This window comes from Pantoea sp. CTOTU46764 (assembly GCF_031974595.1).
Lineage (GTDB): Bacteria > Pseudomonadota > Gammaproteobacteria > Enterobacterales > Enterobacteriaceae > Pantoea > Pantoea trifolii.
The window spans coordinates 1-56046 of the sequence record NZ_DALYOQ010000003.1 but is presented as its reverse complement, the minus strand read 5'-3'; the positions used below and the strand labels follow the sequence as shown (position 1 = coordinate 56046).

The following is a 56046-nucleotide window of genomic DNA, read 5'->3' as shown; positions in this document are numbered from 1 at the left end:
CGCGCCGCCGATCGGCAAGGCGATCCACAGCGTCCAGTCTGGCTGCCACGGGAAATCGAAGATCTTGCGCTGCAAGCCCCACAGCGCCGCTTCCGCGCCCAGCGCTGCCGCAATCCCCGACACCACGCCCAGCAGCGCAAACTCGCACCACAACGTACCGCGCAGCAGGCGCTTGCTGGCACCGAGCGTGCGATAGACCACCAACTCCTGCCGACGCTGACGCATGCCGACCTGAATCTGCGCCAGCAGCAGCAGCACGCCACACACCGTGACCAGCACCACCATCACTTCCAGCGCCTGACTCACCTGCGTCAGCACCTGACCGATCTGGCGCATCATGCTGCCGATATCCAGCAGGCTCAGCGTCGGGAATGCGCGATTAAGTTGTGCCAGCAGCGCAGGATTGCTCGCCATGCGGAAGCTGGTCAGCCAGGTTTGTGGCTGTTGATCAAGCGCGCCCGGCGGGAAGATAAAGAAGAAATTCGGCCGCAGACTTTCCCAATCTACCTTACGCAAGCTGGTGATTTTGGCGCTGAACTGCTGGGTGTCGCCGCTGAAGGTTAAGGTATCGCCGAGCTTCACGCCCAGACGATCCGCCAGCTCCACTTCCATCGACACTTCACCGGCCTGCGGCGGCCAGTTACCGGAAATCAGCGGATTGTGATCCGGACGCTCTGCTTGCCACGTCAGATTGAGTTCGCGATTTAGCGCATTATCCAGCTTGGGATCGGCCTCTTTACCGTTCAGTTCGGTTAGGCGCGCACGCACAATCGGGTAGAAGGTTTCCGGTTTAAGCTGATGCTCGCTCAGGAAGTCGCGCACCTGCGGCACCTGCTCTTTGGTGATGTTCAGCAGGAAATAGTTCGGGCTATCCGGCGGCAGTTGCTGTTGCCAGCGATCCAGCAGATCGCCGCGCATCACCAGCAGCAGCGCCAGCAGCATAAATGACAGCGAAAACGCTGCCAGCTGGCTGAGCGTCATTGCCGGTTGACGCAGCAGACGGTTAATCGCCAGCCGCAGTGCCAGATTGCGTACCACCAACCGACGCAGCAGCAGCAAGGTGCCCCAGCCGAGTAACGCCAGCAGCAGCGCCAGCATCACCACGCCCGCCAGCAGCGCCCACAGCATTTTGCTGCCGCCCATCAGCAGCGCCAGCAAGCCAATCACCACCAGCGCCATCGCAGGTAGATAGATGCGCAGCGGCCAAACGTTCGCCACCGCATCCCGGCGCAGTACGCGCAGTGGTTGCGTCGCCATCAGCAGGCGATACGGACGCAAACCCACCAGCAGCGAAATCACAAACATCGCGCCAATCGCCCACAGCCACGGCCAGAAACTCGCCGCAGGCAGCGCGCCCGGCAGCACCGGCTTCAGCATCAGCAGCAGAATCATTTCAATGCCCTGCCCCAACGCGCTTCCGACAATCGCCGCCAGTAGCAGCACCGCCAGCCACTGGCCGATAATCAGCCGCTGCAGCGCCTTACGGGTTGCGCCCAGGGTTTTCAGCACCGCCACCAAATCGTAGCGGCTGCGGCAGTAATGACTCATCGCCACCGCCACCGCAGCAATCGCCAGCATCAGCGTCAGCAAGGCCGAGAGCAGTAAAAATTGCTGCGCGCGCTGCATCGAGCGACCCAGCGCATCTTCCGAGTTATCGACGCTGATCCAGCGCTGATCGGCTTTTAGCTGTGGTTCGATCCAGCTGTCATAGCGCGCCAGCGGTGCCGGGTCGCCAGAGAATTTATAGCGCCAGCTCAGACGACTACCCGGCTGCACCGCGCCGGTTTTCTCCACGTCAGCCAGATTCATCAGCAGACGCGGCGCGGTCTGGAATGGATTGAAGCCGCCATCCGGCTCCTGAATCACTTCACCGGCAATGCGCAGCGTGGTGTCGCCGACATCCACGCTATCGCCCACTTTCAGATTCAGTAGCGCCAGTAAACGCGGCGCGGCCAACACCGTGCCCGCTTGTGGACGCAAGCCTGGCGGATCGGTTTGCAGCGTGCCAAACATCGGATAGGCATCATCCACCGCTTTCACGTCCGCCAGCTGCGGCGTCTCTTGCGCAAACGTCATGGTCATAAAGTGCAGCTGACTGCTGACCGACAACCCTTCGTCACGCGCTTTGTTCAGCCACGCCTCAGGCGCGGGTGAAGTGGTGCGCAGCGTGCGATCGCCCGCCATAAAGTCGCGGCTCTGCTGGCTTAAGCCTTTTTCCATACGGTCGCTGATCGAGCCCAGCGCCAGCACGCAGGCCACGGCTAAAGTGAGCGCCATCCAGACAATCAGCAGCGAGGGCGAACGCCACTCGCGCCAGAACCAGCGCCAAATCATGACTCCTCCCACAACTTGCCGTCACGCAGCCGTAAGCGGCGGTCGCAGCGCGCCGCCAGTTGTTCGTCGTGCGTCACCAGAATCAGCGTGGTGGCAAAATCGCGGTTGAGGGAGAACAGCAGATCGGCGATGCGATCGCCGGTTTTACGGTCGAGGTTGCCGGTAGGTTCATCGGCAAACAGCAGGCCGGGACGGCCGCTAAAGGCACGCGCCAGCGCCACACGCTGCTGCTCGCCGCCAGAAAGTTGGGCCGGCAGATGATGCAGACGATCTTTCAAGCCCAATAAAGTAAGCAACTCCACCGATTGCGCACGGCTTTCGCGATCGCTGTCGCCACGCAACAGCGCCGGAAGTTGCACGTTTTCCAGCGCGTTCAGCGTCGGCACCAGCATAAATGATTGAAATACAAAGCCGACTTCGCGTGCGCGCAACGCCGCTCGCTGCTCTTCATTCATGCTGTGCAGCGGCTGGCCAAGCAGATGCACTTCGCCGCTGCTGCCGTCATCCAGTCCGGCCAGAATGCCCAGCAGCGTGGATTTTCCAGAGCCGGACTCGCCAATCAGGGCGATTGTCTCAGCTGGTTTGACAACCAGCTCAACTCCGGTAAGGATGGTCAGCTGATGCTCTCCCTGACCGACGGACTTAGTAAGATGATGAACTGCAACAATGTTTTCCGCTGGCATTATCCCTTCCTGTTGTTATTGCTTCTGCTGGTGTCCCGACTCGCCGCCGCCGATACCTTGCTGGTATTGGGCGACAGCCTGAGCGCCGGGTATCGCATGTCGGCCACGGCGGCCTGGCCGAGCCTGCTGAATAAAGAGTGGCAACAGCAGCCCAAAGTGGTGAACGCCAGCATCAGCGGAGATACCGCAGGACAGGGGCTGGCGCGTTTACCGGGCCTATTAAAACAGCATCAACCCCGCTGGGTGTTAATCGAATTGGGCGGTAACGATGGCCTGCGTGGTTTCCCGCCGCAGAATATCGCCGCCGATCTCACCAAAGTGATCGACGAAGTGAAAGCCGCTAAGGCGCAGCCGCTGCTGATGCAGATTCGTCTACCGGCCAATTATGGACGTCGTTATACGGAGGCGTTTAGCGCGATCTATCCGCGCCTGGCACAGCAGTACGACATTCCTCTGGTGCCCTTCTTTATGGAGCAGGTCTACCTGAAGCCGGAGTGGATGCAGCAGGATGGAATTCACCCCAATCCGGATGCACAGCCGTTTATCGCCAACCTGATGGCGACCGAACTGGCTCCGTTAGTAAAGCATGATTAATGCAGACGTGTGATTTTTAACGGGTAAAAAAATGCAAAGAACAATTCTCATCACCGGCTGCTCAAGCGGCATTGGTTTGGTCGCCGCGAATGACCTTTTATCGCGCGGCTATCGCGTGCTGGCCGCCTGTCGCCGCGCCGACGATGTGGCGCGCATGGAAGCGCTGGGATTTATTGGCGTGCAGCTGGATCTGGATGATGCTGCCAGCGTCGATGCCGCCGCCGACCGCGTGCTGGAACTCACCGATCATCGCCTGCACGCGCTGTTTAACAACGGCGGTTTTGGTCAATATGGGCCGCTCAGCAGCGTGTCGCGTCAGCAGTTAGAAAAGCAGTTTTCCACCAACCTGTTTGGCACTCATCAACTGACCATGCGCCTGCTGCCTGCGCTGCAAGCCAGCGGCAACGGACGCATCGTCAATACCAGCTCGGTGCTGGGACTGATCTCTACGCCGGGTCGCGGCGCTTATGCCGCCAGCAAATGGGCGCTGGAAGCCTGGAGCGATGCGCTGCGTCTCGAAGTGCGCGACTCAGGCGTGCGCGTCAGCCTGATTGAGCCAGGCCCGATTAGCACTCGATTCACCGATAACGTGCATCAGGGCCAGCAGGATAAACCGGTGCGCAATCCGGGCATCGCCGCGCGTTTTACCCTGCCGCCAGAAGCGATTCTGCCGAAGCTGCGCCACGCGTTAGAGAGCAAACATCCGCGTCTGCGCTATCCGGTCACGCTGGTCGCCTGGGCGATGAGTCTGCTTAAACGTCTGTTGCCAGGTTGGATACTGGATCGCATTTTGCGCAGCAACTAAGCTGCAACGCAGAATCAAACTTGAACCGGGGCAGCTTGCCCCCATATCCTCAACACACTTTCTGACAAGAGACGTATTCATGTCACACGCTTTGATTATCGACATCAACGAATCCAATCTGCAGCAGACCTTAGAACAGTCGATGCAGCTGCCGGTGCTGTTCTACTTCTGGTCCGAACGCAGCCAGCACTGTCTGGAACTGACGCCGGTGCTGGATCGCCTGGCGCAGGAGTATGCGGGTCAGTTTATTTTGGCGAAGCTGGATTGCGATAAAGAGCAGATGGTGGCATCGCAGTTTGGCCTGCGCTCCATTCCAACCGTTTACCTGTTCCAGAACGGTCAGCCGGTGGACGGCTTCCAGGGACCGCAGCCGGAAGAGGCGATTCGCGCCCTGCTGCAAAAAGTGTTGCCGCGTGAAGAAGAGGTTAAAGCGCAGCAGGCGATGCAATTGATGCACGAAGGCAAACCGCTGGAAGCGCTGCCGCTGCTGAAAGACGCCTGGCAGCTGAGCAACAAAAACAGCGAAATTGGTTTCCTGCTGGCGGAAGTGCTGATCACCCTGAACCGCAGCGACGAAGCAGAAACCGTGCTGGATGCGGTGCCGTTGCAGGATCAGGACACGCGCTATCAAAGCCTGGTTTCGCAAATCGACCTGTTAAAGCAGGCCGCCGACACACCAGAAATTCAGCTGTTGCAGGAGCAGTTAGCCAGCGATCCAACCAATGCTGAGCTGGCTGCTAAACTGTCGTTACAGCTGCATCAGGTTGGCCGCAATGAGGAAGCGCTGGAGTTGTTGTTCAGCTTCCTGAAAAGCGATCTCAGCGTCGGTGACGGCCAGGTGCGTAAAATGTTCCAGGAGATTTTGGCCGCACTCGGCACCGGCGACACCCTCGCCACGCGCTATCGCCGCCAGCTTTACTCGCTGCTGTACTGATCGGTACCGCGCGTTAAACGGGCCGAACGACTCGGCCCGACAATCTGACAGCCAGGAGGTTATATGTTAACGGTCATTCCCGTCATCATTGTGCTCGCACTCGTTACCGTGTGGGCCGGTGTAAAAATTGTTCCACAGGGCTATCAGTGGACGGTAGAACGCTTTGGCCGTTATACCAAAACGCTGGCGCCCGGCCTCAATCTGCTTGTACCGTTCATGGATCGTATTGGTCGCAAAATCAATATGATGGAACAGGTACTCGACATCCCTTCCCAGGAAATCATCTCTAAAGACAACGCCAACGTCACTATTGATGCAGTGTGCTTTATCCAGGTTGTCGATCCGGCGCGCGCCGCCTATGAAGTCAGCAATCTTGAACTCTCGATCCTCAATCTGACCATGACCAACATCCGCACCGTGCTCGGCAGCATGGAGCTGGATGAGATGCTGTCGCAGCGCGACAACATCAACACGCGTCTGCTGCATATCGTCGATGAAGCCACCAATCCGTGGGGCGTGAAAATCACCCGTATTGAAATCCGCGATGTGCGCCCGCCGCAGGAATTGATCGCCGCGATGAATGCGCAGATGAAGGCGGAACGTACTAAGCGCGCCGACATCCTTGCCGCCGAAGGCGTACGCCAGGCGGCGATTTTGCGCGCCGAAGGCGACAAGCAGTCGCAGATCCTCAAAGCCGAAGGTGAACGCACCTCCGCCTTCCTGCAAGCCGAAGCCCGTGAGCGTCAGGCGGAAGCCGAAGCCACGGCGACGCGCATGGTTTCCGAAGCGATAGCCGCCGGTGATATTCAGGCGGTGAACTACTTCGTGGCGCAGAAATACACCGACGCGCTGCAAAAAATTGGCGAAGCCAACAACAGCAAAGTGGTGATGATGCCGCTGGACGCCAGCAGCCTGCTCGGTTCAATTGCCGGTATCAGTGAGTTGCTGAAGGAGAGCCGGACGGAGCGCCGACCATGATCCTGATGGAGCTGATTGCGCATCCACACTGGTTCTGGCTGACGTTGGGCGGCCTGCTGCTGGCCGCCGAAATGCTCGGAACCAGCGGTTATCTGCTGTGGAGTGGCTTGGCCGCCGTCGCGGTGGCGCTGATCGAATGGTTGTTTCCCATTTCATGGACCAGCCAGGGCATTGTGTTTGCGGTGATGACGCTGCTCAGCGCGTTTTTCTGGCATCGCTGGATGCGCTATCGCGAATCGTCGCAGGTCGCTAACACGCTTAACCAGCGCGGCAATCAGTTAATGGGGATGCAGCTGACGCTGGATAACGCGCTGAAAAATGGACTTGGTCACGTGCGCATCGGCGACAGTAGCTGGCGCGTGCAGGCGGATAGCGATCTGCCTGCGGGCACGCCAGTGATTGTCACCGGCGTGGTCGGCATCACACTGATGATTCAGCCGCGCTTTCCATCGGCGTGATGGCAGCAACCGGCCAGGTGATTGATGATCGGGCACTCGGCGCTGTCATCGCCCGGGCAAGCCTCCGCCAGCTCCAGCAAGCGCGCGCGCATCGCATGTAACTCTTCAATGTGCGCAGCAATCTCGTCGGCTTTCTGCAAGGTGCGCGCTTTCACATCGGCGCTGTGCCGCGCGGGATCGTTGAACAGCGTCACCAGTTCACGGCACTCTTCCAGCGTAAATCCCACCTGACGCGCCTGACGCAGCAGATTCAGCTCATCAATATGGTGCGCTGCGTAATGACGATAACCATTGTCACTGCGCGAGGGCGGCGTCACTACGCCCTTCTCTTCGTAGAAGCGAATCGCTTTGCTGGTGAGTCCGGTTTTTTTTGCCACATCGCTGATGTTCATTTTTCCCCCTTGACCTTCCATTCAGGGGAAGGTTTAGGCTTTAGTTCTAATGCAATTTTTGCATGCAGTCAAAATCATTACCTGAGGAGTTAACCATGTCACACACCCAACTGCTGGCGCTGGATGGCTTGTCCTGCGGCCACTGTGTTAAACGCGTTAAAGAAGCGCTGGAGCAGCGCAGCGATGTTGAACAGGCCGACGTCACGCAGCAAGAAGCGCGCGTCACCGGTGCGGCGAGCGCCAGCGATCTGATCGCGACGGTTGAACAAGCCGGCTATCACGCGGTGCTGAAAGACGGCGCAACCAGCCCAAAGCCTGATCCGTTGACAGCTACAGAGCCGCCGCCGGAGGCGCTGACAACGGAGTCGCAACCGGTACCCTCCACTGAAGCCGATCTTCCTGTGCATCACTTACTGATTGGCGGCATGAGCTGCGCCAGCTGTGTGAGTCGCGTGGAACAGGCGCTGCAAAAGGTGTCGGGCGTCAGTCAGGCACGCGTCAATCTCGGTGAGCGCAGCGCGCTAATATTGGGCGATGCAAGCGCTGAAGCGTTGGTGAACGCTGTCGATCAAGCCGGTTATTCCGCCGAAGTGATCGATGACGAACAAACCCGGCGCGAACGCCAGCAGGTCAGCGCGCAGCACGCCATGCGCCGCTTTAGCTGGCAATCGGCGCTGGCATTGCTGCTCGGCGTGCCGATGATGATTTGGGGCATGCTCGGCGACAACATGATGCTGAGCGCAGATAACCAAACGCTGTGGCGCACGCTTGGCATCATCACCTTGCTGGTGATGGAGATGGCCGGCGGCCACTTCTACCGCAGCGCGTGGCGCAGTTTGCGTCACGGCACCGCCACCATGGACACGCTGGTGGCGCTGGGAACCGGCGCGGCGTGGCTCTACTCGATGAGCGTCGCCCTGTGGCCCGAATTCTTCCCGCATCAGGCGCGTCATCTCTATTTCGAAGCCAGCGTGATGATCGTTGGCCTGATCAATCTCGGCCACGCGCTGGAGCAGCGCGCACGCCAGCGCGCCTCGAAGGCGCTGGAACGTCTGCTGGATTTAACCCCGGCGCAGGCGCGGGTCATCAGCGATCAGGGTGAAACGCTGCTGCCACTTAGCGAGGTTCAGTCCGGCATGACGCTGAAACTGGTCACCGGCGATCGCGTACCGGTGGACGGTAACGTTGCCAGCGGCGAAGCCTGGCTGGATGAAGCGATGCTGACCGGTGAAGCGGTGCCGCAGGCCAAACAGCCGGGCGACAAAATCTTTGCTGGTACGCTGGTGCAAGACGGCACGCTGCACTTTGTGGCGCGCGCCACCGGCAGCCACACCACGCTGGCGCGCATCATCAATCTGGTGCGCCAGGCGCAAAGCAGCAAACCGGATATTGGCCGGCTGGCGGATCGCATCTCCGCGGTATTTGTGCCGGTGGTGGTGGCGATTGCGCTGCTGAGCGGGGTTATTTGGTATCTGGCGGGTCCGCAGCCGCAACTGGCTTACACGCTGGTAATTGTCACCACGGTGCTGATCATCGCCTGCCCTTGCGCTTTGGGTTTAGCCACGCCGATGTCGGTGATTGCGGGCGTCGGGCGCGCCGCAGAGCTGGGCGTGCTGGTGCGTGGCGCCGATGCGCTGCAGCGGGCCAGCGAAGTCGATACTATCGTGTTCGATAAAACCGGCACCCTGACGCGCGGCACGCCGCAGGTTAGCGATGTCGTGCTATATAGCGACTGGAATCGCGAGCAGGTGCTCAGCGCGGCGGCGCAGATGGAGCAAGGCTCCAGCCATCCGCTGGCTAAAGCCATTCTCGATGCTGCGCCCGCGGTGAACGCCGAAGCGGTTAAGCAATTTCGTACAATACGCGGCAAAGGCATCAGCGCTACAGTGGCCGACAGAACGCTACTGCTGGGAAATCAGGCGCTGCTGGATGGGCAGCAGATTGATTATCGCGCCGCGCAGGCCGACATCGAACGCTTCGCGGCACAAGGTGCAACGCCGGTGCTGCTGGCCGATAATCAGCAGCTACTGGGATTGATCGCGCTGCGAGACAGCTTGCGTCCCGAGAGCAAAGCGGCGCTGCAGCGTCTGCATCAGCAAGGTTATCGTCTGATGATGCTGACCGGCGATCACCAAAAAACCGCGCAGGCGATTGCCGCCGAAGCCGGTATTGATGAAGTGATTGCCGGCGTGTTGCCGGATGGCAAAGCGCAGGCGATTACGCAGCTTCAGCAGCAAGGCCGCAAAGTGGTGATGGTCGGCGACGGCATCAATGATGCGCCCGCACTGGCGCAAGCCGATGTCGGCATTGCGATGGGGGGCGGCAGCGATGTGGCGGTAGAAACCGCCGCCATGACGCTGATGCGTAACGATCTGCACTGCGTCGCCGATGCGCTGTCGATTTCTAGCGCCACGCTGCGCAATATGCGGCAAAACCTGTTGGGTGCCTTTATTTACAACAGCCTGGGGATTCCGATTGCGGCGGGCGTGCTCTATCCATTTACCGGCATGCTGCTGAGCCCGATTGTCGCGGGCGCGGCGATGGCGCTGTCATCCATTACCGTGGTGAGCAACGCCAACCGTTTGTTGCGCTTCAAGCCGGCGCAACGGCAATAGCCATTCCAGCCCTGTTTTTCATGAGATGAAATCGCTAGCATGGTTTTTTGCCTTAAAAAGGACAGGGAATGAGACACGGTCTGTGGCACAGCATCCAACAACGGATCGCGACCCTTTTTCCGGCCAGTTACAGCTGGCCGGCGATGGATATTCAGCTGGGCGATCGTCGTTTGCATCTGGCGGGCAGCATTCACATGGGCACGCGCGATATGCAGCCGCTGCCTGCCGGGCTATTGCGTCAGCTGCATAAAGCCGACGCGTTAATTGTCGAAGCCGATATCACCCAAGGCGGATCGCCATTTAGCGAAGATGATCAATGCCCGCCGCTGGCGACTCGGCTGGATGACGAGACGCTGCAACGATTGCACGCGTTGTGCGATGAGGTTTCGCTGTCGATCGGCCTGTTCGATACGTTGCCTTTTTGGCAGATCGCACTGATGTTGCAGGCGCAACAGGCGCAGCGGCTGGGATTGCGTCCGCAGTTTGGTATCGATTATCAGCTGTTGCAGGCGGCCAAAGCGGCCAACAAACGCATTATCGAGCTGGAAGGTCCAGAAACGCAGATCGCCCTGCTCAAATCGCTGCCGCAGGATGGTTTGCCGCTGTTGCTGGATACGCTGGAACACTGGCACACCAATGCGCGCCTGCTGCAAACCATGATCAGCTGGTGGCTGGACGCGCCGCCGACGCAGCAACCGGTGGCGCTGCCGACCACCTTTAGCAGCGAGCTGAACGACACGCTGATGCGTAAGCGCAATCAGCACTGGCGCGAGTTGCTGCTGGCGTTACCGAAAGGACGTTATGTGGTGGCGGTGGGTGCGCTGCACCTGTATGGCGATGATAATTTGCCGGATTTGCTTAGGGGTTAACGTCTTGGTCGCCATAAATGGCGCCTCTACAAAAACGCACCAAACATCCGTAGGGTCGCCATTAATGGCGACCTACATTCCAGATGTGCTCAAAATACAAAAAAAGAAGGCCAATAATGATATTGGCCCGTCAAAGAGGAATTTGTTTATGATTTTGGTTATCACCAACAATCTCTTGCTGGCGCGGGCCAATTCTCGCGCAAAGTTCAGAATTTCGCCACTGTTTTTCCATCAAAACTGAAATAAGAATTTTCCTAACAAGGACCGATCATGACGCCCGCGGTAAAACTTCTGGAAAAACAAAAAGTCACCTTTACCCTGCATCCGTACGACCACGATAGCCATGAAACCAATTTTGGCGACGAAGCGGTACGTAAGCTGAATCTTGATGCACGTCAGGTGTTCAAAACCTTGCTGGTGTCGCTCAACGGCGATGCCAAAGCGCTGGCGGTTGCGGTGACGCCGGTCTCAACCCAGCTGGATCTCAAAAAGGTCGCCAAAGCGCTGGGCGCGAAGAAAGCGGATATGGCCGATCCGCAGCTGGCACAGCGCGTGACCGGTTATCTGGTGGGCGGCATCAGCCCGTTAGGACAGAAAAAACGTCTGCCAACGGTGATCGATCAGCAAGCTGCCGAATTTGCCACCATCTTTATCTCCGGCGGCAAACGCGGCTTGGATCTGGAGTTGGCAGCACACGATTTGTCTCGCCTGCTGGACGCGCCGCTGGCCGACATCGCGCGGCGCGATTAATCGGGCTGCTGAGCGCAAAGTTGATCGATCATCCAGCGCCCAGCCGGTCCCGGCGGATTACGTCGCGACCACACCACATCAACCGCAATACGCTGCGGCCAGCCCGGCACCGGCAACTCCTTTAGCACCTGATGCCCAAACTGCTCCACCAGCCAGCGCGGCAATATACTCCAGCCAAAACCCTGCTCCGCCATCTCAAGTAAAAGTAAGTAAGACGGAGCGGCCCACACGCGTCCCGCTGGCAGCGGATCGTGGTTTTGTACCCAGGTATTAAGCCGCAGATGCCGTAGCTCGCCCAACTGCCCTTCACTGACCTGATCCAGCTGGGAAAAAGCATGGTTCTGATGCAGATAGATCGCCATCTGCGCGCCAACCTGCAAGCGCGCCACTGCCAAATCCGGCGGCAGTTGCGGCTGCGCACGCACCACACCAAGATGCACGCGTCCGGCTTGTATCAGATCCAACGCATCAGCATCCTCGGCAATCATGCACTCGAATTCGATATCTGGGTAACGAGCCTCGAACCGGTTGAGGAGATTTTCATGGTGATCGGCCTGCCAAAAATCGGAAATCGCCATGCTGAGACGCGGCTCAACACCCTGCGACAAGCGCACTGCCAGCTCATCCAGCCGCTGGCTCGCTGCCAAAATCTGCTGCACCTGCGCTAGCGCACGTTGACCTTGCTCAGTCAGTACCGGCTGACGGCCGCTGCGATCAAACAACGTGAAACCGAGATCATCTTCCAGATTCGCGATCGCGCTACTGATGGTGGACTGGCTTTTGCCCAACGCACGCGCTGCCGCTGAAAAGGATCCGCTGGCCACGGTTTGCACAAATGCCTCAAGGGATTCTGGGGAATACTTCATGGTGAACCATCGCTTTTATCGATAGGTGATCATTTTATCTTAGCATCACACAGTGCGAAAATGCGTGTTGTCACCAATAAGGAGGTTTATATGCGTACCCGTTCGCTGAAAGAACGTTTTTATCATGCCGCAGGCTTTGAGGGGTTGGCACTTATCACTGTTGCACCGCTGGCTGCCTGGATCATGGAGAAACCGCTGTTTCAGATGGGCGCGCTGGCGATTATGCTGTCGACCGTCGCCATGCTGTGGAACATGATCTATAACAGCGGTTTTGATCGCATCTGGCCGCCGCAGGTTAAACGCGGATTCGGTTTGCGCGCGATGCATGCGCTGGGCTTTGAAGGCGGGTTTATCCTGATTGGCTTGCCGATTGCCGCCTGGATGCTGAATATTTCGTTGCTGGAAGCCTTTGTGCTGGAAGTGGCGTTCTTCCTGTTCTTCCTGCCCTACACCATGGTTTACAACTGGATGTGGGATAAGTTGCGCCACCGTTGGGTGACGCAGAAATCCTGTCAGGCTTGAGGCGCTCATTTCGAAAGAGGTCGCCATGAATGGCGACCCTACGTGCGCAGAGTTCAATGTTGCTGTGCAGCGCGCGGCCAGATCCATGCCAGAATCATTTGTGGATAGCTTGGCTTGCGTTGCTTCTCCTGCGCTTTGTTGCGCTCTTCAATTTGTGCCGCCGTCAGATGCACAATCCCGCTCGGTTGATAGTCACTCACTTTTAAAGGTGAATGCTGACTGACGTAGTCACGCAGCACATCCGCATCGCGCTGCCCGCTGTTGCTGAAACCAGCATGAGTTTCAATATTCGGATAGCCGTCGCCGCCGCTGGCGTTAAAACTGTTGGTCGCCATGCGGTAGGTTTTATCCTTTTGCAGCGGTTCGCCGTTGATCTTCACGTCGCTGACGCCTTTGCCATCCGCCACCAGACTGATGTTGCTGAACTGCGCGAAGCCGCCGGAATCCACTTTGATATTGGCTACCGTCGCCAGATAACTCAGCAGCTCATTGCCGCTCAGCGTAACCGAGACCACCTGATTGCCGAAAGGCTGCACCTGCAGCAAATCGCGCCAGCTGAGATTGCCCTGCGCCAGCGACGTACGAATGCCGCCGCCGCTCATCACCGCAAAGTCCGCTTTGGTCGCCGCCATTTGCGCGCGCAAAATCAGCTGCCCAAGATTGGTCTGCTCGAAGCGTACTTTGTCGCGCTCGCCAACAAACACGCCATCGCTGCTGCCGACTTTAACATCCAGCTGCTTGCCAGCACGCAGCTGGAAAGGCGTTAACAGCTTCATCATCGCGCTGTTCGGCGGGATCTCTTCCTGCCAGGTGAGCCAGGATTCGCTGCCATCAAGATTCTTCACTTTGTGCTTGAGGTTAACCGGGATTAGCTGGTAATTCTCCAGCGTCAGCTCGCCATTGCGGAAGGTGAAGTCGCCGCGTCCAACAAATTTGCCCCACTCTTTCGCCTGCATGATCCACACACCGTTTTGACGATCCGGCTGGCAAGGCTGGCCCGGCTGATAATCTTTTACGCTGACGTTCTCTTTCTCCATGCACACCGCATCCTGTGAATGGCCACCAATGATCACGTTGATGGTGCCCGGCGGCAGGCTGCGCGCCAGCTCCACGTCACCCGGCGCATTGCTGCCATGCTGGCCGTCGTCGTAATGGCCCATGTGCGTCAGCGCGATGATCACGTCAGGCTTTTCGCTGGCGCGTAATTCCGCCACCGCTTTCTCGGTCTCTTTCACCGGATCGCGAATATCAATGGTCGCAATATTTTCTGGATTGGCGATACGTAGCGTGTCGGTGGTGGCCAGGCCGATCACCGCAATCTTCAGCCCCATGCGGTTAAAGGTCGCCCACGGCTTGAATAAGCGTGTGTCGGTGCCTTTTTGATAGATGTTGGCCGAAAGGAAAGGGAATTTGGCCCACTTCTGCTGCTTTTGCAGCACGCTAAGTGGTTTGTCGAATTCGTGATTGCCCAGCGCCATGGCGTCATAACCCACCAGGTTCATGCCGCGAATATCGGGTTCAGCATCCAGCATGTCTGACTCGGGTACACCGGTGTTCACATCGCCTGCCGACAGGATCAGCGCGCCGCCGCCTTTGGCCTGCACATCGTAGCGCTGTTGATCCATCAGAGTTTTCTGCGCGGCAAGGCCATATTCGCCCTGCGCGTTTGTCCAGTAGCGACCGTGATGATCGTTGGTATGCAGAATACTAAAACGATAACTGCGATCCGTTTGCCACGCCTGCGCCAGCATCGGCAGCAGTAACACTGTCAGCGCCAGCCAGCGCCCCTTTCGCGGTGATAAAAACAAAGCCGATCTCCTTATTCTGCGTTTTTCCACTTAGCGGTGGACTTAATGTGCGTTATCGCCCTTCTGTTTCGCACAGATGACTGGCTAACTCAAGATGAAACTGGCAAAGCATCAATCAAACAAGCTGCATAACCGTCAGGCGCTTCATTGGATAACCCAATTCTACGCCTGGCGGCGACTTTATCGACTTAGGACCGCTTTAACCGCAACAACACCTGCTGCGAAGCCAGTTTCCCGTCGCAACTATTTTTCCGCGCCACTCTTCATTCTGCGTATTTCCAGCCGATATAGTGAGATAACTGACGAAAATGGAGCTTCAGCTGCGTTTTAGTCTCATTTTTTCATTTTAGTGCGTTTTTACCGCTCAAATGTTTAAACGCGGTCAGTGATTGTGCATTACACTAGGTTGTTACAAGCGGATACATTTGCACACAAGGAGACAGGCATGCATCACACCACACCGTTGATCACTACCATTGTCGGGGGGCTGGTCCTCGCATTTCTCCTTGGTATGCTGGCAAACCGCCTGCGCATCTCACCGCTGGTTGGTTATCTATTAGCTGGCGTATTGGCCGGCCCTTTCACGCCAGGCTTTGTCGCGGATACCAACCTTGCTCCAGAACTGGCTGAACTCGGCGTTATTCTGCTGATGTTTGGTGTCGGTTTGCACTTCTCGCTGAAGGATTTGATGTCGGTAAAGTCCATCGCCATTCCTGGCGCCATCGCGCAAATCGCCGTGGCCACGCTGCTGGGAATGGGACTTTCCTGGACGATGGGCTGGTCGTGGATGACCGGTCTGGTATTTGGTCTGTGTCTTTCCACCGCCAGTACTGTGGTGCTGCTGCGCGCGCTGGAAGAGCGTCAGCTGATTGATAGCCAGCGCGGGCAAATCGCCATTGGCTGGTTGATTGTGGAAGATTTGGTGATGGTGCTAACGCTGGTGCTGCTGCCAGCGATTGCGGGCATGCTGGAACAAGGCAACGCTAGCCCAACGCTGCTGCTGTGGGATCTGCTGCTGACCATCGGTAAAGTCGTCGCCTTTATGGTGCTGATGATGGTGGTGGGCCGTCGCGTGGTGCCGTGGATTCTGGCAAAAAGTGCCGCGACCGGATCGCGTGAGCTGTTTACCCTTGCGGTGTTAGCGCTGGCGCTCGGTATCGCCTTTGGCGCCGTTGAATTCTTTGATGTCTCCTTCGCCCTCGGCGCTTTCTTTGCTGGCATGGTGCTGAACGAATCCGAACTCAGCCACCGCGCGGCGCACGATACCTTGCCGCTGCGCGATGCGTTCGCGGTACTGTTCTTTGTATCCGTCGGCATGCTGTTTGACCCGATGATCCTGATTGAGCAGCCGCTGGCTGTATTGGGCGCGCTGGCGATTATCGTACTGGGTAAATCCATCGCCGCCTGGCTACTGGTAACGCTGCTTGGCCATTCACGTCGTACCGCGATGACCATTTCGGTGAGCCTGGCGCAGATTGGTGAATTCGCCTTTATTCTGGCCGGTCTCGGCATCTCGCTTGGCATGCTGAGCGAAGAAGGCCGCAATCTGGTGCTGGCGGCGGCGATTCTCTCCATCATGCTTAATCCGATTCTGTTTAGCATGCTGGAACGCTACCTCGACAAAACCGAGACCATCGAAGAGCAGACGCTGGAAGAAGCGATCGAAGAAGAGAAACAGATTCCGGTGGATATCTGCAATCACGCGGTGCTGGTTGGTTATGGTCGCGTCGGCAGCCTGCTGGGGCAAAAGCTGATGGAAGCGGATGTACCGCTGGTGGTGGTGGAGAACTCGCGCCCGCGCGTTGAAGCACTACGCGAGCAGGGAATCAAAGCCGTGCTGGGCAATGCAGCACGCGTTGATACCATGGAATTAGCGCGCCTCGACTGCGCCCGCTGGCTGCTGCTGACTATTCCAAATGGTTACGAAGCCGGTGAAGTAGTGACGGCGGCGCGCGAGAAGCGCCCGGATATTGAGATTATTGCGCGTGCGCATTATGACGACGAAGTGACCTACATTATGGAGCGCGGCGCAAATCGCGTGGTGATGGGCGAGCGTGAGATTGCCAACAGCATGTTGCATGTGCTGGAAGAGGAGATTGCGCAGAACCCGATTGTGCGTGAGTGCCCGATTTAAGTGAGTGCGGTCATTGAGAAGGTCGCCATGAATGGCGACCTTCCGTTTTATCGGTCCCAGTAAGACTCTTCTAAGCTGTCTTCCCGCTCCGGCAGGCCGCGCGTCAGACGCGGGGAATGCTGGTTCAGCACCTGATAACTTACCCGGTTCGCGTATTTACACACCTGTGCCAGTGACGAATAGGTCAGGTAGGCGCGGCCGTGTTTGCTGGAGTTAGGTACTTTTTGGCGGTGGAAGTTGTTGGCGGTGATGTCGTGCAGCAGCGCCGCCAGCGCACCATCGCCCGCGCCGTTGGTGTTCATGATCTTCTCTGGTCCGCCCATATAAGGCGCGATATGCGAGAAGATGCGCAGCGGCTGATCGCAATCCTTGTGGCGCATCGCGCGGCTAAATTCATATTGGTTGAACTCAGCCAGCGCGCCCGGCAGCAGCGGATGATTGGTTTTGCGTTTGTACTCTTCTTCGGTGAAACCGGCCATGTACAAACCGGTTGGCCCGGCGGTACACAGCACCAAATCCACCCAATCCAGCGCCATATTTGACGCCAGCAGCGGATCCTGTTCACCGGTCAGCGCATAGGCTTCCTCTTCGTTCATCGCCACAATCGAGACGTGGTCGCGCAGGAAATCGCGCCAGAACTGCGGGTTATCCTGAATCACGTATTTGGTGCCGAGCGTCAATACCACCGGCACATTGTGTTTTTTGGCGTATTCGATGGCGCGCAAGGTGGCTTCCGGCATCGGTTCGCCCGGCTGGCAGCGCACCAGATAGGAAGTCAGCACCAGCGCCGAGGCGCCCGCAATCACCTCTTCCGGAATGCTGTTGGCCTGCAGCTGGTTCATTAAGCCAGGGCTGATGGCGAAGGTACGTTCGCCCTGCTCGCCAATCAGCGTGAAGCAGCGGCCAATCGCGCCATCAACGCCCTGCAGGAAGTTCAGATCCATACGGCTGGAGGTGTTGCACAGGTAGCGATAGGCGTAGCCGCCGATCTGGATGTTATTGCACATCACGCCGAGCAGCACCGAGCGATCATCCGCCAGCACCGAGTAGTTATGCAGGGTATTTCCGATGGTGCCACCGGCAAATTGATGGCTGATAAGCGCTTCGCGCATCAGCTCGTTGTAGAGCGCTTCGGCGGTAGCATCATCGATCACCAGCGAGTGACCGGCGCTTAAGCCGTAACGCTGCAGAAAGTCGTCATCAACTTTGGCTTCAATATCCACCAGCGTCTGGTCGATACCCACCACCCAACTGCCCTCTTCCTGCTCTTGCTGCGTGGCTTGCAGCAGCGGATCGCGCGCGTTGACGGGAAAATAGTGTTTGGATTTGCGTTTGCCGGGAAATTTCATCGAGAGTGCCGTCAGGGAAAATCAGGCAGAGAATGATATCACACTCTCTGCCACACCCTTAACGGCGCGCGTTGACCAGCTGCACCATCATTTCAATGTGCTCAGCATCGTCGTTGAGCGCTGGAATGTACTCGAACTTTTCGCCGCCGGCATGCAGGAAAATCTCGCAGTTTTCACCGCTGATCTCCTCGAGCGTTTCGAGGCAATCCGCCGCAAAGCCCGGACTCATCACCTGCACGTGCTTGATGCCTTTGGCCGGCAAACTCTTCATGGTTTCGTCGGTATACGGCGTCAGCCACGGCTCGCTACCAAAGCGCGACTGGAAGGTCATCATGATCTTGTGCGGCGCAATACCCAATGCCGCGGCCAGCGCATCGGTGGTGTCTTTGCAGCGCAGCGGATAATCGTCGCCTTCATTGGCGAAACGCTGTGGAATGCCGTGATACGACAGCACCAGCAGATCCGGTTCGCCATGCAGTGCAAACGAGCGCTCAACCGAGGCTTTCAGCGCGGCAATGTAAGCCGGATGCTCCGCATAATCGCGGATAAACGCCACTTCCGGCAGCGAACGCAACGGTTTGAAGCTTGTGGCTAAGCCGTCCCAGACTGCGGCTACCGTCGAGCAGGAGAACTGCGGATAGAGCGGCAGCACGATGAGTTTGGTCACGCCCTGATCCAGCAAGCGTTTTAACGCGCTGTCGAGGCTTGGCTGGCCGTAGCTCATACCGAGTTCAACCGGCATATCGAGGCGCTGTGCCAATGCGTCACGCTGACGCTTGCTGAAGACCATCAGCGGTGAACCTTCATCCATCCACACGGAAGCATAAAGTTTCGATACGCGTGGCGAGCGGAAAGGCACGATGATGAAATTGAGAATCGGCCACCACAATAAGCGCGGTGTATCAACCACTCGTGGATCGCCGAGGAATTGTTTCAGATAGCGTTTAACCGCAGGTGTTGTGGGTGCGTCTGGTGTGCCTAAGTTAACCAGCAAAACCCCGGGCTTTTCTTGCCTCATGGTATTTCCTTGATGTCGAAACGAATGGGTCGAATGCAAAATCAGGGGGAAATTGTAGCGGAAATCGAGGGAGGGGAAAGCAATTGCTGCAAAAGGGCCGGACAACCGGCCCCATCAACGCATTAACCGAGAATCGTGGCCAATTGCGTGCTCACTTCAGCGACAGGACGCGTGCCGTCGATTTTGTGATATTCGGTGTTGCCGTCTTGCGCTTCTTTGCCGTAGTAGGCAATCAGCGGCGCGGTCAGCTGATGGTATTCCACCAGACGCTTACGCACGGTCTCTTCCTGGTCATCTTTACGTGTGGTCAGCTCTTCGCCGGTCAGGTCATCTTTACCTTCCACTTTCGGTGGATTGTAAGTGACGTGATACACGCGGCCCGATGGCGTATGAACGCGACGACCAACAATACGATCCACAATCAGCTCGTCCGGTACAGCGAACTCCAGCACGTAGTCAACCTTGATGCCCGCTTCTTTCATGGCGTCAGCCTGCGGGATAGTGCGTGGGAAGCCATCGAGCAGAAAACCGTTTTTGCAGTCTTCCTGAGTGATACGCTCTTTTACCAGCGCAATCACCAGCTCGTCAGTCACCAGTTTACCGGCATCCATGATCGCTTTTGCCTGTTGGCCCAGTTCCGTACCTGCTTTGACTGCCGCACGTAACATGTCACCGGTGGAGATTTGCGGAATACCGTATTTCTCCATGATGAATTGAGCCTGAGTGCCTTTACCTGCGCCCGGAGCTCCGAGCAGAATAATACGCATTGCGTAATTCCCCTTGCGAATCGCATTGTTCAATCTGAGAAGGCGAAGAACATACCATTATGGCCCGCGCACCACAAGGAAACGGGCGCGCTCGTCACGAAAGGTCTACTTTGACCTGCTTTGTCAGCAAATACCAGCAGAGTGCCTGTTTTTAGGAATTACGGCTAAGCATGAGCGCGTCTTTGAGCCGTTTTTTCAGTGTTAGCGTGACGTTCTGCTGCTTGTTGACGCCGCCACGCACGTCGGCGCGCAAGCGTAAACGCGCCTGTTGCGGCAGCACCTGAATATCCTGCGGCAATTCACTGGCATTGAGGCCGTTCGGCAGCGGAAAAAGCGCAAAGGGTAAACCCGGTTGCTGAATGGAGTGCAGGATAAAGGGCGAGTCGAGTGCGATATTTTCCACCATCGCAATATTGAACGGACACCATTCGCTGTTCTCGATCATCGTCAGCGCCTGTTCAGGTGCGTCACGAAGCGCTAATCCTTGCTCAAACAGCCGCAGTTCGCTACGCACCAGCGTGCTGAAATCGGCGGTGCGCAACGCGATCAACACCAGATTGCCGCATAACGCCGCGTGGCGATCGAGGCGAGCAACAAACAGGCGCGCATCGCTCACCAACCGCTTATGTAGCTGCGTGGCAAATGACTCCGACGCATCGGTAACGCCGTGGCTTTGGCATTCGCTTAGCGCCCGCACCCGACCTTGCTGCATATCGACATGATCCACCAATGCAATGTTGCCCGCCGTCATCGGCAAGGTGGGCAGTACGCTGAGTTCGCTGACCGGATGGTGGGAGGCATAGCGCGTTTGATTGCGCGACTGTTCCTGACGGAGAAACAGCTGGGAAAGCAGCACCCGTGAGATATGCAAAGACGGAGCGAAGAAGAGATCGTAATTTTCAAGCCGGTAATGGCGGGAAAGCAAGCTGCGAAGCTTATCGCGCGCCGCCGCCGCCCTGGCAATAGCAAGTTGTGGAGCCATCGCGTGATAGGTCTCTTATTATTGTGCTGTGTGTGGGAGGTGAAGCCTGCGGTGATAGTCGGCGTGAAACACAGAGAGCCGGAGCCGTCAACCCGCCAGAATCTGGGGGAAAGGTTAGGCCAATGCGGCTGGACATTAAAATGATATAAACTGACAATCCCTGTTAGGTTTTTACACAGGGGACGAGTATGACCGCGCTTCCATCGTTACGTGCACTGCACTATTTCCACCAGGCGGCACTGTATAGCAGTTTTAGCTTGGCGGCCGAACGTCTGCATGTCACCCATAGCGCCATTAGCCATCAGGTTCGACAGCTGGAGAGCTGGATGGGGAAGCCGTTGTTTGTGCGCACCAATGGACGCGTCAAATTAACCTCACACGGTGAACGTTTGCTGGTGAGCTGTCAGAAAGCCTTTAGCGAACTCTCCACTACCTGCGAAAGCATCCGTACCGGCATGCGCCATCACCTTAGCGTCTCCTGCGCGCCCAGCTTTCTCTCACAATGGCTGATTCCGCGTATTGCCAGCTTTTATCAGCGCTATCCCGATATCGAAGTGCAGTTTCAGTCGCTGGTGGAGATCGACCAGCTGCGCAGCGAACACACCGATGTACTGATTCTCAGCGCCGAGCAGTCGCCGGATGACGATATTGATACCACTTTGATCAGCGATGATTACATCGGCCCGCTATGCGCCCCGCAGTTTGCGGCCCGTTTTCAGAGCGAGCAGGATCTCGCCTCGCTGCCGCTTCTGCACGCCGATACACGGCTGCATGCGTGGGCTGAATGGGCGAAAACCAGCGGCGTGCGCGGTAATTACTGGATCGGCAAGCATTTCGATAATTTGACGTTAGGCATTCAGGCGGCAAGAAATGGATTGGGCGTGATTATGGCGCCGCGCTTGCTGGTGCGTCAGGAGTTGAGTGATGGCACCTTAATCGCGCCGCTGGGCTTTGTGCGCGTCGATCGCGCCACTCTGATGATGACCAAGACTTCGCGCCAGCACGATGCGGAGATTACCTTGTTTCGCGATTGGTTGCGGGATCAGGCGCAGATTTAAGAGCAGATAATAAAAAGGTCGCCATGAATGGCGACCCTACGAAGGCGAATGTAGGGGCGTCATTTATGACGCCCTTGTCAATTACCGCACCAGACTAAGCCGTCAGCAACTGGTTCATGCGACGGATAAACTGGTTGGGATCGTCCAGCGTACCGCGCTCGGCCAGCAGCGCCTGATCCAGCAGCAGCTCAACCCACTCGGCAAAGCGCGTTTCGTCCTGGGTATCAGCCACGCGTTTCACCAGCGTGTGATCCGGATTGATCTCGAAGATGTACTTCACGTCCGGCACGTCCTGACCGGCAGCAGCAAACAGCTTCGCCATCTGCGTGGTCATTTCGTTGGCATCGGTGGTGACGATCGCTGGCGTATCGGTGAGACGATGCGTCAGACGCACCTCTTTCACACGCTCGCCCAGCAGGGTTTTCACGCGCTCAACAAACGGCTCCAGCGCCTTCTCCGCTTCTTTCTGTTCTTCGGTCTCTTCGTCGGCCAGTTTGCTCAGCGAATCATCCGCTTTGCTGACTGACTGGAAAGTTTTGCCGTCGAACTCGGTGAGGTAGCTCATCATCCATTCGTCGATGCGATCGGAGAGCAGCAACACCTCGATGCCTTTCTTGCGGAACAGTTCCAGATGCGGGCTACTCTTCGCGGCGGCATAGCTGTCGGCGGTGATGTAATAAATCTTATCCTGACCTTCCACCATGCGCGTCAGGTAGTCGTCGAGCGAAATGGTCTGCTCGGCGCCTTCGCTCTGGCTGGTGGCAAAGCGCAGCAGTTTGGCAATCTGTTGCTGGTTAGCGTTGTCTTCAGCCGGGCCCTCTTTCAGCACCAGACCGAACTCTTTCCAGAACTGCTGATATTTCTCTGCGTCGTCTTTCGCCAGTTTTTCCAGCATCTGCAGGCTACGCTTGGTCAGCGCGGCGCGCAGGCTCTGGGTCACGCGGCTGTCCTGCAGGATTTCACGCGACACGTTCAGCGGCAGATCGTTGGAATCGATCAGACCACGCACAAAGCGCAGATAGTTCGGCATGAACTGCTCGGCGTCATCCATGATGAACACGCGCTGCACGTAGAGTTTCAGGCCGTGCTTGCTGTCGCGGTTGAACATGTCAAACGGCGCGCGTGATGGCAGATACAGCAAGCTGGTGTATTCCTGCTTACCTTCCACGCGGTTGTGGCTCCAGATCGCCGGATCGCTGAAATCATGGGCGATATGTTTGTAGAACTCGTTGTACTCGTCGTCGCTGATCTCGGACTTGTTACGCGTCCACAGCGCCTGGGCTTTGTTGATCTTTTCCCAGGTGGTGGTGTCGCTCTCTTCGTCTTTGCTTTCAATTTCAACCGGCAGCGCGATGTGATCGGAGTATTTGCTGATCACGTTACGTACGCGCCACGCATCGAGGAAATCGTCTTCGCCTTCACGGAAGTGCAGCGTGATTTCGGTACCGCGATCGGCTTTCTCAATCTCCGCCAATGTGTACTCGCCTTCGCCGGCCGATTCCCAGAACACCGCTTCATCGGCTTTCGCGCCAGCGGCGCGGGTGCGTACGGTGACTTTGTCCGCCACGATGAACGCCGAGTAGAAGCCCACGCCGAACTGGCCGATCAGCTGGCTGTCTTTCGCCTGGTCGGAGCCCATGGATTCGAGGAAGGATTTGGTACCGGATTTCGCGATGGTGCCGAGGTTCTCAATCACCTCATCACGGCGCATACCGATGCCGTTATCGCTGAGCGTCAGCGTGCGATTTTCCGGATTGACCGAGATACGTACGCGCAGGTCGCCGTCGCCTTCATACAGATCGGGCGTCGACAGCGCGCGGAAGCGCAGTTTGTCGGCGGCATCTGAAGCGTTGGAAATCAGCTCACGCAGGAAAATCTCTTTATTTGAATAGAGCGAATGGATCATCAGGTGCAGAAGTTGTTTTACCTCTGACTGGAAGCCACGCGTCTCTTGTCCTTTCATGGTCATTGCTACCTCAACTGAATCGGGGTTGATGATACGTTGAGAGAGAAATGGGGATGAAGGAGAGGATTTCAAGCCGATGTCTGCGAAGACATCGGCAAGTGATTAGAAATTAATCTTGTGGCGTCCGGCGAGCGAGTGCGACAGCGTGGTGCCATCGACCATTTCCAGCTCACCGCCAACCGGCACACCGTGTGCAATGCGGCTGGCGTCAACGCCATATTGTCCGCACAGCTCGGCGATGTAGTTGGCCGTGGCTTCCCCTTCCACCGTGGGATTGGTGGCGAGGATCACTTCGGTTAAGGTTTCGCGCTCGAGACGCTGCTCCAGCCGATCCAGACCGATATCCTGTGGACCAATGCCATCCAGCGGTGACAAGTGGCCCATCAGCACAAAGTAGCGGCCGCCAAACTGGCCGGTCTGCTCAATGGCGTGGATATCTGCCGGGCTTTCCACCACGCAAATCTGGCCGTTTTGCTGACGACGCGGATTGGCGCAGATGGTGCAGATTTCCTGCTCGGTGAAGGTACGGCAATCAGCACAGTGGCCGATTTCCGACATGGCGCGGGTCAACGCCTGCGCCAGACGCATGCCACCGCTACGATCGCGCTGCAACAGCTGAAAAGCCATGCGCTGCGCCGACTTCGGGCCAACGCCCGGCAGGCAGCGCAACGACTCCATCAAAGATTCAAGCAGTGGACTGGTTTGCATCAGAACGGCATCTTGAAGCCAGGTGGCAGCTGCATACCTGAAGAGACAGCAGCCATCTTTTCTTTCTGCGTTTCGTCGATACGGCGTGCCGCATCGTTGAAGGCCGCGGCGATCAGATCTTCCAGCATGTCTTTGTCATCTTCCAGCAAGCTAGGATCGACTTCGACACGACGGCAGTTGTGCGCACCGTTGATGGTTACTTTAACCAAGCCAGCGCCTGATTCACCGGTCACTTCGATCGCGGCGATCTCTTCCTGAACTTTGGCCATTTTGTCTTGCATCTGCTGGGCCTGTTTCATCAGGTTGCCCAATCCGCCTTTACCAAACATAGTTTTCTCTCTCTGCTGGGGCTGCGCGCAGTTGACGCGCGGCAGCATGTTCACACCGGTCGAATACTCTCTTCATCCAAATCGGCATCGAAGAATCGACGCAATGTCTGAATATGGGTATCGCTTTCGATAGACTGCCGCGCCTGCGACAGCTTCTCTTCATAAATGGCCTGACGCCACTCCAGTGGCGTCAATACCGTAGGATTATCGTCTTCAATAATGGTCAATTCAACCGGCTGACCGGCTGACTGACTCAGCGCGTCCGCCAGCGCTTGCTTTGCCGACGCAGAATTCAGATGGCGCTGGCTGCTACGCAGATGCAGCGTAATACCATTTGCGCCCACCTCTTTCCACGCGTTGAGCGCCACTTGCTGCACCAGTTTCGGCAGCGTCAGCGCGGCGATTTCAGCGGCCCACGCATCGCGCTGCTGGGCTTCTTCCGCCAGACGCAGCGCCAGCTCTGGCGTTTTCTCATGCTCAAGTGCCGAACGCAAGGCTTTTGGCGTCGCCACCGGCTCCGCTTTAACCTCAACCGGCAACTGCGTTTTCCAGCGATAGGCTTCCGGTTTGGCCGGGGCTTTTACCGTGGGTTCAGATGCACGTTGTTGCACACGTTCAGTGACGCTAGCGAGTCGTTCCAGCGCCGGATTCGCCGGCCGCGCGGAACGCGCTGCCGGCTCACTCTTTTTTGCTTTGCCGGCTCCCTGACGCAGCAACTGCGTTCGCGCCTGTAACAACTGGCTGGTGGCGTCGGGTAACGGATCGGGCGCAGGCTGCATGTCCGGATAATCATCCGACATTGGCGGCGCGTCATGGTTCGGGGGTGCCATCTGCGGCTGCGCAGCCGGAGCGGGCGCGGCTTTTGGTGCGGCTTGCGGCGCAGCAACCTGCGGAGCAGCTTGTGGCGTCAAGGTGGGACGCGCCACCGGCTCGGCAATCGTCGCCTGCGGATGGAACGCCAGCGCACGCAGCAGCGTCATCTCCACGCCTAAGCGCCGATCCGGTGCCAGCGGCAGATCTTTACGTCCCATCAACAGCGTTTGGTAATAGAGTTGTACGTCAGCCGGTGGCAGCACGCGCGCTAACTCGCGCAGGCGATCGGCCTGGCTAAGATCGTCCTCGCTGAGCGAGCTCGGTAACAGCTGCACCATCGCAATGCGGTGCAGCAAACGCAGCATCTCGACCAACAGCGCTTCCCACTCCACCCCGCGCGACGCGGCCTGATTCAGCAGCGCCATTACCTGTTCGCCCTGGCCATCCACCAGCGCTTCGATCAGCGCCAATGGCTGTTCGTCGTCGAGCGTGCCGAGCATTTGTGCCACGGTGTCACGCGTTACGCTGCCCTGCCCCATGGCAATCGCCTGGTCGGTCAGGCTGAGCGCATCGCGCATACTGCCGTCAGCGGCGCGCGCCAACAGATGCAGCGCACGCGGTTCGGCAGCAATCTGCTCCAGCTGCAACACATGCGCCAGCTGCTGCTGGATTTGCTCAACGTCGAGCGCCTTGAGATGGAATTGCAGGCAACGTGACAGAATCGTCACCGGCAGCTTCTGCGGATCGGTGGTCGCCAATAGGAATTTAACGTGTGATGGCGGCTCTTCCAGCGTTTTCAGCAGCGCGTTGAAGCTGTGGCGCGACAGCATGTGCACTTCATCGATCAAATAGACCTTGAAGCGACCGCGCGCCGGCGCGTACTGCACGTTATCGAGCAGATCGCGCGTATCTTCAACTTTGGTGCGTGACGCGGCATCGATCTCAATCAGATCGACAAAACGGCCCTGCTCGATTTCGCGGCAGTTGTCGCATTGTCCGCACGGCGTTGACGTGATGCCGGTTTCACAGTTAAGGCCCTTCGCCAGCAGACGGGCGATCGAGGTTTTCCCGACGCCGCGGGTGCCAGAAAAGAGATAAGCATGATGGATTCGTCCCAGTGACAATCCGTTGGCCAGCGCAGTCAGCACATGTTCCTGACCGACTACGTCAGCGAAGGCCTGGGGACGCCATTTTCGCGCAAGTACCTGATAGCTCATGTGGATTCAATCACTGGAATTTAGGGAGAAGGGAGAAAATGCAGCTTCGCAAACCCTGTTTATTTTGGCAGTAGTTTAACAGCCACCAGCGGATCAGCAACCACTAACTTTGCAGAGGTAGCGCCCCGCAGTGCAGCGGAGCGCGCAGGCCTTAGTGGCCGGGGAAATTCACCAGGCTGAAGCACTCGACGCCCATGGCGGTCAGGCGGGCTTCGCCGGTCAGGTCAAACAGATTAATCACGAATGCGGCGTCTTTAACTTCACCACCGGCGCGGCGGATCAGTTTCACGGTTGCTTCCAGCGTACCGCCGGTTGCCAGCAGATCGTCCACCACCAGCACCACATCGCCTGGCTTAATGGCATCTTTGTGCAGTTCCAGCGCATCGGTGCCGTACTCCAGCTCATAGCTTTCGCTGAAGGTTTCACGCGGCAGTTTGCCTGGCTTACGCACCGGCACAAAACCCACGCCCAAACCCAGCGCCACCGGCGCGCCAAACAGGAAGCCACGCGCTTCCGTTCCCACCACCTTGGTGATGCCTTTGTTACGATAACGCTCAACCAGAATGGCGATCGACGCGGCATACGCCTGCGGATCTTCCATCAGACTGGTCACGTCACGGAACAGAATGCCCGGCTTCGGATAGTCAGGAATGCTTTTAATGCTGTTTTTGATGAGTTCAAGCTGCTGCGCAGTTGCGGTCATAAATGTTACGCCTGGAGAAAATATCTAATACGCGCAGCTTCTCTAGCGCCAAACCCCGGAAACCGGGTTGAGCGAAGTCGTTTATAAGGGAAGCCACGCACGAAGATGCCCAAATCTATGCAAATACCCGGCTAAATGCAACCCTCACGCTACTGTTGTGGCGGGCTGATATCCTCGGCGACGACCGGAATGCGCCACATAAAAAGCAGCAGCATGCACAGCATCGCGCCTAACAGAATGCGTACCCACAGCAGGTTCACCAGATAAATCGAGACCGAAAAGGTAATCACAATCAGCAACATGGCGCGAGTTTTGGCACCGGGCGGCATGGCACGATGCTGCTGCCAGTGACGAATGTAGCGGCCAAACGGCGATTTCCACAGCAGCCAATGGTGGAAACGCGGCGACGAGCGGGCAAAACACCAGGCCGCCAACAACACAAATGGCGTCGTGGGTAATAAAGGTAATACAATGCCCAGCGTGCCTAGCACAATCGCCAGCCAGCCAAGGCTCAGTAGTAAAATGCGCTGCATGCCTGATGCCTGAATGAGTCAAAACAGCGTTACGTTAACACAGTCGGAAACAGAGTGATGCCCCAACCGCCCGCACAGCAGCGTCTCCACGCCATGTTAGATCTACTGCGCCAGCAGATTGCACAGCAGCCGGATGGTGCCTGTCGTCAGCCGCGCTTTGATTCCCAACTGTTTCGCACTAGCGGCACGCGTCTGGCGGATTATCTGCGCGAACTGGAAGGCAATATTACGCAGTTAACCGCAGCCGATACCGATGTGGCACGGCGTCAATGGCTGGCGGAGAAAGTGCTGGATCAGATTGCCGCGCTGCAACGCGAATGCCAAAGCCAACAGCTGCGCGTGAAGCGCGAGCGGCCACGCGTCGATGCACGCCAGACCAAACGTGAAGAGTATCAAGGCTACGAAAAGCGCTTACTGGCGATGATTCAAGAGCGCGAGCTGCATCTGGCGCGCGCCGAAACCCTCAGCGTTCAGCAGCAGCTAATTCGTGAAGTTGATCAATTGCAGGAGCGCCTGGCACGCTGCCGCGCCGCTATCTACAAACTGGAGTTGCCGGCTATGCCACGCTAAACGCGGCGCTTTTTCCTCTATACTCATAGCGGTGAAAAAAGGAGAAAAATCATGACGCTGGTTTTTTGGATTGTAATGGGTTTAGCGGCAGGCTGGCTTAAGCGAGTGATTTTTCCCGGTCGTCCGGGCGGTTTTGTGCCTACGCTGGTGTTGGCGGTGATTGGCGCGCTGATTGGCGGCTATATCGCCACCTACTTCACCACCGGCGATCTTGCCGCCTTACATCCAGCCGGTTTCGCCAGCGCGCTACTGGGCGCACTGTTAATGCTGCTGGTCGCGGCGAAATTACGTATTTAGGAGAAACCATGTCACTGGACAGCGCACCCGACGAAATCAAGCTTGCCGTCGATCTGATTCAACTGCTTGAAGAGAATAATGTTCCCACCGCCACCGTGCTGGCCGCGCTGGCAATTGTTCAGCGGGATTATCAACAAAAGAAAGCGGCGGAAGATGCTGCTTAACGTGGCCCGGTGGTAAGTGTTGGACTAAGGCGCAACATATCCAAAAATGCATCCACCAGCTGCGGCGCATCGGCAGCCAAATCATAAGCCTGCGGATTGAATAGCCAGTTTTCCATCATGCCGTTGATGTAGCCGCACATCAGGCGTGCAGACTGCCGCGTGTTGATGTTGCTGGGCAGCTGACCGACCTCAATACACTCTTTCAACACCACTTCAATGCGGTCGTAACACTCCAGCAGTAAGCTTTGGCGCATATCCTGTAACGTCGACATTTCGCCAACAAATTCACACTTGTGGAAGATAATCTCCATTAATGCGCGTCTTTGCGGATCCTTTGCTGTGGCGTCAAGGATATAGATCAACATTGAACGTACAACAGAAAGTGGATCACCCGGGTATTTTGTCTGATACTCAAGTTCCACATCGTCTAGCCCAGCGTCACAACGCAGCCAGATTTCATGCAAGAGATCGGCTTTGTTTTTGAAATGCCAGTAGATAGCCCCGCGCGTGACGCCGGCCGCTGTTGCGATATCCGCCAGAGACGTGGCGGCCACACCATGTTCGGAAAAGTGTGCTAATGCGGCGTCAAGAATTTGATGCCGTGTTTCAAGAGCTTGCGCTTTGGTTTTTCGTGCCATGCTGGGCTTTTTTTACAAACTTGTAAGTTTACATACATTTGTGAATGTATGTACCATAGCACGACCCGTGTTTTAACGCAGCAATGGGTTTATCGGTTTGTGATCCATTGATCATTTGATATCGGACACTAGAGGTTTATTTATGAATAAAAACAGAGGATTAGCGCCTCTGGCGGCCGTCCTGATGCTTTCAGGCAGCTTTTTGTTAACAGGATGTGATGATAATAAATCCCAGCAAGCCGCCCAGCAGCAGCCCCCAGAAGTGGGTGTTGTGACGTTAAAAAACGAACCATTGCAAATTACCACTGAGCTGCCGGGCCGTACCTCGGCTTTCCGCGTTGCGGAAGTTCGCCCTCAGGTGTCAGGGATTATTCTCAAACGTAATTTTGTTGAAGGTAGTGATGTAAAAGCCGGCCAGTCGCTGTATCAGATCGATCCCGCCACCTACCAGGCGGCCTACGACAGTGCTAAAGCGGATTTAGCCCAGGCTGAAGCCAATGCTCGCGTGGCGCAGTTGACCATCACGCGCTACAAGCCACTGCTGGGTACCAAGTACATCAGTCAGCAGGACTATGACACCGCCGCAGGCACAGCAGCCCAAACTGCCGCAGCCGCACAGGCTGCGCGTGCCAACGTTGAAACCGCACGCATCAATCTGGCGTATACCAAAGTGACCTCGCCTATCAGCGGTCGTATTGGTAAATCGTCAGTGACTGAAGGTGCGCTGGTTTCAAATGGGCAGACTACCGCGCTGGCGACCGTGCAACAGCTCGATCCTATGTATGTCGACGTGACCCAATCCAGTGATGAATTCCTGCGTTTGCGCGCAGAACTGGAATCCGGTCAGCTGAAACAGAACGACGGTAAGGCCAACGTCACCCTGCTAATGCAAAACGGTAACGCATACCCGCAAACAGGCACATTGGAATTCTCTGATGTGAGCGTGGATGAAACCACCGGTTCAATCACGCTGCGTGCCATCTTCCCGAATCCGGACAATCGCCTGCTGCCAGGTATGTTTGTGCGCGCACGTCTGGATGAAGGCACCAATCCAACCGCATTGCTGGTACCGCAACAGGGCGTAACGCGTACCCCAACCGGTCAGGCAACGGCGATGGTCGTAGGCGCGGATAATAAAGTGGAATCTCGCAATATTACCGCTAATCAGGCATTTGGTGACAAATGGCTGGTAACGGAAGGTCTTAAAGCAGGCGATCGGGTGATCACCACCGGTATCCAGCGCGCCAAACCGGGTGCGCAGGTGACGCCACAAGAAGTCTCCGATGATGCCAAAGCTGCACCAGAATCACCGTCTGCTAAATCATCGTCATAACAGGAGCCACTGATACATGGCTAAGTTCTTTATTGATCGCCCCATTTTTGCGTGGGTGCTCGCCATCATCATCATGTTGGTTGGTGTGCTATCGATTATCAGTCTGCCGATTGAGCAATATCCCAATGTTGCGCCGCCGGCGGTTGAAATCCAGGCGACCTATCCGGGTGCTGATGCGAAAACGCTGCAAGATTCGGTGACGCAGGTCATCGAGCAAAACATGAACGGTATCGATGGCCTGATGTATATGTCATCGAGCAGTGATTCGTCGGGTACATTGACGCTGACACTGACCTTCCAATCCGGTACTGACGCAGATATCGCGCAGGTTCAGGTGCAGAACAAACTGCAGCTGGCCACGCCGTTACTGCCACAAGAAGTGCAGCAACAGGGGATTCAGGTTAAGAAATCCTCCAGTAGCTTCCTGATGGTGGCGGGTTTCGTCAGCGATGACGGCACCATGACGCAGAATGATATTTCTGACTATGTTGCCTCTAACATCAAAGATCCGGTCAGCCGTATGCCGGGCGTGGGTGATACACAGGTGTTTGGTGCGCAATATGCCATGCGTATCTGGCTGGACCCGCACAAGCTGAATAACTATTCACTGACGCCAGTAGATGTCATCAGCGCGTTGAAAGTTCAGAACACCCAAATTGCTGCTGGCCAACTGGGTGGTACGCCACCTGTGCCCGGTCAACAACTTAATGCCTCGATCATTGCGCAAACCCGTCTGACTTCAACAGATGAGTTCGGTAAGATCTTGTTGAAAGTGAATCAGGATGGTTCTCAGGTGCGCCTGCGTGACGTGGCGAAGATTGAACTCGGTGGTGAAAACTACGAGATCATCGCGCGTTATAATGGCAAGCCCGCTTCTGGTATCGGTATCAAACTGGCAACGGGCGCTAACGCGCTGGATACCGCCGATGCGGTAAAAGCTGAGCTGGCAAAACTGCAACCGTTCTTCCCGTCAGGCATGAAAACGGTTTATCCGTACGACACCACGCCGTTCGTGAAAATTTCGATTTTCGAAGTGGTGAAAACGCTGTTTGAAGCGATCGTGCTGGTGTTCCTGGTAATGTATCTGTTCCTGCAGAACTTCCGCGCGACGCTGATTCCTACCATTGCCGTACCGGTGGTTTTACTCGGAACCTTTGCGATCATCAGTGCCTTTGGCTACTCGATAAACACCCTGACGATGTTCGGGATGGTGCTCGCTATCGGCCTGCTGGTGGATGACGCCATCGTGGTGGTCGAGAACGTTGAGCGTGTGATGGCGGAAGAAGGCTTGCCGCCGAAAGAGGCCACCAAACGTTCGATGGAGCAGATCCAGGGCGCGTTGGTCGGTATCGCGTTGGTGCTGTCTGCGGTATTTATCCCGATGGCATTCTTCGGCGGTTCAACCGGTGTCATCTATCGCCAGTTCTCGATCACCATCGTTTCCGCGATGGCGCTGTCGGTGCTGGTGGCGTTGATTCTGACTCCAGCGCTTTGTGCTACTTTGCTGAAACCCGTTCCGAAAGGCACTCACGGTAAAACCACCGGTTTCTTCGGTTGGTTTAACCGCGTGTTCGATAAGAGCACCAACCACTATGTTGATAGTGTGGGCCATATCGTGCGCAGCACCGGTCGTTACCTGCTGATTTATCTGGTGATCGTGGTCGGCATGGCGTATCTGTTCCTGAAACTGCCGACCTCATTCCTGCCGGAAGAGGATCAGGGTCTGTTACTGGCGCAGGCGCAGCTGCCGGCTGGTGCTACCCAGGAACGTACCCAGAAAGTGCTGGATCAGGTGACGGATTACTTCCTGACTAAAGAGAAAGACAGCGTGAATTCGGTGTTTACCGTCAACGGCTTCGGCTTTGCCGGTCGTGGACAGAACACCGGTATCGCGTTCGTCAGCCTCAAGCCGTGGGATGAGCGTGGCGATGCCAGCCTGAAAGTCCCTGCGATTGCCGGTCGTGCCATGCAGGCACTCGGTCAAATCAAAGATGCGATGGTGTTCCCGTTCAACCTGCCAGCGATTATCGAACTGGGTAACGCCACCGGCTTCGACTTCATGCTGACCGATCAGGGCAACCTGGGTCACGAAAAGCTGACCGCCGCGCGTAACCAGCTGTTTGGCATGATTGCCCAGCATCCGGATACGCTGGTGGGCGTGCGTCCAAACGGTATGGAAGATACGCCGCAGTACAAACTGATTATCGATCAGGAAAAAGCGCAGGCGCTGGGTGTGTCGCTTTCAGACATTAACACCACGCTGGGCGCCGCATGGGGCGGTTCTTACGTCAACGACTTCATCGACCGCGGTCGCGTGAAGAAAGTGTACGTAATGGGCCAGGCCGATTCACGTATGTTGCCGGACGATATCAGTAAATGGTACGTGCGCAACAGCGGCGGCACCATGGTACCGTTCTCCGCCTTCTCTTCGGCGAAGTGGCAGTACGGTTCACCACGTCTGGAACGTTACAACGGCTTGCCATCGATGGAGATTTTGGGCCAGGCTGCGCCAGGCAAGAGCTCCGGTGATGCCATGAACCTGATGGAAGAGTTGGCAGGAAAACTGCCGGCGGGTATTGGTTACGACTGGACCGGCATGTCCTATCAGGAACGCTTGTCAGGTAACCAGGCTCCGGCGCTGTATGCTATCTCACTGATTGTGGTGTTCCTGTGTCTGGCCGCGCTGTATGAGAGCTGGTCGATTCCGTTCTCAGTGATGTTGGTGGTACCGCTGGGTGTGGTCGGCGCACTGATCTTCACCACGCTGCGCGGCTTAAGTAACGACGTCTACTTTGTGGTGGGCTTGTTGACTACCATAGGATTGTCGGCGAAGAACGCCATCCTGATTGTCGAATTCGCCAAGGATTTGATGGAGAAGGAAGGTAAAGGGTTGGTGGAATCCACGCTGGAAGCATCCCGTATGCGTCTGCGTCCGATTCTGATGACCTCACTCGCCTTTATCCTCGGCGTAATGCCGCTGGCGATCAGCACCGGTGCGGGTTCTGGCGCACAAAATGCGGTAGGTACCGGCGTAATGGGCGGGATGGTAACAGCGACCGCGCTGGCTATCTTCTTCGTTCCGGTGTTCTTCGTGGTGGTACGTCGCCGCTTCAGTAAGAACAAAGGTGACCTGGAACACGGTCATCCGGTTGAGCACAAACACTAAGTTCTACCCTTCCTTAAAAGGCCGCTGATGCGGCCTTTTTTATTGCTGCTTCCCTGCCCCGCCAAAATCCCTGTGTTTTTCACGGTTGCAATCAGCCATTTTCAGGCTCATAATATTGTTATAGTATAACATTACATAACGAGGTGACTATGAAACCGAATATCCATCCCCTTTATCGCCCAGTGGTGTTCCACGACACCTCGGCCAACGAATACTTCAAAGTCGGCTCCACGATTAAGACTGAGCGCACCATTGAGTTTGAAGGTGAAGTGCTGCCGTATGTCACGCTGGATGTCTCGTCAAAATCTCACGTGTTCTATACCGGCAAGCAGAAAGATTTCGCCAAAGAAGGCAGCACCGCGCGCTTCAATCAGCGTTTTGGCAGCTTCCTGTCGCGCAACAAGTAAGACTGGAGAGAAGAGATGCAGGTATTGAGTTCATTGCGCTCTGCCAAGACGCGCCATAAAGATTGCAAAGTCGTGCGTCGTAAAGGTCGCATCTATGTGATTTGCAAAACCAACCCGCGCTTTAAGGCGGTTCAGGGAAGAAAGAAAAAAAGGTAGGAAAGTGTCGTGATAATTGGCCGGGATGCTCCCCGGCCTTTTTTTTACTTCATGCTATGCAGAATGGCGTCCACATTATGTTTGAATGCGGCCACATAGGTCGCTGCCGGGCCATTCGCTTCCGACAAGGCCTCCGGATAGAGTTCCCCGCCCGGCTGTGCGCCGGTTTCGCTGGCAATCTGTTTTACCAGACGCGGATCGGTTTGATTCTCCATGAAGTAAGTTTTGATGTGCTCGGCCTTCAGCTGGTTGATGATCGAAGCCACATCGCTGGCGCTGGCTTCCGCTTCAGTCGAGAAGCCCACCGGCGCAAGGAAACTAACGCCATAACGTTGGCCAAAGTAGCCAAAGGCATCGTGGCTGGTCAGCACCTTACGCTTGTTCTTCGGTACTTTAGCAAAGGCGGTTTTCGCCCAGCTATCCAGCTTCTGCAGCTGCTGAATGTAACTTTCACCGCTTTTACGAATATCCGCCGCATCTTCAGGATCGGCTTTGATCAGTGCATTCATCACATTGGTGGCGTAGATCACACCGTTTTGCATGCTGTTCCACGCGTGGGGATCGGTGACGCTTTTACCGTCCTCTTCCATCTTGCGCGTGTTAACGCCGTTCGAGGCCACGACGAGGGTGCCTTTATAACCTGACGCGCTGATCAGGCGATCCATCCAACCTTCCATGCCCAAACCGCTTACAAACACCACATCCGCTTTCGACAGCGCCTGGCTATCTTGCGGCGTCGGTTCGAAGGTGTGCGGATCGCCGTTCGGGCCGACCAGCGATTTCACGTTGACGTGATCGCCACCGACCTGTTTAACGATATCCGCCAGCACGGTGAAGCTCGCCACAACATCAACGCTCTTCGCCAGCGACAGTGGGCTAATTAGCATGGCGCCAATCGCCAGACTCAGCGGTAACTTTTTCATTCATATCCCCTTATTGGTTTCGTTATCGACGGCGCAACAGGCCGCCACATGGTCCTGTCAAAACAGAAAGCAGAAACAGCACCGCAGCACTCAGCACCACCGCCGGTCCAGCCGGCAGCGAGAAATGCCACGAAAGAATCAGACCGATAAACGCAGAGACAATCGCCAGCAGCATGGCGATGCCAAGCATGCAAGCCAGATGGCGACTCCAGAAGCGTGCGCTGGTGGCCGGCAACATCATCAATCCCACCGACATCAGCGTGCCCAGCACCTGAAAGCCCGCCACCAGATTTAGCACCACCAGCATTAAGAACAGACCGTGCACCAGCGGTGCGCTCCATTTGCCCTGTGCGCGCAGAAAATCGGGATCGAAGGCATCGATCACTAGCGGACGGAAGATCACCGCCAGCAGCAGCAGAGTGGTAGCGGCAATGCCGCCAACCAGCAGAATTGCCGCGTTATCCACGGCTAGCAGCGATCCAAATAACACGTGGAGTAGATCGACGCTGGAACCGCGCAGTGATACCAGTGTGACGCCGAGTGCGAGAGAGCCGAGGTAGAAGCCCGAGAAACTGGCATCCTCTTTGAGGTGCGTGTAACGGCTGACCGCGCCTGAGAGCAGCGCCACCGCCAAACCGGCAATCAGGCCGCCAATGCCCATCGCCACCAGCGATAATCCCGACACCAGATATCCAATCGCCGCACCGGGTAATACCGCATGTGATAGCGCATCGCCGACCAGACTCATGCGGCGTAGGGAGAGAAAAACGCCCAGCGGCGTGGCGCTAATGGCTAATGCAATGCAGGCCACCAACGCACGGCGCATGAAACCAAATTCGATAAAGGGTTGAAGTAATGTCACGACGCTACCCTACGCAATGTTGGCGTTTGTGCGGAATCAGCGTCATCGAGCGATAACACATCCTGAAAATAGCGCGCCACCAGCGGCCGATCGTGTAGCACCACTAATAATGTGGTGCCCGCATGCTGTTGCTGTTCGAGGATCGACATCAGTAAAGTGACGGTTTGGCTATCAATGCCGTTGAAAGGTTCATCCAGTAGCCAGAGCTGGCTGCGCTGCAGCATTAAGCGCGCGAACAGCACGCGCTGCAGTTGTCCGCCAGATAACGTGGCTGGCTGCGCATCGGCAAACTCACGCATTTGCACCGCATCCAGCGCGGCATCGATTTCCAGGCGCAAGGCGCGATTAATGCCACCAAACCAGCCGCAACGTGGCCAGCAGCCCATCGCCACCAGTTCATAGGCAGTAAGAGGAAAACGCGTTTCAAGTTCACTGCGTTGCGGTAACCAGCCCAGCGCTTTGCGCGGGATGTGCAATTCGCAGCTGCCGGAAATGGGCGGCAGTAAGCCGGCAATGGTTTTCAATAAGGTCGATTTTCCGGTGCCGTTAGCGCCAATCAGCGCCGTCATGCTGCCCGTTGCCAGCTCGCCGTTAACGACCGGCGTCACCGCACGGCCTTGATAACCTGCTTGTAAGCGGTTGAAATGCATCATTTCTGCATTCCCCACCATAAGGCTATTGCCAGAAAGGCAATCAGCATCAGCGCAACCAGCAAACGGCCGCCAAGGGAAAGAAGTAAACCGCTATGATTCATACTCAACAACCAAAATGTTATAACATAACAATTATACTACCTGACTCTTCCTCTGTTGTGCCCGCGCAAAAGTGTTTCAAAAGTTGATCGCTCAAGACGATTACCGCTGTAATTCGCCGTTTCGCCATGATTGAGTTATGAAACCCATCACAACGATTACTCTTTCTGTATATTAGCGACTTGCAATGTCACTCAATAAGCTCAATGATAGAAACATCATTCTTTTACTGGATACAAAATGCCGTCTATTATTCATTGTGATATTGCTGTGAATGAGGACGATTGCGAAAAGCTGGTAAGAATTATCCAGGGGAATATTCTCAAAATAGCCGAGGCATTAGCCGGTGATTTACAGTGGTATTCTCAAAACGCGCAATTAGTTCCCGAGAGCTTCCAGATTATTTCTATTCAACCAACCAACAACAATCGATTTAAAATGCTTTACGATTTCAGCTGGAATTTATTTAATCCTTGCCTGGATTTAAATGAAACGTTTAAGCGGCGTGAAGAAGTGCTGTTTCAGGTAACGTCCGGCGCGCTGGTGTTTGAAGTGATTGACAATGAGCGCCCCTCTCCTGCCGATGAATTGTAATATTTGGTAATTGAGGTGAGCAAAGCTAATGATTGTGGATTACATTTAAGGAGTCGCTGAATTCAATTTTTATTCGAGATCGCTTCCTGGTAGCTTTTCCTAATCTCGCCGCGCTGCGGTAACTGTGCTAGCTATGGAGGGGAAAAAGATGGACGAATACTCACCGAAACGGCATGATATTGCCCAGCTTAAATACCTGTGTGAGAACTTGTTCGACGAAAGTATGGCGACATTGACTGATAGCCATCATGGTTGGGTTAATGATCCTACTTCGGAAAGCAATTTACAGCTCAACGATTTGATTGAGCATATCGCTTCTTTCACGATGAATTACAAAATTAAGCACGTTGAAGATGAAGCCCTGATTACGCAAATCGATGAATATCTTGACGATACCTTTATGCTGTTCAGCAGCTATGGAATCAATACTCAGGATCTACAACGGTGGCAGCGTTCAGCAAAACGTTTATTTAATCTGTTTGCCGAAGAGTGTGCTTATCTCCAACAACCTAGCCATTCCTTTTAGCACCAGACTGAGACCGGTTTATTTATGAGCAACCAAGCCTTAACCAAAACAGATTATTTGATGCGACTGCGCCGCTGTCGCTCAATCGATACCCTTGAACGGGTTATCGAAAAAAACAAGTATGAATTACCTGATAATGAACTCGCGGTATTCTATTCGGCAGCCGATCATCGTCTGGCTGAACTGACCATGAATAAGCTTTACGATAAAGTACCGGTTTCTGTCTGGAAGTTCGTCCGCTAAGTTTTTCCCCTAACAGCCGATCTGCACCATCATCGTATTAATCAAGGATTGATTCACAGGCAAAGGATTGCCAGATTTATCTGTGCGTAAAATTCTGTGTAGTAGTAGGCGGGTACAAAATGGTGGGGGCCCTGCCAGCTACATCCCGGCACACGCGTCGCCTGCTGCGGCTGCTTCCTTCCGGATCTGACCGAGTTCACAAGTTAGCATTGCGGGAGAACCAACAGGGCCCCCATTGACAAGCCCTCATTTCGAGAGCGCAGGCATTATCAAGTATGCCCCTGGCAATTGCAAGCGCAGGCCCGACAACCGTTGGTTTCTTGCACAAGCACACAGCAATGCGCTGATGTCTACCCTTCTGCATGCTAAAGTTTGCCCTTTCCTGCTGAAAATAGGTGCGCATATGAGCGACCAAAACAATTTCTCTGAGCGCGTGTGGCAAATCATCGCAGCCATTCCGCCAGGAAAGGTCACCACTTACGGTGATGTTGCACAACTGGCCGGATCGCCACGTGCGGCGCGTCAGGTAGGTGGCGTATTACGTCGTTTGCCGGAAGGCAGTAAGTTACCTTGGTTTCGCGTTATTAATCGTCACGGCAGGATTTCGCTGCAGGGCAACGATCTGTTTCGTCAGCGTGATGCGCTGGAAGCGGAAGGCATTGAAGTGAGCGATGCTGGCGAGATTGAGCTGGAAAAGTATCGTTGGGAAATTTAGCGGTGCGATATGTCGCGCACAAGCCCGCCACAAACCGCACTGAACTTAACACGCCGGAAGTCATCGTTGTGGAGTAAAGCGTCACACGCCATGGATGGCGTGTGCCGAGCGATCAGGGACGAGACAGCGACTTTACGGAACAATGATGACTTCCGGCGCTCTCTCGTCCCATCAATCGAAGTTACATACTCGTTGGTGCCGGCACCGAAGACGATGGCGTCACCTGCGTAGGTGAAGTCGAAGGCACGGTTGTTGCGGCACCCGGCTGGGTTTGCATCGCGACGTTAGTCACCGGAACCAACAGCAGTTCGGCTTTTGTTCCGCCCTGATTAATCACCGGTTTCACCGTATCGGTGATAAACGCCAGCTTGCCATCAATTGAAATCGCCGCACTTAACAGAATGCGCGCGTTCGGCTGGATGTCAGCCGGATTGAACGGCAGAACAAACTGGAACGGTGACTGTTTCCCTTCCGTACGCACCACGCGCTGCGACAGCACTTTCGAAGGCGCATCGGCCAGCGATGCATCAGACAGCGTCACAGTTAGCACGGAATCCGGTGGCAGCGCGATGCGCTGGCGGATATACACCGAACCACTAACATTAGGTTGCGCAATGGCGGCCTGCTGCCCCGCTACCGCTGAGCCGAGTGTAGGTGTGGCTACCGGCTTACTGTGGTCCGCACAACCGGTAATCGCCGCAGCCAGGGTCATACCGCTAATAACTTGCCAGAGTTTCATCGATGTCGTCTCCTTATGAACACTATGATTGTCGGCGGTAAATTCATTGCTTAGCTTTTCAGCCGCCGAATGACCTTAATTCTGGCACAAATATCGGCATTGCGCCTAAACCCTCCTCCAGCCCGCTGAAATAGCGGCAAAATCATTGACGGAAACTGGTCGGATCTTTCACACTGACGCGATTAGTCACGCTGAGGAATCCGCTATGAGTCAGGCACTGCACAACCTGCTTAATTTGTTAAATCTGGAAAAACTGGAAGAAGGCCTGTTTCGTGGTCAGAGCGAAGATCTTGGTCTGCGCCAGGTGTTTGGTGGTCAGGTGGTTGGCCAGGCGCTATATGCCGCAAAACAAACGGTGCCGGAAGAGCGCATCATTCACTCTTTCCACAGCTACTTTCTGCGTCCAGGCGATAGCCAAAAAGCCATTATTTACGATGTTGAAACGCTGCGTGACGGCAAAAGCTTCAGCGCACGCCGTGTCAGCGCGGTACAGAATGGCCAACCGATCTTCTACATGACCGCCTCGTTCCAGGCACCTGAAAGCGGCTTCGAGCACCAGAACAGCATGCCGCAGGTGCCGGGCCCAGATAATCTGCCATCGGAACAGGATTTGGCAAAAAAGCTGGCCGCCCATCTGCCACTCAAACTGAAAGAAAAATTCCTCGCTGAGCGTCCGCTGGATATTCGTCCGGTACAGATTCATAACCCGCTAAAAGGCCACGTTGATGAGCCTCTGCGTCAGGTGTGGATTCGTGCAAACGGCGAGTTACCTACTGATCGTCGTATCCATCAATACCTTTTGGGATATGCCTCGGATCTGAACTTCCTGCCGGTGGCGCTGCAGCCGCACGGTAAAGGCTTCCTCGAAGCCGATATGCAGGTTGCCACCATCGATCACTCAATGTGGTTCCATCGCCCGTTCGACTTATCTGAATGGCTGCTGTACAGCGTGGTGAGTACCTCCGCCTCGGGCGCGCGCGGTTTTGTGCGTGGCGAGTTTTATGCCCAGGATGGCAGACTGGTGGCGACCACGGTGCAGGAAGGCGTGATGCGCCAACGCGACGTATAAAAAAAGGGGCGATATTATCGCCCCTTCTGCTTTTTATAATTTTAGCGCACTGCTCTTCTTCAGCCCGACGGTTACTGGTTGTAAGCGTTCTCGCCGTGGCTGTTCACATCCAGACCTTCACGTTCCTGATCCTCCGGAACACGCAGGCCAACAATCATATCCGCCAGTTTGAAGCCGATGAAGGCCACAACCGCAGTCCAGACGATGGTTACGCCCACGCTGAACAGCTGAATCCAAACCTGATGGCCCATGGTCACGCCTTCTGCGTAGCCTACGCCGCCCAGTGAAGAGGAGGCGAACACGCCGGTCAGGATACAACCGAGGATGCCACACACGCCGTGCACACCGAACACATCACATGGGTCATCAACACGCAGCCATTTCTTCAGGGTCGTTACGCCCCACAGACCGGCTAAACCACCCGCCAGACCGATAATCAGCGCGCCGCCGACACCGACATAACCACAAGCTGGGGTAATCGCCACCAGACCAGCGATGAAGCCTGAACACGCACCGAGCAAAGAAGGTTTACCGCGTACCGCCCACTCGCCGAACACCCACGACAGCACCGCACCCGCCGTAGCCACTACGGTATTCAGGAACGCCAGCGCAGCGATTTCGTTAGCGGAGGAAGCAGAACCGGCGTTGAAGCCGAACCAGCCTACATACAGAATCGCGGTACCAAGGAACACCATCGGCAGGTTGTGTGGTTTGAAGGCTTCTTTGCCGAAACCAGCACGTTTGCCCACCAGGTAAGCACCCACCAGGCCAGCAACGGCGGCGTTGATGTGAACCACGGTGCCGCCCGCGAAGTCGAGCGCGCCATCTTGCGCCAGCAAGCCACCTGCCCAAACCATGTGTGCGATTGGCAGATAAGCCAGCGTCAGCCACACCACTACGAAAATCAGTACCGCCGAGAAGCGAATACGTTCTGCCAGCGCACCGACAATCAGACCGACGGTGATACAGGCGAAGGAAGCCTGGAACGCGACGTGAATGTACTGATAGAAGCTGCCCATCACCGCTTTCAGCTCAATATTTTTCAGCATCGCCCACTGGAAGCTACCGAAGAAGGAGTTGCCTTCACTGAAGGCCAGCGAGTAGCCGTAAATCACCCACAGCACGCACACCAGCGAGAAGGTCACTGCAACCTGCGTCAACATCGACAGCACGTTCTTACCGCGGATCAAACCGCCGTAGAACAGCGCAATGCCTGGAATCGACATAAACAGTACCAGCGCGGTACAGATCATCATAAAGGCGTTATCGGCTTTATCCGCAACGGCAGGCGCTGCCGCCATCGCCAGAGAAGGTAACAGCGCAAGGCTGGTTAGGCCCAACTTCGTTATCAGTTTATTCATTTCTTTCCATCCCATCACAATTCAGAGCCCCAGTTACAGTGCTGCTTCGTCGGTCTCGCCGGTACGAATACGAATGACGCGCTGCAGTTCTGCGACGAAAATCTTGCCGTCGCCAATTTTGCCGGTATACGCGGCTTTGCTGATGACATCGACCACTTCATCAAGTTGGTCGTCCGCAATAGCGATATCAATTTTTACTTTAGGCAGGAAGTTAACGCTGTACTCGGCACCGCGATAAAGCTCTGCGTGACCTTTCTGGCGACCGAAACCTTTAACTTCGGTAACTGTCAGTCCCTGAATGCCAATAGAGGATAAGGCTTCACGCACGTCCTCCAGCTTAAATGGTTTGATTACCACGGTAACCAGCTTCATACGTTCCCCTCCGGATAAGAAATTGAGTGAGTCTTCGCGGACACGTAGGGATATAAGCAAAGGCTGTGCCATAAATAAAAAAAGGGGAATGTCAGTAGCATAGGCGCGCTGCATCACGCTTCGTTATGTGAAGCACAGCGCAGATTGGGGAGGATGAATAGGAAAGGTGTTGCAATATTGCACTTCTTTGGTGCTTCAAGCCTCAAAGAAGTGCATCAATACAGAACATTCCGATAAAACTGTGCAAAAAAGGTGCAATTCACCCTTCAGCTTGTACAGGGATGCCCGCCGCGAGTTCATCGCCGGCTTGCTGCAGCTGATACATCTGCCAGTAACGGCCTTGCTCGGCCAGCAGCTCAGCATGCGTACCGCGCTCCACCACCTGACCGCGATGCAGCACTAAAATCTGATCGGCTTCGGTGATGGTGGAAAGGCGATGCGCGATCACCACCAGCGTGCTGTGCTGGCGTAATGCACGTAGCGCGTGCTGAATCGCCTGTTCCGTACCGGAATCGATATTGGCCGTGGCTTCGTCGAGGATCAGGATCTGTGGCAATGACACCAACACGCGCGCCAGCGCCAGTAGCTGTTTCTGCCCAACCGACAGATTATTGCCCTGCTCGCCTAAACGCGTATGGATGCCGTCCGCCATGCTGCGCGCCAGCGGTGCCAACTGTACCGTCTCCAGCGCCTGCCACACTTGCTCTTCCGGGATATCGCGCCCTAAGCGCACGTTGGCCAGTAGCGAATCCGCAAGCACCACCGGATCCTGTTGCACCATCGCAACGCTTTGACGTAAGGCGGCGTGCGACAGCTGCGGCAGCGGGCGACCATCCAGCTCGATGCTGCCGCGCGTCACCGGGTAATAGCCCATCAGCAAATTCGCCAGCGTACTTTTCCCGCTGCCGGTATGCCCCACCAGCGCAACAAAATGACGCGCGGGCACTTCAAGATTGATGTTGCTGAGCACATCGCGGTTATCGCGATAGGCAAAGCTCACATCGCGCAGCGAAATGCTGCCGGAAGCCAACGGCTGAATATCGCTGCCATAACCTTGCTGTTCCGCATCCATCAGTTCGAAGATGCGCTCGCCGGACACCACAGCTTGTTGTAGCATCGACTGCTGCGTGGTGAGTTCAATCAGCGGCTCGTTGAGGCGGCCAAGATAGGTAATGAAGGCGTAAAGCACGCCGACTTCAAACACGCCCGGCGTGGCGAAGCTAAACAGCATCAGCAAACCGCACAAAATCATGGCCGAAAACAGACTCAGCAACGGGCGCAATAAAAAGCCATCCAGCCGCAGCGTTTCCATCCGCGCCAGATAGTGCGAACGGCTGGCTTCGCCCATGCGCTCACCAAAGCGCGCCTGCTGGCGGAACTGCTGGATCACGCTCATGCCGTTGATCACTTCATTAAAGCCGTTGTTGATGTCCGCCAGATAGCTGCGCACGCGACGCGCAATCGGCGTACTGAAGCGCTGATAAATCAGCATCACCGTCAGCACCAGCGGGAAAATTACGATCGCCACCAGCGCCATGCGCCAGTCGAGGGAGAACATCGCCACCAGCATCGCACCAATCAACGCGGCGGCGCGCAACACCGTTGCTACCACGGTAACGTAGAGATCTTTGATCACCTCGGTGTCATTGGTAACGCGCGAGATAATTTGTCCGACCGGCTGCGTATCGAAGGCGCTAAGCGGCTGGCGCAACGCCGCGTTCATCACATCTACGCGCAATTGCTGCACCACGCCAATCGCCGCGCGGTTAAACAGCAATGCCTGAAAATAGTGCAGACCGGCAGCCAGCAATTGCAGCAGGATAAAGCCCACCAGCAGGCCGGCGACGATGCCCCACGGCATCTGATGTTTCGCCACCAGATTATCGATGAAGTAGCTCACCAACACCGGCCCGGTCACTTCGGCCGCCGCAGCAATCCACAGCATGCCGACCGCCAGCCACAGCGATTTACGCCACGGTTTGCCATACGCCAGTAGACGTTTCAGCGTCGGCCATAAACGTTGTGATTTAGCCACGGCTTGCTCCTTCTGCCACTTCATCGTCATCCAGCGCGGCTTCCAGCTGCTGATAACGATACATATCGCGATACCAGCCCTCTTTGGCCGCCAAAGTGTCATGATCGCCACGCTGCGCCACGGCGCCCTGCTGCAGCACCAGAATTTCGCTGGCTTCGGTGAGTGCCGAAAGACGATGCGCGCTGATAATCAAGGTGCGCCCTTTGCCCCATTGGCGCAGGTTATGCAGGATGTCATGTTCAGTGCGACCATCAACCGCCGACAGCGCATCATCCAGAATCAGGATTTCCGCATTCAGCAGCAACGCGCGTGCAATCGCAATACGCTGCTTCTGCCCGCCCGATAACATCACGCCGCGCTCGCCCACTTCGGTCTCATAACCTTGTGGCAGGCGCAGTATATCGTCGTGCACGCAGGCCATGGTTGCCACGCGCTCCAGCTCTTGCTGCGTCGCATTGGGGCGGCCCAGCGCCAGATTGGCAGCGATAGTGTCGGAGAACAGGAACGGCGTCTGGCTGACCACCGCCAACCGACTGCGCCAGCTATCGAGTCGCAATTGCGGCAGCGGCGTATTGTGGTAGCGAATATCGCCCTGATCGATGTCGAAGTGGCGCTGAATCAGGCTTAGCAGCGTGCTCTTGCCGCAGCCGGTTGGCCCGCATAAGCCGAGCATCTGGCCCGGTTTTAGCTGGAAGTTAACATGGCTCAGCACCGGACCAGAACTGGCCGGATAGCGAAACTCACGAATGGCAACCTGCATTACGCCAGGTTCGGGTGGCAACACTTGCGCGCCATCTTCAACTGCAGGTGCTTCCGCCAGCAAGGAGCGGATACGACTCCACGCCGCACTGCCGCGCTCAACGATGTTGATCATCCACGCCAGCGCCAGCATCGGCCAAATCATCAGGCCGAGGTACATCACAAAGCTGGTAAGCTGCCCGAGCGTCAAGCTGCCGTTCCACACCATCCAGCCGCCACCGGCAATCGCCAGCAGGTTGGAGAAGCCAACGGCGATATAGATGATCGGATCAAAACGCGCATCCACGCGCGCTACATGCAGGTTTTTCTTGCCGGTATCGGCAGCGATGCCAGCAAACTGCTGCGACTGATGATCTTCGAGGCCAAAGGCTTTGATCATGCGAATGCTGGTCAGGCTTTCCTGGGTTTGATCGTTCAGGCTGGAGAACGCCGCCTGCGCCACTTTGAAACGCTGATGCAGGCGTGCGCCATCTTTCTGAATGGCGAAGGCCATAATCGGCATCGGGATCAGCGCCAGTAACGTCAGTTCCCAGCTGATTTGGGTGCTCATCACAATCAGCACCACCAATCCCATTACCAGCGAATCCACCAACGTCAGCACGCCTTCACCGGCGGCAAACACCACGCGATCCACATCATTGGTGGCGCGGGCGATCAGATCGCCGGTGCGATGACGCAGATAAAATGCCGGATGCTGACGACTGAGCTGACGATAGAAATCTTCACGTAGCTCAACGGCTAATTGGTAGGATGCGCCAAACAACAGCACGCGCCAGACGTAGCGCAGCAGATAGACGATCACCGCCGTCACCAGCATCACGCCGATCCACATAAAGATCTGCCCGGCGCTTAAATTATGCTGGGTAACGCCGTCGACAATCACGCCAACCACGTGCGGCGGCAGTAATTGCAGTAAGGCAATAACGATCAGCAAGCTGACGGCGCCCAGATATCGCCGCCACTCGCGCAGGAAATACCAACTTAACTGGCTGAATAATTGCACAAGCGTGTCTCTTTCTGTGCCCGCTAGGGCGCTACCGGCAAGGCGGTGGTGTATTTAATCTCTTCCATGGCAAAACTGGAGGTCACATCCATCAGTCCTGGCACGCCGTTCACCAGACGCTTATAAAAGCGGTCATAACTCTTCATGTCCGCGACCTGAATGCGCAGCAAATAATCGTACTCGCCCGCCATGCGATAAAACGCCATCACTTCCGGCATTTGCTGCACCACGGCGACAAATTGCTTAAACCACTCGCTGCTGTGCTGCTGGGTTTTGACAAACATAAAGGCAGTGAGCGACAGACCGATTTTTTCGCCGTCCACCAGCGCCACGCGCGCACGAATAATGCCATCATCTTCCAGTTTTTTCAGGCGTTTCCAGCACGGCGTGGTGGTGAGGTTCACCGCATCGGCCAACGTCTGCAGCGACAAGGTGCAATCCTGCTGCAGCATTGCCAGCAAAGTGCGGTCAGTTTTATCTAACATTTGCCACTCCGGGAGAAAATTTTTCTCTAATCTCGCCATTATAGCGCGGTTTTAGCAACCTCTTTTTCCTGCCAGTGCCTTACACTGTGCGCAATAATGATTACGGAAATACCACATGCAAACGCCCTGGGTTCGCCACGCCATCAATGAAATTAACGCCGATTTTCAGCGCTCGGCGGATACGCATTTGATCCGCTTTAAGCTGGATGATTTTCCTGGCATTCACTTCTATCTCAAAGATGAAAGCACGCATCCCAGCGGCAGCTTAAAACATCGCCTGGCGCGTTCCCTGTTTCTCTATGGCCTGGCAAACGGCTGGATCCATGAAGATACGCCGATCATTGAAGCCTCTTCCGGCAGTACTGCGGTATCGGAAGCTTACTTCGCGCGCCTGCTTGGTTTGCCGTTTATCGCCGTAATGCCGGCCAGCACCGCAAAACGCAAAATCGAGATGATTGGTTTTTACGGTGGCGAGTGCCATTTCGTTGCCGATCCCTGCCAGCTGTACAGCGAATCCGAGCGTTTAGCGCGTGAACTGAATGGCCACTTTATGGACCAGTTCACCTACGCCGAGCGCGCCACCGACTGGCGCGGCAACAACAATATCGCCGAAAGCATTTTCCGCCAGATGTCACACGAACCGTTTCCGGTGCCGCATACGGTGATCATGAGCGCCGGTACCGGCGGCACCTCGGCAACGCTGGGCCGCTATATCCGCTATCAGGGCCATGACACGCGCCTGCTGGTGGTCGATCCGCAGCATTCGGTGTTCTTTGACTACTGGCAAAGCCGCGACAAAACGTTGCGCAGCGAACGCGGCAGCCTGATAGAAGGCATTGGTCGTCCGCGCGTCGAACCGTCGTTTCTACCCGACGTTATTGACGAGATGATGAAAGTGCCGGATGGCGCGACCATCGCCGCGATGCTGCAGTTGGAAAAGGTGCTTGGACGTCGTCCTGGCGCCTCAACCGGCACCAACTTCTGGGGCATGATGCAGGTGGCAAAACGCATGCGGGAAAACGGCGAGCAGGGTTCTCTGGTGACATTGCTATGTGACAGCGGCGAGCGCTATCCGGACACCTATTACAATGCGCAGTGGGTAGAGCAGAATATCGGCGACATCGCGCCGTGGGTGCATGAGCTACAATAAAAAACCGGACGTCCTGTCCGGTTCACTGTAAGCCTCAGCATTCGGGGGAATAATCGAGGTGTGGTGTGGTCATCCAGTGATTAAGGTAGTGAGACACCGCCTGTGTCTCGCAATGTCCGATAATCGGTAAATGGGGCAACGACGCTTTCAGTTGATTCATGGCGTTGCCCATAATGAAACCGCTGCCAACGCGCTCCAGCATTTCGCGATCGTTCATGGCATCGCCAAACGCCATACACTCCGCCAGCGACAGCGAAAGATGCTGGCACAGACGTCCCAACGCCGCGCCTTTATGGCAATCAACCGGCAACACTTCCAGGCAATCCCAGGCTGAGAAACAAATGTTAGCCCGATCGCCAAACGCATCCTGCAATTCACTTCTTAACACCTGCAACATTTCATGCGGCGCAATAAAACAGATTTTGGTGACTTCATGCGCCGACATCTGACGCAAATTACGCAGCTGATAGTGGAAGCCGCTCATCGCATGCGCTTCCAGCGCACCGATCAGCGGTTTATCGGTAAACCAGCCTTCATCATTGAAAATATGAATCGAGGCGGGGGTTTGCCAATGGGTATGAATCACCTCTTCCGCCACTGATGGCGATAAATCGCAGCCGTAAAGCTGATTGCCTTCCAGATCGTGAATGCGCGTGCCGTTGCCGGTAATCAGCCAGGCAGGCAAGGTGATTTGTTCGCGTACTCGTTGCATATCCATAAGATGACGCCCGGTGGCAAACGCCAACGTAACACCGCGCTGATGCAACGCATGCAGGCTTGTCAGCGTTTCATTTCCTAACCGGTGCGAAGGCAGTAACAGCGTGCCATCCATATCAAATGCCGCGAGGCGAGCCATGCGAATTCTCCTGTCTGAGTGAGGCAGTTACTATCGCCTGGTAATTACGGAACTAATAGTGAATACTTTTAAAAAACTGTTCCGGGTTTAGCGATGCGCGAACTTCATCGGGTTAATCAATTCCAGCGCCTGTGGCAACTCAGCCACGGCGAAACGCAACGCCTCAGCGTCGCTGCGATGGCGCAACACTGCTTTTGCAGCGAGCGCCATGTGCGCACGCTGCTGCGGCAGTGGCAGGATGCCGGCTGGCTGAACTGGCGCGGAGAATCCGGGCGTGGCAAACAGGGCGAGCTGACTTTCCTGGTGTCGCCGGAGCAGCTGCGCCAGCAGCTGTTAACACAGCAACTCGACGCTGGCGAGGCAGTGCAGGCATTGCAGGTGCTGGATCTGCATCCCGAGCGATTAGTGAAAATGCTGCGGCCGCTAATGGGCGGTCAGTGGCAGAATCAATCGCCGGTGCTACGCATTCCTTATTACCGCGCGATGGAGCCGCTGCGTCCGCTACAGCTAACCGGACGCGCCGAGCAACATCTGGCGCGCCAGGTTTTCTCCGGGCTTACGCGCTTTCGCGATAACGATGTTGAAGGCGATATCGCGCACCATTGGCAGCACGATGCCAGCGGCAGTGACTGGTACTTCTGGTTGCGCCCACAGCTCAGTTGGCATAACGATGAACCGGTGCAGGCGGCGCAGTTGGTTGAGCAGCTGCAGCAGATCATGCTATCCCCCCGCGGCTCGCGGCTGCTGGCAGCGATTGAACGGATTGAAGCACCGCATCCGCTGGCGATACACATTCAATTGCGTGAAAGCGACTACTGGCTGCCGCAGCGGCTGGCGCACCAATTCTGTCTGTTACCTCATCCTGAATTCGCCGATGTCGGTAGCGGGCCGTGGAAACTCACGCACTTCACCGCCGAAATGGTGCGGCTTGAGAGCCATGCGCGCTGGCATCTGCAGCGCCCGCTGATCCAGCGGATGGAATACTGGATCACGCCGCAGCTGTTTGATCGTGATCTCGGCACCAGCTGCAGCCATCCGGTGCAAATCGCCATTGGCGATCCTGACGAGCTCGGTTCGCTGCGTCCGGTTGATCGCAGTATCAGCCTGGGATTTTGCTATCTGGCGCCACGCATCTCTGCGCACTTCAGTGCCGAACAGGCCCAATCGCTGATTGCCCTGATTCAGCGCAGCGGCGTGATTCAGCAATTGCCACTGGATGAGGGGTTGATTACACCGAGCCACGAACTGCTGCCTGGCTGGTCGGTACCGCGCGCAGTAAGAGAGAGAATTTCACTGCCGCCGACGCTAACGCTGCATTACCACCTGCCGGTCGAACTGCATGTGATGGCGCAGGCGTTGATTCCACTGCTGGCACAACACGGCTGCACCCTCACCTGCGTCTTTCATGACGTAAAAAGCTGGCGCGACGATATCGATCTCAGTGAGGCCGATGTGGTGATGGGCGATCGGCTGATTGGCGATGCACCGCTGTTTACGCTGATGAACTGGCTGGAGAACGATCCGGTCTGGCATCCGCTGCGTGAACAGGTCCTGCAAACGCCGCTGAGCGCCATTGCCCAACAGCCTGATGCATTGCAGCGTAGCGAACTGACTCAGCAACTGTTTCAGCAGCTGATGTGCGACGGACATTTACTGCCGCTGTTTAACTATCGCTATCAGGTATTTGCCCCGCCCGGCGTGGAAGGCATTCAGCTGAATAGCCTGGGCTGGTTTGATTTCACCCGCGCCTGGATTCCGCCGCCAACCACAGCTAGCGCTGTTCAGCCTGCGTCCGAGCCAGTACCATAAGCGCACTGATTTTTGGGGAAGAAAAAATGAAACGAGCCGTTGTGGTATTCAGTGGCGGACAAGACTCCACCACCTGTTTGATTCAGGCGCTGCAACACTATGATGAAGTGCATTGCGTTACTTTTGATTACGGCCAGCGCCATCGTGAAGAGATCGAAGTTGCGGCAGAACTGTCACACAAGCTTGGCGCACGGGCGCACAAAGTTCTCGACGTTACGCTGCTTAATGAGTTAGCCGTCAGCAGCCTGACGCGCGACAACATTCCGGTTCCGACCTACGATCCCAACGCCAGCGGTTTGCCAAGTACCTTTGTACCGGGCCGCAATATACTGTTCCTGACGCTGGCATCCATTTATGCCTATCAGGTGGAAGCTGAAGCGGTGATCACCGGCGTATGCGAAACCGACTTCTCAGGCTATCCGGATTGCCGAGATGAGTTTGTTAAAGCACTCAATAGCGCGGTCAGCCTCGGCATGGCGCGCAATATTCGCTTTGAAACGCCGCTGATGTGGCTGAACAAAGCCGAAACCTGGGCGCTGGCCGATTACTGGCAGCAGCTGCCGCTGGTACGCGCTGAAACGCTTACCTGCTATAACGGCGTAAAAGGTGATGGTTGCGGCGAATGCGCGGCCTGCCATCTTCGCGCCCGTGGCCTGGCAGATTATCAGGCGAATGCGTCAGCGGTGATGGCAGCGATGAAAGAGAAAAGCGGCCTCAACTGATTCAGACCGCAGGGTAAACTGGCGTCATCGGCGCCAGTTATTCATTTTCGACCATCAACGATGCCAGACGCTGGTGTAACTCCCCTTCCAACGGCACCGCTTTTTGCGTGCGCAAATCGATACAGACAAAGGTCAGTGCGGCATCCGACACCACCGAATTATCACTCGCCAGCAAGACACGCTGCGTAATGATGCCGCTTTTACCGCCGAGCTGAGATACTTCACTTTCAATGTTCAGTACGTCGCCCAATACCGCCGGACGACGATAGTTGATGTTGATATTCACTACCACAAACGCCAGCTGCTGCTCCATCAGCCAATGAAACGCATCGACATCCTCCAGCCACTGCCAGCGCGCCTCTTCCAGAAACTCCAGATAGCGCGCGTTATTCACGTGCTGATAAACATCCAGATGATAACCGCGCACTTTAATTGTGGTTTGCATTATTGCTCCTGTTCAGGCTGAGAATGACAACTGGTAAGACCTGTAGAGCATAGCACAGCCTGAATCCGGGCTTTTTCAATCCTTCAAAGTCGCGAGACGCTTCACAGTTTAAGCCGAGCGCTGTTGCGCTCAATCAGTGCGCTACCGATACCCGGCACCTCCTTGAGTTGTTCAATGGCGGTAAACGGGCCGTATTGTTCGCGATAACTGACAATGGCCTGCGCTTTCTTCAGTCCGATGCCGTTCATACCGGCTGCGAGCTGTTCGGCTGTGGCTGAATTGATGCTGACCTGTCCTTCGTTTGGCGTGGAGACTTGCGTCGCCTGCGTTTCACTGGGACTTTCGGCAGCCGCCAGTCCGGTGGTATAAACTGCGCCGCCCAGCGCCAGCGTAATGCAGAGAGCTTGAAACGTTGATTTCACCATGCTGTGTTTCTCCTTGTGTTTGACAGCACCAGCAGGGTGTCACAGCTCAATTCAACGCTCAAAAGGACAATCACAGAAATGGAAAAGGCCGCATAAGCGGCCTTTCGGGTATTGCAGTGGTTTAACTTTTTTTGTGAGGCTTACTGGTTTTGTGCGGCGGCGCCGTACTTAATCTTCGCCTCTTTACGCAGGTTTTCCAGCAGCGCTTCAAAGGCAATTTGCGCGTTATTTTGCGTTACGCCTTTCACCATCTCATCGATCTGCGCCTGCGGCATGTTGCCCGCGCTCACTTTATCCAGCGCGATCAGCACCACATTGCCCTGCATATCTTCACTCACGCCCCACGACGGTTTATTGTCGGCAGGTTGCGGCAGATTGAAGGCCGACTGAGCCACCGGATCCTGCGCATTGCGATCAAACGATTTGCTGGCGCTGAGCGTTAAGCCTGCAGCCTTCAGTGCATCTGCTTTACCGGCTTTCAAATCGGCCAGCAGTTTGTCTGCCTGCGCTTTTGCCTGCTGCGTTGCTTTATCATGCTTCAGCGAGTCAACGATCTGCGCTTTCACCTGATCCAACGGCTTCACCGCTTCCGGTTTGTGCTCGCTGATACGCAGCACAAAGGCACGATCGCCATCCACAGAAATGATGTCGGAATTATTACCCGGCGCACCATTCTGGCCCACTAAACCACCGTTGAAGATGGCTTGCTTAACCTGATCGAAGTTCAACTCGTCTGGCAGGTTATCGCGGGTGATCCAATTGGTTTCTACCACTTTCAGGCCAGAAGCCTGCGCCGCGCCCGCCAACGATTCGTTATCGTTGCTGGCTGCTTCGCTCACTTTCTGCTGAATTTTGTAGAAAGCATCAACCGCTTTCTCTTGCTTCACTTTGTCGGCAACGATGTCATGAACATCGGCCAGCGGTTTAACCTGCTCCGGCTGGATGTCATCCAGGCGCACCACGAGGTAGCCAACCGATGATTTGATGGCACCGGAAAGCTGGCCTTTCTGCGTCAGATTGGCGTTTTTCAGCTCGTCTGGCGTGGTGCTCGGCTCCAGCCAACCCATATCGCCACCTTTGCGGGCTGAGATTGGGTCGATAGATTTGCTTTTCGCCAGCGCGGCGAAATCTTCGCCTTTCTTCAATGCATCAACCACGGCGTTAGCATCGGCTTCCGTCTTAGTCTGAATCACGCTGTAGCGATTACGCTGTGGCTGTGAATAATCCGCTTTGTGTTGATCGTACCAGCTCTGAATGTCTGCTTCGCTGGCCGTTTCCTGCATGCTTGCGGCATCCATTTTGATATAGCTCACGCGGAACTGCTCAGGCGCCATGAAGCTATTCTGATGCTGCTGGTAATACTGGCTGACTTCGTCGTCGCTGACCGTTTGTTTAGCCGCCAGCGCGTTGACATCAATCACCGCCTGACGCACTTCACGCTGCTGGGACACCAGATCCACCAGCTTGCTGGTTTCGCCTTTCAGCATGAAATCGGTGTTAGCAATCGCGTTGATCAGCTGCTGCGTCGCCAGCTGCTTGCGCAGCGCTTCGGCATACTGATCAGCCGTGAAGCCCATGCTGGTGATCAGGCCGCTGTATTTGGCGTTGTCGAATTTACCGTTGGTCTGGAAAGCTTTCTGATTGAAGATCGCCTGTTTTACCTGATCATCGCTGATGCCGATGTGCAGATCTTTGATGTACTGATCAAGTAACGCCTGATCAATCAGCTGCGACAGCGCCTGCTGACGCATCTGCTGCATATAGCCTTCGTTGCTGGCTAACTGCGAGAACTGATCGCCCAGCATCTGCTGCTGACGATTGCGCTCGTTGTTAAAACCCTGCTCCAGCTCTGCACGGCTGATCTCGTGGCCGTTCACTTTGGCAGCATAATCACCGCCGCCACCGATCAGGTAGTTGCCCACCCCGGTGAGTACGAAAGACAGGATGATCAATCCCAGAATAATCTTGAGCACGACATGATTCGACGCCGCGCGTAAATTGTCCATCATGGTATGACAACACTCCGCTGTAGTGTGAATGTAAAGCTCTAACACGATGTCATCATCGTGCAACTGCTGTTCAGGCTGGCAGTTGGCAACCATGCGGAGACAACAACCAAAGGCTATCGTCGCGCATCAAGAATAAAAAAGGCACATCAAAAATGATGTGCCCGTATGTTACATGAGAACGGCTTTTGCGTCCTCAATCCACGGAAGAAAATGCTTCAATGGATGTATCAGCGGTCATTAATTGACGGAATCTTTCAGTGCTTTACCTGCACGGAAGCCCGGAACTTTACCAGCCGGAATGGTGAGCTCTTTACCCGTTTGTGGGTTACGGCCGGTGCGAGCTGCACGCTCACGTACAGAGAAAGTACCGAAACCAACCAGTGCCACTTCATCTCCGCCTTTCAGAGCTTCGGTAACGGAGTCCATGAATGCATCTAAAACACGTCCCGCTGCTGCTTTAGAAATGTCAGCATCTGCAGCAATTTTGTCGATCAACTGTGACTTATTCACTCTCTTCATCCCCTCTTTTATTATTCACATCGCACCCGCGCTTCCCGCCCGGTGCGAACGCGCAGCCAGTTATATCAAGCCTGTGGAGCTGAAACAACGGTATTCATCTCAATCGTTGATCCAGCAGCCCACTAAGTTAGCGGCACAAAAAAAAGCTGGCAAGCACCATTTTGCCTGCCAGCTTCGCTTTTTAGCGGTTTATGTCGCTAATCACTATTTTGCGGTCGCAACCTGCATGCCGTAAGGCGCATTTTCCAGTGCCAGGTTCAGCACTTCTTCAATACGCTTCACCGGATGAATCTCGAGATCGGCAATCACGTTCTGTGGAATATCTTCCAAATCGCGCTTGTTTTCGTCCGGGATCAGCACGGTTTTGATGCCGCCACGGTGTGCCGCGAGCAACTTCTCTTTCAGGCCACCAATCGGCAGAACCAAGCCACGCAAGGTGATTTCACCGGTCATCGCCACATCAGAACGCACCGGGTTACCGGTTAAGCATGACACCAGCGCGGTGCACATGGCGATACCGGCGCTCGGACCATCTTTCGGCGTCGCACCTTCGGGTACGTGCACGTGGATGTCACGTTTCTCGTAGAAATCACCGTTGATGCCCAGTTTCTCTGCACGCGCGCGCACCACAGTCAGCGCCGCCTGAATCGATTCCTGCATCACTTCGCCCAGCGAACCGGTATACGTCAGCTTACCTTTACCTGGCACGCAGGCGGTTTCGATGGTCAGCAGATCGCCGCCCACTTCCGTCCACGCC

59 protein-coding genes, 1 other RNA gene and 1 other annotated feature (1 of these 61 only partly in view) are annotated in these 56046 nt (G+C 55.9%); of the genes, 28 read left to right on the top strand and 32 right to left on the bottom strand.

Going from position 1 to position 56046, the window contains the following annotated elements; genetic code table 11:
• Together ybbP and ybbA are read right to left on the bottom strand one after the other, a co-directional pair.
• On the bottom strand, nt 1-2334 hold the 5' portion of the coding sequence (gene ybbP, locus RTM06_RS02040) for a putative ABC transporter permease subunit YbbP (RefSeq protein WP_312179599.1). It extends 81 nt beyond the left edge of the window; the window shows 2334 of its 2415 coding nt (coding positions 1-2334); it begins with the start codon at nt 2332-2334; its stop codon lies beyond the left edge, outside the window.
• The gene (ybbA, locus tag RTM06_RS02035; protein ID WP_008103831.1) at nt 2331-3017 is read right to left on the bottom strand and encodes a putative ABC transporter ATP-binding protein YbbA; all 687 of its coding nucleotides are present in this window, start codon (nt 3015-3017) and stop codon (nt 2331-2333) included. The genes ybbP and ybbA overlap by 4 nt, the downstream gene beginning before the upstream one ends.
• Here ybbA and tesA point away from each other — a divergent pair.
• The 5 genes from tesA to RTM06_RS02010 all read left to right on the top strand — a co-directional run bounded on the left by tesA (nt 2985) and on the right by RTM06_RS02010 (nt 6786).
• The gene (gene tesA / locus RTM06_RS02030) at nt 2985-3611 is read left to right on the top strand and encodes a multifunctional acyl-CoA thioesterase I/protease I/lysophospholipase L1 (RefSeq protein WP_176971305.1); all 627 of its coding nucleotides are present in this window, start codon (nt 2985-2987) and stop codon (nt 3609-3611) included. The genes ybbA and tesA overlap by 33 nt on opposite strands.
• 31 nt (nt 3612-3642) lie before the next feature.
• Nucleotides 3643-4416 (top strand): SDR family oxidoreductase, encoded by a 774-nt coding sequence (locus RTM06_RS02025; protein ID WP_061717430.1) that lies wholly within the window; start codon nt 3643-3645, stop codon nt 4414-4416.
• Between the two features lie 79 nt (nt 4417-4495).
• Nucleotides 4496-5350: a co-chaperone YbbN gene (locus RTM06_RS02020; RefSeq protein WP_008103837.1), complete on the top strand. Its 855-nt coding sequence runs from the start codon at nt 4496-4498 to the stop codon at nt 5348-5350.
• A gap of 63 nt (nt 5351-5413) precedes the next feature.
• Complete coding sequence (locus RTM06_RS02015) at nt 5414-6328, top strand: SPFH domain-containing protein (protein WP_312179593.1); 915 nt, start codon at nt 5414-5416, stop codon at nt 6326-6328.
• Nucleotides 6325-6786 (top strand): NfeD family protein, encoded by a 462-nt coding sequence (locus tag RTM06_RS02010; RefSeq protein ID WP_008103840.1) that lies wholly within the window; start codon nt 6325-6327, stop codon nt 6784-6786. The genes RTM06_RS02015 and RTM06_RS02010 overlap by 4 nt, the downstream gene beginning before the upstream one ends.
• Here RTM06_RS02010 and cueR read toward each other — a convergent pair.
• On the bottom strand, nt 6762-7178 hold the full coding sequence (gene cueR, locus RTM06_RS02005) for a Cu(I)-responsive transcriptional regulator (RefSeq protein WP_110865662.1): 417 nt from the start codon (nt 7176-7178) through the stop codon (nt 6762-6764). The two genes, RTM06_RS02010 and cueR, sit on opposite strands and share 25 nt — an antisense overlap.
• Before the next feature lie 95 nt (nt 7179-7273).
• Here cueR and copA point away from each other — a divergent pair, with 95 nt between their 5' ends.
• From copA to ybaK, 4 genes are all read left to right on the top strand, one after another.
• Nucleotides 7274-9793: a copper-exporting P-type ATPase CopA gene (copA, locus tag RTM06_RS02000; RefSeq protein WP_312179590.1), complete on the top strand. Its 2520-nt coding sequence runs from the start codon at nt 7274-7276 to the stop codon at nt 9791-9793.
• 68 nt (nt 9794-9861) lie between these two features.
• Nucleotides 9862-10662, top strand: coding sequence for a TraB/GumN family protein (locus RTM06_RS01995; protein ID WP_312179589.1), 801 nt, complete (start codon nt 9862-9864; stop codon nt 10660-10662).
• A gap of 64 nt (nt 10663-10726) precedes the next feature.
• Complete coding sequence (locus RTM06_RS01990; RefSeq protein ID WP_258144720.1) at nt 10727-10903, top strand: hypothetical protein; 177 nt, start codon at nt 10727-10729, stop codon at nt 10901-10903.
• A 29-nt stretch (nt 10904-10932) separates the two neighbouring features.
• Entirely contained in the window at nt 10933-11412 is a 480-nt protein-coding gene (gene ybaK, locus RTM06_RS01985; RefSeq protein ID WP_256695831.1) for a Cys-tRNA(Pro)/Cys-tRNA(Cys) deacylase YbaK, read from the top strand.
• Here the strand turns inward: ybaK and RTM06_RS01980 are convergent.
• Entirely contained in the window at nt 11409-12278 is an 870-nt protein-coding gene (locus tag RTM06_RS01980) for a LysR family transcriptional regulator (RefSeq protein ID WP_256695830.1), read from the bottom strand. The genes ybaK and RTM06_RS01980 overlap by 4 nt on opposite strands.
• 90 nt (nt 12279-12368) lie before the next feature.
• Here RTM06_RS01980 and RTM06_RS01975 point away from each other — a divergent pair, with 90 nt between their 5' ends.
• Nucleotides 12369-12800, top strand: a complete 432-nt coding sequence (locus RTM06_RS01975; RefSeq protein WP_293796627.1) for a multidrug/biocide efflux PACE transporter — start codon at nt 12369-12371, stop codon at nt 12798-12800.
• Nucleotides 12801-12853: 53 nt separating this feature from the next.
• On the opposite strand, the gene ushA is transcribed toward RTM06_RS01975, so the two are convergent.
• Nucleotides 12854-14608, bottom strand: coding sequence for a bifunctional UDP-sugar hydrolase/5'-nucleotidase UshA (ushA, locus tag RTM06_RS01970; RefSeq protein ID WP_312179582.1), 1755 nt, complete (start codon nt 14606-14608; stop codon nt 12854-12856).
• Nucleotides 14609-15053: 445 nt separating this feature from the next.
• Between ushA and ybaL the strand changes: the two genes are divergently transcribed.
• On the top strand, nt 15054-16742 hold the full coding sequence (gene ybaL, locus RTM06_RS01965) for a YbaL family putative K(+) efflux transporter (protein WP_256695829.1): 1689 nt from the start codon (nt 15054-15056) through the stop codon (nt 16740-16742).
• Between the two features lie 47 nt (nt 16743-16789).
• On the opposite strand, the gene RTM06_RS01960 is transcribed toward ybaL, so the two are convergent.
• The 4 genes from RTM06_RS01960 to RTM06_RS01945 form a co-directional block, all read right to left on the bottom strand.
• A complete protein-coding gene (locus RTM06_RS01960) occupies nt 16790-18091 on the bottom strand; it encodes an inosine/guanosine kinase (RefSeq protein ID WP_256695828.1) in 1302 nt (433 codons plus the stop codon).
• Nucleotides 18092-18149: 58 nt separating this feature from the next.
• Entirely contained in the window at nt 18150-19109 is a 960-nt protein-coding gene (gene hemH, locus RTM06_RS01955; protein ID WP_312179579.1) for a ferrochelatase, read from the bottom strand.
• 122 nt (nt 19110-19231) lie between these two features.
• Nucleotides 19232-19876, bottom strand: a complete 645-nt coding sequence (adk, locus tag RTM06_RS01950) for an adenylate kinase (protein ID WP_061717437.1) — start codon at nt 19874-19876, stop codon at nt 19232-19234.
• A gap of 151 nt (nt 19877-20027) precedes the next feature.
• A complete protein-coding gene (locus RTM06_RS01945) occupies nt 20028-20858 on the bottom strand; it encodes a DUF6024 family protein (RefSeq protein WP_312179576.1) in 831 nt (276 codons plus the stop codon).
• Between the two features lie 188 nt (nt 20859-21046).
• Between RTM06_RS01945 and RTM06_RS01940 the strand changes: the two genes are divergently transcribed.
• Complete coding sequence (locus tag RTM06_RS01940; protein ID WP_293796640.1) at nt 21047-21916, top strand: LysR substrate-binding domain-containing protein; 870 nt, start codon at nt 21047-21049, stop codon at nt 21914-21916.
• Nucleotides 21917-22010: 94 nt separating this feature from the next.
• On the opposite strand, the gene htpG is transcribed toward RTM06_RS01940, so the two are convergent.
• The 6 genes from htpG to RTM06_RS01910 form a co-directional block, all read right to left on the bottom strand.
• Entirely contained in the window at nt 22011-23885 is a 1875-nt protein-coding gene (gene htpG, locus RTM06_RS01935) for a molecular chaperone HtpG (RefSeq protein ID WP_312179571.1), read from the bottom strand.
• Between the two features lie 99 nt (nt 23886-23984).
• Nucleotides 23985-24590 (bottom strand): recombination mediator RecR, encoded by a 606-nt coding sequence (gene recR, locus RTM06_RS01930; RefSeq protein WP_008103873.1) that lies wholly within the window; start codon nt 24588-24590, stop codon nt 23985-23987.
• Nucleotides 24590-24919 carry a YbaB/EbfC family nucleoid-associated protein gene (locus RTM06_RS01925; RefSeq protein ID WP_008103874.1) on the bottom strand — a complete coding sequence of 110 codons (330 nt, stop codon included), beginning with the start codon at nt 24917-24919 and terminating at the stop codon, nt 24590-24592. Before RTM06_RS01925 ends, recR begins: the two co-directional genes overlap by 1 nt.
• Before the next feature lie 50 nt (nt 24920-24969).
• Nucleotides 24970-26949 (bottom strand): DNA polymerase III subunit gamma/tau, encoded by a 1980-nt coding sequence (gene dnaX, locus RTM06_RS01920; RefSeq protein ID WP_312179568.1) that lies wholly within the window; start codon nt 26947-26949, stop codon nt 24970-24972.
• Nucleotides 25567-25628, bottom strand: a sequence feature (DnaX frameshifting element). It overlaps the preceding gene by 62 nt.
• A gap of 151 nt (nt 26950-27100) precedes the next feature.
• Nucleotides 27101-27652 carry an adenine phosphoribosyltransferase gene (gene apt, locus RTM06_RS01915; protein ID WP_008103878.1) on the bottom strand — a complete coding sequence of 184 codons (552 nt, stop codon included), beginning with the start codon at nt 27650-27652 and terminating at the stop codon, nt 27101-27103.
• Between the two features lie 149 nt (nt 27653-27801).
• On the bottom strand, nt 27802-28185 hold the full coding sequence (locus tag RTM06_RS01910; RefSeq protein ID WP_312179566.1) for a DUF454 family protein: 384 nt from the start codon (nt 28183-28185) through the stop codon (nt 27802-27804).
• Between the two features lie 57 nt (nt 28186-28242).
• On the opposite strand from RTM06_RS01910, the gene RTM06_RS01905 reads away from it, so the two are divergent.
• Genes RTM06_RS01905 through rsmS form a run of 3 tightly spaced genes read left to right on the top strand, consistent with a single transcriptional unit; the run spans nt 28243 to nt 29216 of the window.
• The gene (locus RTM06_RS01905; RefSeq protein ID WP_265299703.1) at nt 28243-28755 is read left to right on the top strand and encodes a primosomal replication protein; all 513 of its coding nucleotides are present in this window, start codon (nt 28243-28245) and stop codon (nt 28753-28755) included.
• Between the two features lie 51 nt (nt 28756-28806).
• Nucleotides 28807-29052, top strand: coding sequence for a GlsB/YeaQ/YmgE family stress response membrane protein (locus RTM06_RS01900; protein WP_265299705.1), 246 nt, complete (start codon nt 28807-28809; stop codon nt 29050-29052).
• Between the two features lie 8 nt (nt 29053-29060).
• Nucleotides 29061-29216: a pleiotropic regulatory protein RsmS gene (rsmS, locus tag RTM06_RS01895; protein ID WP_008103886.1), complete on the top strand. Its 156-nt coding sequence runs from the start codon at nt 29061-29063 to the stop codon at nt 29214-29216.
• On the opposite strand, the gene acrR is transcribed toward rsmS, so the two are convergent.
• Nucleotides 29213-29854 carry a multidrug efflux transporter transcriptional repressor AcrR gene (gene acrR / locus RTM06_RS01890; RefSeq protein ID WP_061717444.1) on the bottom strand — a complete coding sequence of 214 codons (642 nt, stop codon included), beginning with the start codon at nt 29852-29854 and terminating at the stop codon, nt 29213-29215. The genes rsmS and acrR overlap by 4 nt on opposite strands.
• 142 nt (nt 29855-29996) lie before the next feature.
• On the opposite strand from acrR, the gene RTM06_RS01885 reads away from it, so the two are divergent.
• The 4 genes from RTM06_RS01885 (at nt 29997) to ykgO (ending at nt 34916) form a co-directional block, all read left to right on the top strand.
• Nucleotides 29997-31187, top strand: coding sequence for an efflux RND transporter periplasmic adaptor subunit (locus tag RTM06_RS01885; protein ID WP_008103889.1), 1191 nt, complete (start codon nt 29997-29999; stop codon nt 31185-31187).
• A 16-nt stretch (nt 31188-31203) separates the two neighbouring features.
• Entirely contained in the window at nt 31204-34353 is a 3150-nt protein-coding gene (locus RTM06_RS01880; protein ID WP_312179560.1) for an efflux RND transporter permease subunit, read from the top strand.
• 149 nt (nt 34354-34502) lie between these two features.
• A complete protein-coding gene (locus RTM06_RS01875; protein ID WP_008103892.1) occupies nt 34503-34760 on the top strand; it encodes a type B 50S ribosomal protein L31 in 258 nt (85 codons plus the stop codon).
• A 15-nt stretch (nt 34761-34775) separates the two neighbouring features.
• Nucleotides 34776-34916: a type B 50S ribosomal protein L36 gene (gene ykgO / locus RTM06_RS01870; RefSeq protein WP_008103894.1), complete on the top strand. Its 141-nt coding sequence runs from the start codon at nt 34776-34778 to the stop codon at nt 34914-34916.
• A 44-nt stretch (nt 34917-34960) separates the two neighbouring features.
• Here the strand turns inward: ykgO and RTM06_RS01865 are convergent, their stop codons facing one another.
• Genes RTM06_RS01865 through RTM06_RS01855 form a run of 3 tightly spaced genes read right to left on the bottom strand, consistent with a single transcriptional unit; the run spans nt 34961 to nt 37354 of the window.
• Nucleotides 34961-35839, bottom strand: coding sequence for a metal ABC transporter substrate-binding protein (locus RTM06_RS01865; RefSeq protein ID WP_312179556.1), 879 nt, complete (start codon nt 35837-35839; stop codon nt 34961-34963).
• A 22-nt stretch (nt 35840-35861) separates the two neighbouring features.
• Nucleotides 35862-36701, bottom strand: a complete 840-nt coding sequence (locus tag RTM06_RS01860; RefSeq protein ID WP_265299719.1) for a metal ABC transporter permease — start codon at nt 36699-36701, stop codon at nt 35862-35864.
• On the bottom strand, nt 36698-37354 hold the full coding sequence (locus RTM06_RS01855) for an ABC transporter ATP-binding protein (protein WP_312179552.1): 657 nt from the start codon (nt 37352-37354) through the stop codon (nt 36698-36700). Before RTM06_RS01855 ends, RTM06_RS01860 begins: the two co-directional genes overlap by 4 nt.
• A 339-nt stretch (nt 37355-37693) precedes the next feature.
• On the opposite strand from RTM06_RS01855, the gene RTM06_RS01850 reads away from it, so the two are divergent.
• The 3 genes from RTM06_RS01850 to RTM06_RS01840 all read left to right on the top strand — a co-directional run bounded on the left by RTM06_RS01850 (nt 37694) and on the right by RTM06_RS01840 (nt 38816).
• The gene (locus RTM06_RS01850; protein ID WP_312179550.1) at nt 37694-38047 is read left to right on the top strand and encodes a hypothetical protein; all 354 of its coding nucleotides are present in this window, start codon (nt 37694-37696) and stop codon (nt 38045-38047) included.
• Between the two features lie 148 nt (nt 38048-38195).
• Nucleotides 38196-38573 (top strand): Hha toxicity modulator TomB, encoded by a 378-nt coding sequence (gene tomB / locus RTM06_RS01845; RefSeq protein ID WP_007886936.1) that lies wholly within the window; start codon nt 38196-38198, stop codon nt 38571-38573.
• Nucleotides 38574-38597: 24 nt separating this feature from the next.
• Nucleotides 38598-38816, top strand: coding sequence for an HHA domain-containing protein (locus RTM06_RS01840; RefSeq protein ID WP_007886938.1), 219 nt, complete (start codon nt 38598-38600; stop codon nt 38814-38816).
• 129 nt (nt 38817-38945) lie between these two features.
• On the opposite strand, the gene ffs is transcribed toward RTM06_RS01840, so the two are convergent.
• Nucleotides 38946-39042, bottom strand: an RNA gene (ffs, locus tag RTM06_RS01835) — signal recognition particle sRNA small type.
• Nucleotides 39043-39219: 177 nt separating this feature from the next.
• Here ffs and RTM06_RS01830 point away from each other — a divergent pair.
• Entirely contained in the window at nt 39220-39531 is a 312-nt protein-coding gene (locus RTM06_RS01830) for an MGMT family protein (RefSeq protein WP_312179547.1), read from the top strand.
• 181 nt (nt 39532-39712) lie between these two features.
• Here RTM06_RS01830 and RTM06_RS01825 read toward each other — a convergent pair whose 3' ends face one another.
• Complete coding sequence (locus tag RTM06_RS01825) at nt 39713-40270, bottom strand: YbaY family lipoprotein (protein ID WP_256695812.1); 558 nt, start codon at nt 40268-40270, stop codon at nt 39713-39715.
• A gap of 205 nt (nt 40271-40475) precedes the next feature.
• Between RTM06_RS01825 and tesB the strand changes: the two genes are divergently transcribed.
• Nucleotides 40476-41339, top strand: a complete 864-nt coding sequence (gene tesB, locus RTM06_RS01820) for an acyl-CoA thioesterase II (RefSeq protein WP_312179544.1) — start codon at nt 40476-40478, stop codon at nt 41337-41339.
• Nucleotides 41340-41410: 71 nt separating this feature from the next.
• On the opposite strand, the gene amtB is transcribed toward tesB, so the two are convergent.
• The 5 genes from amtB to RTM06_RS01795 all read right to left on the bottom strand — a co-directional run bounded on the left by amtB (nt 41411) and on the right by RTM06_RS01795 (nt 47354).
• Nucleotides 41411-42700: an ammonium transporter AmtB gene (gene amtB / locus RTM06_RS01815; protein WP_008103907.1), complete on the bottom strand. Its 1290-nt coding sequence runs from the start codon at nt 42698-42700 to the stop codon at nt 41411-41413.
• Nucleotides 42701-42733: 33 nt separating this feature from the next.
• The gene (gene glnK, locus RTM06_RS01810; protein ID WP_007886947.1) at nt 42734-43072 is read right to left on the bottom strand and encodes a P-II family nitrogen regulator; all 339 of its coding nucleotides are present in this window, start codon (nt 43070-43072) and stop codon (nt 42734-42736) included.
• A 259-nt stretch (nt 43073-43331) separates the two neighbouring features.
• Nucleotides 43332-45107 carry a SmdB family multidrug efflux ABC transporter permease/ATP-binding protein gene (locus tag RTM06_RS01805; protein WP_312179541.1) on the bottom strand — a complete coding sequence of 592 codons (1776 nt, stop codon included), beginning with the start codon at nt 45105-45107 and terminating at the stop codon, nt 43332-43334.
• Nucleotides 45100-46869, bottom strand: coding sequence for a SmdA family multidrug ABC transporter permease/ATP-binding protein (locus RTM06_RS01800; RefSeq protein ID WP_179451704.1), 1770 nt, complete (start codon nt 46867-46869; stop codon nt 45100-45102). The genes RTM06_RS01805 and RTM06_RS01800 overlap by 8 nt, the downstream gene beginning before the upstream one ends.
• A 23-nt stretch (nt 46870-46892) precedes the next feature.
• Nucleotides 46893-47354, bottom strand: coding sequence for an Lrp/AsnC family transcriptional regulator (locus RTM06_RS01795; protein ID WP_312179538.1), 462 nt, complete (start codon nt 47352-47354; stop codon nt 46893-46895).
• A gap of 115 nt (nt 47355-47469) precedes the next feature.
• Between RTM06_RS01795 and RTM06_RS01790 the strand changes: the two genes are divergently transcribed.
• Nucleotides 47470-48504, top strand: coding sequence for a PLP-dependent cysteine synthase family protein (locus RTM06_RS01790; RefSeq protein WP_312179536.1), 1035 nt, complete (start codon nt 47470-47472; stop codon nt 48502-48504).
• Between the two features lie 34 nt (nt 48505-48538).
• Here RTM06_RS01790 and cof read toward each other — a convergent pair whose 3' ends face one another.
• Complete coding sequence (gene cof / locus RTM06_RS01785; RefSeq protein WP_312179534.1) at nt 48539-49360, bottom strand: HMP-PP phosphatase; 822 nt, start codon at nt 49358-49360, stop codon at nt 48539-48541.
• A gap of 93 nt (nt 49361-49453) precedes the next feature.
• Here cof and RTM06_RS01780 point away from each other — a divergent pair, with 93 nt between their 5' ends.
• Nucleotides 49454-51169: an SgrR family transcriptional regulator gene (locus tag RTM06_RS01780; RefSeq protein WP_312179532.1), complete on the top strand. Its 1716-nt coding sequence runs from the start codon at nt 49454-49456 to the stop codon at nt 51167-51169.
• Between the two features lie 26 nt (nt 51170-51195).
• Nucleotides 51196-51891: a 7-cyano-7-deazaguanine synthase QueC gene (queC, locus tag RTM06_RS01775; protein ID WP_256695804.1), complete on the top strand. Its 696-nt coding sequence runs from the start codon at nt 51196-51198 to the stop codon at nt 51889-51891.
• 37 nt (nt 51892-51928) lie between these two features.
• Here the strand turns inward: queC and RTM06_RS01770 are convergent, their stop codons facing one another.
• The 4 genes from RTM06_RS01770 to hupB all read right to left on the bottom strand — a co-directional run bounded on the left by RTM06_RS01770 (nt 51929) and on the right by hupB (nt 55280).
• Nucleotides 51929-52336: a YbgC/FadM family acyl-CoA thioesterase gene (locus tag RTM06_RS01770; protein ID WP_256695802.1), complete on the bottom strand. Its 408-nt coding sequence runs from the start codon at nt 52334-52336 to the stop codon at nt 51929-51931.
• 101 nt (nt 52337-52437) lie between these two features.
• Nucleotides 52438-52761 (bottom strand): ComEA family DNA-binding protein, encoded by a 324-nt coding sequence (locus tag RTM06_RS01765; protein ID WP_008103924.1) that lies wholly within the window; start codon nt 52759-52761, stop codon nt 52438-52440.
• 140 nt (nt 52762-52901) lie between these two features.
• On the bottom strand, nt 52902-54770 hold the full coding sequence (gene ppiD / locus RTM06_RS01760) for a peptidylprolyl isomerase (RefSeq protein WP_154191760.1): 1869 nt from the start codon (nt 54768-54770) through the stop codon (nt 52902-52904).
• A gap of 237 nt (nt 54771-55007) precedes the next feature.
• The gene (gene hupB / locus RTM06_RS01755; protein WP_036648244.1) at nt 55008-55280 is read right to left on the bottom strand and encodes a nucleoid-associated protein HU-beta; all 273 of its coding nucleotides are present in this window, start codon (nt 55278-55280) and stop codon (nt 55008-55010) included.
• Between hupB and RTM06_RS01750 the strand changes: the two genes are divergently transcribed.
• Nucleotides 55195-55524 carry a hypothetical protein gene (locus RTM06_RS01750; RefSeq protein ID WP_312179727.1) on the top strand — a complete coding sequence of 110 codons (330 nt, stop codon included), beginning with the start codon at nt 55195-55197 and terminating at the stop codon, nt 55522-55524. The two genes, hupB and RTM06_RS01750, sit on opposite strands and share 86 nt — an antisense overlap.
• Here RTM06_RS01750 and RTM06_RS01745 read toward each other — a convergent pair.
• Nucleotides 55494-56046 (bottom strand): S16 family serine protease (locus RTM06_RS01745; RefSeq protein ID WP_312179522.1); only part of this gene is annotated, 553 nt, incomplete at its 5' end. The genes RTM06_RS01750 and RTM06_RS01745 overlap by 31 nt on opposite strands.

Coding starts and splice junctions, on each gene's coding strand:
- tesA (WP_176971305.1), top strand. CDS start 2,985: ATGATGAACTGCAACAATGTTTTCCGCTGGCATTATCCCTTCCTGTTG.
- ybbA (WP_008103831.1), bottom strand. CDS start 3,017: ATGCCAGCGGAAAACATTGTTGCAGTTCATCATCTTACTAAGTCCGTC.
- RTM06_RS02025 (WP_061717430.1), top strand. CDS start 3,643: ATGCAAAGAACAATTCTCATCACCGGCTGCTCAAGCGGCATTGGTTTG.
- RTM06_RS02020 (WP_008103837.1), top strand. CDS start 4,496: ATGTCACACGCTTTGATTATCGACATCAACGAATCCAATCTGCAGCAG.
- RTM06_RS02015 (WP_312179593.1), top strand. CDS start 5,414: ATGTTAACGGTCATTCCCGTCATCATTGTGCTCGCACTCGTTACCGTG.
- RTM06_RS02010 (WP_008103840.1), top strand. CDS start 6,325: ATGATCCTGATGGAGCTGATTGCGCATCCACACTGGTTCTGGCTGACG.
- cueR (WP_110865662.1), bottom strand. CDS start 7,178: ATGAACATCAGCGATGTGGCAAAAAAAACCGGACTCACCAGCAAAGCG.
- copA (WP_312179590.1), top strand. CDS start 7,274: ATGTCACACACCCAACTGCTGGCGCTGGATGGCTTGTCCTGCGGCCAC.
- RTM06_RS01995 (WP_312179589.1), top strand. CDS start 9,862: ATGAGACACGGTCTGTGGCACAGCATCCAACAACGGATCGCGACCCTT.
- RTM06_RS01990 (WP_258144720.1), top strand. CDS start 10,727: ATGGCGACCTACATTCCAGATGTGCTCAAAATACAAAAAAAGAAGGCC.
- ybaK (WP_256695831.1), top strand. CDS start 10,933: ATGACGCCCGCGGTAAAACTTCTGGAAAAACAAAAAGTCACCTTTACC.
- RTM06_RS01980 (WP_256695830.1), bottom strand. CDS start 12,278: ATGAAGTATTCCCCAGAATCCCTTGAGGCATTTGTGCAAACCGTGGCC.
- RTM06_RS01975 (WP_293796627.1), top strand. CDS start 12,369: ATGCGTACCCGTTCGCTGAAAGAACGTTTTTATCATGCCGCAGGCTTT.
- ybaL (WP_256695829.1), top strand. CDS start 15,054: ATGCATCACACCACACCGTTGATCACTACCATTGTCGGGGGGCTGGTC.
- RTM06_RS01960 (WP_256695828.1), bottom strand. CDS start 18,091: ATGAAATTTCCCGGCAAACGCAAATCCAAACACTATTTTCCCGTCAAC.
- hemH (WP_312179579.1), bottom strand. CDS start 19,109: ATGAGGCAAGAAAAGCCCGGGGTTTTGCTGGTTAACTTAGGCACACCA.
- adk (WP_061717437.1), bottom strand. CDS start 19,876: ATGCGTATTATTCTGCTCGGAGCTCCGGGCGCAGGTAAAGGCACTCAG.
- RTM06_RS01945 (WP_312179576.1), bottom strand. CDS start 20,858: ATGGCTCCACAACTTGCTATTGCCAGGGCGGCGGCGGCGCGCGATAAG.
- RTM06_RS01940 (WP_293796640.1), top strand. CDS start 21,047: ATGACCGCGCTTCCATCGTTACGTGCACTGCACTATTTCCACCAGGCG.
- htpG (WP_312179571.1), bottom strand. CDS start 23,885: ATGACCATGAAAGGACAAGAGACGCGTGGCTTCCAGTCAGAGGTAAAA.
- recR (WP_008103873.1), bottom strand. CDS start 24,590: ATGCAAACCAGTCCACTGCTTGAATCTTTGATGGAGTCGTTGCGCTGC.
- RTM06_RS01925 (WP_008103874.1), bottom strand. CDS start 24,919: ATGTTTGGTAAAGGCGGATTGGGCAACCTGATGAAACAGGCCCAGCAG.
- dnaX (WP_312179568.1), bottom strand. CDS start 26,949: ATGAGCTATCAGGTACTTGCGCGAAAATGGCGTCCCCAGGCCTTCGCT.
- apt (WP_008103878.1), bottom strand. CDS start 27,652: ATGACCGCAACTGCGCAGCAGCTTGAACTCATCAAAAACAGCATTAAA.
- RTM06_RS01910 (WP_312179566.1), bottom strand. CDS start 28,185: ATGCAGCGCATTTTACTACTGAGCCTTGGCTGGCTGGCGATTGTGCTA.
- RTM06_RS01905 (WP_265299703.1), top strand. CDS start 28,243: ATGCCCCAACCGCCCGCACAGCAGCGTCTCCACGCCATGTTAGATCTA.
- RTM06_RS01900 (WP_265299705.1), top strand. CDS start 28,807: ATGACGCTGGTTTTTTGGATTGTAATGGGTTTAGCGGCAGGCTGGCTT.
- rsmS (WP_008103886.1), top strand. CDS start 29,061: ATGTCACTGGACAGCGCACCCGACGAAATCAAGCTTGCCGTCGATCTG.
- acrR (WP_061717444.1), bottom strand. CDS start 29,854: ATGGCACGAAAAACCAAAGCGCAAGCTCTTGAAACACGGCATCAAATT.
- RTM06_RS01885 (WP_008103889.1), top strand. CDS start 29,997: ATGAATAAAAACAGAGGATTAGCGCCTCTGGCGGCCGTCCTGATGCTT.
- RTM06_RS01880 (WP_312179560.1), top strand. CDS start 31,204: ATGGCTAAGTTCTTTATTGATCGCCCCATTTTTGCGTGGGTGCTCGCC.
- RTM06_RS01875 (WP_008103892.1), top strand. CDS start 34,503: ATGAAACCGAATATCCATCCCCTTTATCGCCCAGTGGTGTTCCACGAC.
- ykgO (WP_008103894.1), top strand. CDS start 34,776: ATGCAGGTATTGAGTTCATTGCGCTCTGCCAAGACGCGCCATAAAGAT.
- RTM06_RS01865 (WP_312179556.1), bottom strand. CDS start 35,839: ATGAAAAAGTTACCGCTGAGTCTGGCGATTGGCGCCATGCTAATTAGC.
- RTM06_RS01855 (WP_312179552.1), bottom strand. CDS start 37,354: ATGATGCATTTCAACCGCTTACAAGCAGGTTATCAAGGCCGTGCGGTG.
- RTM06_RS01850 (WP_312179550.1), top strand. CDS start 37,694: ATGCCGTCTATTATTCATTGTGATATTGCTGTGAATGAGGACGATTGC.
- tomB (WP_007886936.1), top strand. CDS start 38,196: ATGGACGAATACTCACCGAAACGGCATGATATTGCCCAGCTTAAATAC.
- RTM06_RS01840 (WP_007886938.1), top strand. CDS start 38,598: ATGAGCAACCAAGCCTTAACCAAAACAGATTATTTGATGCGACTGCGC.
- RTM06_RS01830 (WP_312179547.1), top strand. CDS start 39,220: ATGAGCGACCAAAACAATTTCTCTGAGCGCGTGTGGCAAATCATCGCA.
- RTM06_RS01825 (WP_256695812.1), bottom strand. CDS start 40,270: ATGAAACTCTGGCAAGTTATTAGCGGTATGACCCTGGCTGCGGCGATT.
- tesB (WP_312179544.1), top strand. CDS start 40,476: ATGAGTCAGGCACTGCACAACCTGCTTAATTTGTTAAATCTGGAAAAA.
- amtB (WP_008103907.1), bottom strand. CDS start 42,700: ATGAATAAACTGATAACGAAGTTGGGCCTAACCAGCCTTGCGCTGTTA.
- glnK (WP_007886947.1), bottom strand. CDS start 43,072: ATGAAGCTGGTTACCGTGGTAATCAAACCATTTAAGCTGGAGGACGTG.
- RTM06_RS01795 (WP_312179538.1), bottom strand. CDS start 47,354: ATGTTAGATAAAACTGACCGCACTTTGCTGGCAATGCTGCAGCAGGAT.
- RTM06_RS01790 (WP_312179536.1), top strand. CDS start 47,470: ATGCAAACGCCCTGGGTTCGCCACGCCATCAATGAAATTAACGCCGAT.
- cof (WP_312179534.1), bottom strand. CDS start 49,360: ATGGCTCGCCTCGCGGCATTTGATATGGATGGCACGCTGTTACTGCCT.
- RTM06_RS01780 (WP_312179532.1), top strand. CDS start 49,454: ATGCGCGAACTTCATCGGGTTAATCAATTCCAGCGCCTGTGGCAACTC.
- queC (WP_256695804.1), top strand. CDS start 51,196: ATGAAACGAGCCGTTGTGGTATTCAGTGGCGGACAAGACTCCACCACC.
- RTM06_RS01770 (WP_256695802.1), bottom strand. CDS start 52,336: ATGCAAACCACAATTAAAGTGCGCGGTTATCATCTGGATGTTTATCAG.
- RTM06_RS01765 (WP_008103924.1), bottom strand. CDS start 52,761: ATGGTGAAATCAACGTTTCAAGCTCTCTGCATTACGCTGGCGCTGGGC.
- ppiD (WP_154191760.1), bottom strand. CDS start 54,770: ATGATGGACAATTTACGCGCGGCGTCGAATCATGTCGTGCTCAAGATT.
- RTM06_RS01750 (WP_312179727.1), top strand. CDS start 55,195: ATGAATGCATCTAAAACACGTCCCGCTGCTGCTTTAGAAATGTCAGCA.